A 54,551-nucleotide genomic window follows, 5' to 3' on the forward strand; every position below is an offset into this window, starting at 1 on the left:
GTCCAAGGTTGCGAAAGTGCCCTTCGCAACACCTCTCGGCGCGGCTTCATTGCAGGAGCTCTTGGCTGCGCGGTTCTGGACTGCCAAGGGAGCCCGACCACAAAGGACGTTCCAGTGGTCAAAGGTCTGATCGATACCTCAATGTACGGTTCTCGACCAGGGTCGTGAGTGGCAATGATGGTTCTAACCCAATGTCACGTAGCTTAAGTTGATCTTGGGTGAATCTCGATCGTCACTGGTGACGGTGCTCGGCTGGGGTGGTGAAGGCCTCCTTGCCTACCTTGAAGGTAGTGAAGGAGGCCTTCATGGACGCGCGATCCGACATGTCACGTTCGCCCAGCCGTACCCCGGGTTCGATGCCGGCGACTCATCGAGCCCGATCGATCAGGCCGGTAGCCGCCGAAGGACGCATCCCGAGATCGACTTAAGCTCCGTGGCAAGTGTCGTTCTAACCCTCTTTGTCACTCGCGACCCCTTCTGAGTCAGTGCAAATCGCTCGAAACAGGCATCGGCATCCCGAAAACGCCTTTTGTGGATCACTCGGTAACCCGTCCTTGCCACTCATGACACGTGCGGTCTCGTCGCAGTCCCCACGTCTTTTGTGGGTTGCGACGGTGAGCCCCATCACGTAGCGTCCCGGCCACGAACATGAAGTCGGTTCATGTTCGTGGCCGGGAGGTGCTACTCATGGCGGTGAGCCGGAGGCGGGTTCTTGCGGGTGCGGCGGCCTTGCCGGTCGCGGCGAGCGTGCTCGGCGCGACGAGTGCCGAGGGTGCGCAGGTGGCACAAACGCCCCGGCAGCAGGGTTTCCGGGTCGGTGTCGGCATCTCCGACGTCACCGGCCCGGCCGCCGAGAACGGCATGATGGGCTACTCGATGCCGCAGCAGCAGACCGCCGGCATCCACCTCCGCACCCGGGCGCGGGCCTTCGTGGTCGACGACGGTGCCAAGCGGATCGCGTTCGTCACCGCCGACCTCGGCGCGCTGTTCCAGTCGGTCCATCAGGGCGTGATGCGCAAGCTCACCGCCGCGTACGGCGACCTCTACACCGAGCAGAACGTGCTCCTCAACGCGACGCATACCCACTCCGCGTGCGGCGGCGATTCCCATTACGCCGCTTATGATCTGGCGATCCTCGGCTTCCAGCAGGAGGTCTACGACGCCGTCGTCGGCGGGATCTTCGAGGCGATCGCCCGGGCGCACGAGAACCTCGCGCCCGGGTCGATCCGGCTGGGCCGCGCCGAGCTGACCAAGGCGAGCGTCAACCGCTCGCGCAAGGCATTCGACCTCAACCCGAAGGCCGACAAGGACCACTTCCCGCAGGCGATCGATCCGGCCGTCACGGTGCTGCGGTTCAGCCAGAACGGCGCCGACGTCGGCGCTATCAGCTGGTTCGCCACGCACGGTACGTCGATGAGCAACGGCAACCACCTGATCAGCGGCGACAACAAGGGTTACGCCGCCTACGAGTGGGAGCACGACCACGCCGGTGTCCGGTACCTGGACGGGAATCCGCGGTTCGTCGCCGCGTTCCCGCAGACCAACACCGGCGACATGAGCCCGAACCTGAACCTCTCGCCGGGGACGCCGGAGACGGAGTTCGAGAACACCCGCACGATCGGCGATCTGCAGTTCCGTGCGGCGAAGAGCGCGTTCGACGCGGCGGCCGAAGCCGTGACCGGCGGCGTCGACCACCGGATGTGCTACGTCGACATGTCCGATGTCGCCGTCGATGCGAAGTACACGCCGAACGGACGGCCGCAGCACACCTGCACGGCCGCGATCGGGGTGTCGATGCTCGCCGGCAGTCGCGAAGACGGCCCTGGCCTGCCGCTGCCGGAAGGCGTGAAGAACCCGTTCATCGACTGGCTCGGCGGCATCGACGCGCCGATCCCGCAGGCGCTCGCCGACGCGCAGGCGCCGAAGGTGGTCGCCGTCCCGTTCGGCGCGATGAAGCCGTATCCGTGGACGCCGGAGGTCCTGCCGCTGCAGATCGTCCGGATCGGACAGGTGCACCTCGTGGCCGTGCCCGCCGAGCTGACCATCGTCTCGGGCCTGCGGCTTCGCCGGACCGTCGCCGCGGAACTCGGTGTCCCGCTGGAGAACGTACTCGTCCAGGGCTACGCCAACGCCTACAGCCAGTACGTCACCACGCCCGAGGAGTACGACTCGCAGCAGTACGAGGGCGCGTCGACGCTGTATGGCCGCTACACGCTTCCGGCGTACCAGCAGGAATTCGCGAAGCTCGCGGCGGCGATGAAGGCCGGGAAGACCGTGCCGCACGGGCCGACACCGCGAGACCTGCGCGGCAAACTGATCAATTTCCAGCCCGGCGTCGTCTTCGACAGCGCGCCCGCGTTCAAATCCTTCGGCGACGTCCTGGTCGACGCGAAGAGCACCTACGGCCGCGGCGAGCAGGTCGCCGTCGAGTTCGTCACCGGACATCCGAAGAACGACCTCCGGCGTGGCGACACGTTCCTGGAGATCCAGCGGCTGGTCGACGGCAAATGGGTCCGCCACGCCGACGACGGCGACTGGGATACGAAGTACCACTGGGCGCGGACCTTCGTCGCCGAATCGAAAGCCGTCGTCCACTGGAAGATCCCCCCGAACGCCCCGATCGGCAAATACCGCGTGGTCCACTTCGGCAACTGGAAGAACGGCTGGAACGGGGCGATCTCCGCCTTCAGCGGGACTTCGCGGACCTTCGTCGTTTCTTGACCGGAAAGGCTCTTCTGTGCGGAAGCTCGCCGTACTCGTCTTCGCCACCGTCGCTCTGCTTTCGGGTATGAGCGTGCCCGCGAACGCCGCCACCTCCGTGAAGGTGATGGCCTTCAACATCTGGCAGCTGCCGTGGATCGCGAGCCCGAACACCTCGGACAAGGAGGCGAGGGCACGGGCAGCGGAGTCGGTCATCCGCGCGAACGACGCGGACGTCGTCGTCCTCGACGAGGCGTTCAGCGCCCAGGCCGAGGGAATGCGGAACCGGCTGAAGGACGTCTGGCCGCACCAGACCCCGCTCGTCGGCCAGTACTGCAAGACCTCCGCGGGCTGGACGTCGGTGAACGGGAACTGCTCGGGTTCGCCGTTCGTGGTCAACGGCGGGGTGACCGTGCTCAGCAAGGCGCCGGTGACCGAGCAGCACCAGCTGGTCTTCCGCAATTCCTACTCGGGCACGGCGGACTACCTGTCCAACAAGGGCGCGGCGCTTGCCCGGCTGGTCGTGAACGGCAGGCCGCTGTGGATCGCGGGCACCCATATGCAGGCCGACGAGGGACCGGAGACGCTGCCGAAGGCACACGACATCCGGATGGCGCAGCTCGGCGAGATCCGGGACCTGGTCACGAAATACGCACCCGCGGCCGAGCCGGTCGTCGTCGCCGGGGACCTGAACATCGAGTACTGGGCGGGACAGGCGCGCAAGGACGGCCTCGGCCGGACCCAGGTCCAGCAGGGCGAAGCCGTCCTCGACGGCGTACTGCGCACGACCGGCGAAGGTGACTACACCTTCGACGCGGCGACGAACCCGAACGCCGCGAAGTCCGTTCCGACGACCTACCGCGACTCGCTCGACTACGTCGGCGCGCTGCGCACGGGCGGCCGCCCACTCGCCGCTGTCGGCCCGGTACGGCTCGTGCATTACGACGGTGGCACGATTCCCTCCGACCACTACCCGGTGGTGGCCAAGATCCAATACTGAGGCCTTCATCGGGAGAACCGCCTCGAGGAGGATCATGGCAGCCCTGCCAGCACGGACGAGGTATCGCTACTCGCTCGGCTCGTTCGTCACCGGCCCGTTCGGCACGGTTCCCGGACTGCTCCTCCTGAAGTACCTCACCGACACGATGGGCGTCGCGGCCGGCGTGGCCGGTTTGATCGTGTTCGTTCCCAAGGCATGGGACGTGCTCTTCAACCCGATCGCGGGCAGGCTGTCGGACGCGGACATGGTCCGCACCGGCAGCCGCCGCAGGTTCCTGCTCTATGGCGGCATTGGCGTCTCGATCCTCTTCGCGGCCCTCTTCGCGCATCCGGGCTTCGGCGGTCCGGTGCCCGACGCGATCTACGTCGTCGTCGTGTTCCTGTTGTGCGCCACCGCGTACGCGTTCTTCCAGGTGCCGTTCAACGCGCTGCCCGCCGAGCTGACGGACTCCGCCGACGAGCGGACGAAGCTGACCAGCATCCGGATCGGATTCCTCGCGGTCGCCATCCTGATCTGCGGCGGCGGGGCCCCGGCGATCACCGAACTCGTCGGCGGGATCGCGGGCTACCGGGTGATGGGCGTGTTCATCGCCGTGATCATCCTGCTGGCGACGCTCGGCGTGTACTTCGGGCTGAAAGACGCGCCGGTCGGCGCGCTGCGGCCGAATACGGTGAGCCCGCGTGAATTGTTCCGGACGCTCGCGCAGTGGCGGCCGTTCCGCTGGCTGCTGAGCGTCTATTTCATCCAGGCGCTCGGCATCGGCACCGTGCTGGCCGCGATCCCGTTCTTCGCGGAGCGGATCCTCGGCAGCTCCGGCTACTCGACGGTCCTGTTCGTCGGCTTCGTCGGCCCGGCGCTGCTGACCATGCCGCTGTGGCCGCGGCTCGGCGCGAGTGTGGGGAAGCTGGCCGGATTCCGGATCGCCACCGCCGCGTTCGGCATCGGCCTGCTGGGGCTGCTCGGCGCTCAGGTCTTCCCGTTCGCCGTCACGATGGTGTTCGTCGCGTTCTGCGGTGTCGGGTACGCGGGCATCTCGGTGTTCCCGCTGGCGATCCTGCCGGATCTGATCAGCGACGAGGAAGAGAGGACCGGCGAGACCAGGGCCGGTGTCGCGGCCGGTGTCTGGACGGCGTCGGAGACGCTGGGGCTCGCGCTCGGACCTGGGATCTGGGGTCTGGTTCTGCAGTTCGGCGGCTATCAGTCCAGCCTCGGTGTCGGCGCCGAACAGCCGTCGAGCGCGCTCACCGCCATCCTGCTCGGCGCGTCGATCCTGCCGGCCGTGTTGATCGCGCTCGGCATCCCGCTGCTGCGGAAGTCCGTGCTGGAGCGCCGGTCGTGACCGCCGAGGACGTCCTGCGGGAGTTGCGGGAGCTGCGCGCGGGAGACCTGCCGACGCACGGCGGCCGGACCTTGGCCTACGTCTACGACAGTGGTCTGTCCGAAGTGGACGAACTGGGTGCGGCGGCACACGCGCTGGCGTCGTCGGCCAACGGTCTCGACCCCACCGCGTTCCCCAGCCTGTTGCGGATGGAGAACGACCTCGTCGGTGCCGCCGCGCGGTTGCTGGGCGGCACGGGGGAGACGGTCGGTTCGGTGACCTCGGGCGGCACGGAGTCGTGCATGCTCGCCGTGCTGGCCGCCCGCGACGCCCGCCCGGACGTGCCTTCGCCGAGCATCGTGCTGCCGACGACGGCACACGCCGCGTTCCACAAGGCCGCGCATTTCTTCGGTGTGCGCGCGATCCCGGTCCCGGTCGACCCGGTGACCTACCGCGCCGTGCCGGAGGCGATGGCCGCCGCCGTGGACGACACGACGGTGCTCGTCGTCGCGAGCGCGCCGTCGTACGCGCACGGCGTCCTCGACCCGATCCCCGAGATCGCGGCGCTGCTCGACGGCGTCCGCTTCCACGTGGACGCGTGTATCGGCGGCTGGGTGCTGCCCTACCTGGACCTCGGCCCGTTCGGGTTCGACGTCCCCGGAGTCACCAGTGTTTCGGTGGACCTGCACAAGTACGCGTACTGCCCCAAGGGCGTGTCGGTTCTATTGCACGCCAACGCCGAACTGCGCAGGCCGCAGTATTTCGCCAGCGCGGACTGGCCCGGGTACACGATGCTGAACACCACGCTGCAGAGCACTCGATCCGGTGGTCCGCTCGCCGCGGCGTGGGCCGTCGTGCGTCATGTCGGCGAGGAGGGCTACGCGAAGCTCGCTTCGGCCGCGCGCGAGGCCGCCGTCGAGATCCGCGCCGGAATCGAGGCACTCGACGGCCTACGTGTCCTCGGTGATCCGGTATCGACCCTGCTCGCGTTCACCGTGGACGCCGACGCGGGTTTCGACCTGTTCACCGTCGCGGACGAGATGCGGGAGCGCGGCTGGTACGTCCAGGCGCAGTTCGCCCACGAGACGTCGCCCGCGAACCTGCACCTGACCGTGACGGCCGCGAACCGGGGGAGTGAAAAGGAGTTCCTCGACGGTCTCGCCGCTTCGGTAGATGCTGCCCGCGAGTCCGGCCCCGTCGTCGTCGATCCGCAGGTCGCCGAGTTCGTGGCCGCGCTGGATCCCGCGACACTGACGTCGGAGCAGTTCGCCGGTCTGCTCGCGGCCGCGGGACTCGGCGGCGAAGCGGGACTGCCCGGCCGGATGGCGGAGATCAACGCCTTGCTGGCCACGGCACCGGGCCCGTTGCGGGAGCGGCTGCTGCTGGAGTTCCTCGGGGCGCTGTACACACCCTCCTGAGTCAAGCCTTGACGCAATCCGTCGGTTGCTATACAAAGTTATAGCAACCGATTGATTGCTACTTGAGGAGGCTGTCGTGGGATTCCCCGACCGGATCGAACGCACCGTCGAGATCGCCCATCCGCCCGCGAAGGTCTGGGCCGCGCTGACCACGGCCGAAGGCCTCGGCACCTGGTTCGGCAACCAGGCGAGCATCGACCTGCGGCCCGGCGGCGACGCCGAGATGAAGTGGGACGAGGGACACCGGGCGAACATGCGCGTCGAGCGCGTCGAGGAGCCGGAGATCTTCGGCTTCACCTGGAACATCTACGGACTGCCCGACGACGACCCTCGCCGCACCTACGTCGAGTTCACCCTTGAACCGGTGGACGCGGGTACCCGGCTCACCGTCGTCGAAACCGGCTTCTCCCAGCTCCCGGACGAGCTCCACAGCGTCGCGTTCGACGGGAACACGAAGGGGTGGGCGGCCGAACTGGGTGAACTGATCGAATACCTCGATGCCGCCTGACACCGAAGCGATCGCCGAACAGGTCTTCGTCGCACTGGCCGACCCGAGCAGGCGGAGCATCCTCGCCACGCTCGCCTCGGGCGGCCCGGCCACGGCGACCGACCTCGCCGACCGCCTGCCCATCACACGGCAGGCCATCGCCAAACATCTGGCGTTGCTCACCGACGCCGGCCTGGTGACCCCGGAGCAGGGGGAGCGGCGCCGGGTCCGCTATCGGCTCCGCTCGGCCCCGATGCAGGTCGCCCAGCAATTCCTGGCGGCGTTGGCCCGCGACTGGGACGGTCCGCTCGCAGCCCTGAAAGACCATCTGGAGGGAACAGCATGAGCTTCACGACCAGTTTTACCGTCGACCAGACGCCACTGCAGGTCTTCGACGCCTTCAACGACGTCCGCGGCTGGTGGTCCGAGGAGATCGACGGCGGCACCGTCGACGTCGGCGACGAGTTCGCCTACCACTACGAGAAGGTCCACCGCTGCCGGATGCGCGTCACGGAATCCGTACCCGGCCGCAAGGTCTCGTGGCTGGTGCTCGAGAACCACTTCGAGTTCACACGGGACGAGACCGAATGGGTCGGCACCACGATCACGTGCGAGATCGCCGGGAAGGACGGCGAGACCGAGGTCCGGTTCACGCACCACGGGCTGGTTCGGGAATACGAGTGCTACGACGTCTGCCACAAGGCGTGGACGTTCTACGTCGGCACCAGCCTGCGCGCGCTGATCACCACCGGCGAAGGGCGGCCGAACCGCCAGAGCGTGCTGCCCGCGGAGTTGGCGCGATGAAGACCGTCACCCCCGAGGAGTGGGAAGAAGCGCGGCTTCGCTTGCTGGTGAAGGAAAAGGAACTGACCCGCGCCCGGGACGCGCTCGCCGCGGAACGACGGCGGATGCCGTGGGTCGCGGTCGAGAAGCCGTACGAGTTCGAAGGCCCGTCGGGGAAGGCGAGTCTGCTCGACCTGTTCGAGGGACGCCGTCAGCTGATCGTCTACCGCGCTTTCTTCGACCCGGACGTGGAAGGCTTTCCCGACCACGCCTGCAAAGGCTGCTCGCTGGTGGCCGACCAGGTCGCGCATGTCGCGCATCTGAACGCGCGCGACACCACACTGGCGTTCGCTTCGCGAGGATCGCAGCCGGACCTCACGCGGATGAAGGCGCGGATGGGCTGGACGATGCCGTGGTACACGATCACCGGCGACTTCGACGTCGATTTCGGGGTCGGCGAATGGCACGGCACCAACGTGTTCATCCGCGAGGGTGACCAGGTCTTCCGCACCTACTTCATCAACAACCGCGGGGACGAGGCGCTCGGGGGCACGTGGAGCTACCTCGACCTGACTGCTCTCGGGCGGCAGGAGGAGTGGGAGGACTCGCCGGAGGGCTACCCGCAGACCCCGCCGTACGAGTGGTGGAACTGGCACGACGCCTACGAGGGCGCCGAACCCGCCGGTGGCTGCTGCGCCGGCTCGTGAGTGGCGGGGACGGTTATTGAGCAGAAAGGCAACGGTGGCGTGTTCTGTCGGTCGCCCGCGCGCCGACCTCGGGTGTTGCGAAAGCCACTTTCGCAACGTTGAAGGTTGCGAAAGTGGCTTTCGCAACACCCGGGACTCCGCCGCCCACGAGGACCGCAGACCCGCGTCGAAGGGGACTTTCCCCTCACTGTACAAGCGGAAGTCCCCTTCACCCCGCTGATCACCGGTCCGTGAAGGCCTCCTTGAGGGACCCAGAGTCCCTCAAGGAGTCCTTCACGGACTCGGCACCCGACACGACACCTTTGCCCTGCCCCTCAATAGAACCGTCCCCGCCACTCACGAGCACCTCGGCCCATCGCAACACGGCCTGCCCGGGAGGCCGCGCGGACCAGCCGGAGGAACCCGGCCTTCCCCAGTACGGGTGCGGGTACTCGGTCGGGTGAGAGCGCTGCTGACCGCGTAGTCCGGTGCTACGGTCCGCCTGATCAGGCAAGATCGATCAGGAAGGACCCGGTGATGACCGCCGCGCACACCGAACACGCCGGCCACACGCACACCCACGGCGAGGGTTGCGGCCATGTCGCCGTACCGCATGGCGACCACGTCGACTACGTGCACGACGGTCACCTGCACCGCGCTCACGACGGGCATTTCGACGAGTGCGAGGCCGGTGGCCACATTCCTCACCAGGGTCACGACCACACCCACGGCGAGGGTTGCGGCCACGTCGCCGTACCGCATGGCGACCACGTCGACTACCTGCACGACGGTCACCGCCACGCCGCGCACGGGGACCACTACGACGACCACTGACACCTTCAGTGAACGTGTACCGCCTCCCACTCCGGGAACGGATCCGAGCCGCCGAACAGGTCCACAGTGGACAAGCATCCGTCGAGCGAGTCCGTCAGTGCGTCCTTCTGCAGACCCACCCCGATGAACACGAGTTCCTGCCGTGGCGCCTCCTCGACGCCCTGAGGCTCGAACCGCGCGACCGTCCCGGCCTGCGACCACAATCCGGTCACCCCGGGCCGGGACGCCAGCGAGAAGAATCCCTTCGAGCGCAGAACCGTGCCGAACTCGCCGGAATCGAGCCGTCCGACGAAGTCCCACAACCGTTCCGGGTCGAAGGCCCGCCGCGAGCGGAAGACCACGCTGGAGATCCCGTACTCCTCGGTCTCCGGCACGTGATCGCCGTTGAGTTCGGCCACCCAGCCGGGTGCCTCCTGCGCTCGTTCGACGTCGTAGCGCCCGGTGCCGAGCAGCCGGTCTAGCGGGACCCGGCCATGGGTCGAGACGAGTACTTCGGCGGCGGGATTGAGTCGCCGTAGTACCGCCGTCAGCCGTTCGAGCGATGCGGGCAGGACGAGATCCGCCTTGTTGAGCAGGAGGACGTCGGCGAACTCGATCTGGTCCATCAGCAGGTCGCTGACGGTCCGTTCATCGCCGTCGTACTGGTCGAGCCCGCGTTCGGTCAGCGCGTCGCCGGACGCCAGTTCCCGTTCGAAGTTCACCGCGTCGACCACGGTGACCATCGTGTCGAGGCGCGCGGCGTCCAGCAGGGTGACGCCGTCCTCGCGGGCGAAGGAGAACGTCGCGGCGACGGGCATCGGCTCCGAGATCCCGCTCGATTCGATGAGCAGGTAGTCGAACCGCCCGTCCGCGCAGAGTCGCGAGACCTCGTCCAGTAGGTCGTCGCGCAGGGTGCAGCAGATGCATCCGTTGGTCATCTCGACGAGCCGTTCCTCGGTGCGGGACAGGCTGTTCCCGTCCCGCACCAGGGCGGCGTCGATGTTGACCTCGCTCATGTCGTTCACGATCACCGCCACCCGCAGCCCTTCGCGGTTGGCGAGGACGTGGTTGAGCACGGTCGTCTTGCCCGCACCGAGGAATCCGGACAGCACCGTGACCGGCGTCGTCACTCTCCACCTTCATGGAAATGTTTCATGAGCTTGCGCGGCACGAGTTTCGTCTCGCCGTTCACCTTGATCGGCACCAGATCCGGTACGGCCGCCTTCCACTGCGAGCGCCGGGAGCGGGTGTTGCTGCGCGACATCTTGCGCTTCGGGACGGCCATTACTTCGCACCCCCGCGGCGCCCGTAGCGGCGGTGGAACTTCTCGACCTGGCCCGCGGTGTCCATGATCCGCTGGTTGCCGGTCCAGAACGGATGCGACCACGAGCTGATCTCGACGTTCACCAGCGGATAGGTGTTGCCGTCGGTCCACTCGATGCTCTGTTCGGACGTCGCGGTGGACCGCGTCAGGAACGCGTCGCCGGTGGAGAGGTCTTTGAACACCACGGGGTGGTAGTCGGGGTGGATACCCGGTTTCACTGCGTTTCGTCCTTTCGGTTCGACACGTTCGCGTCGTGCTTCTCGGGGTCGATTTCCGTGTCCTCACACGGTTCTTCGTGCCACTCGCCGAACGGATCCGGGTACCGGAGCCATTCCTGTTCGTCGGCGGCGAGCTCCTCGTCGGTCAGCAGTGCCCCGCGCAGGGCGGCCTCGACCTCGTCCGGCGTGGCCTGATCCGTGACCACGACCAGTTCCTGTGCCCGGTCGCCGAACAGCGGATCCCAGCGCAGCGAGGCGAGCGTGCGGCGTTCGGGGGAGACATCGGCCCAGTCCGGCCCGTCGGGCGCGGCCAGCCACGCGCCGGCGTGCCCGACGCCGAGACCGCCGCCCGCGGACTCGATCCAGAGCGCCATGTCCGGCTGGCTCGCCACCCAGAGCCGTCCTCGGCTGCGGACGACGCCGTCGAGCAGGACGTCTATCGCGTCGTGAAGGCGTTCCGGGTGGAACGGGCGCTGCGAGGTGAAGGTGAGCAGCCCGATCCCGCAGTCGGTGTGCAGCGGTGGTTCGCCCTGCAGCAGCGGTCCGTGCATGTCGGTGACCTCGCCGCGGCGGGCCCCGGCGGGGACCGCGTCCAGCACGGTCTTCCCGTCGACGGCCGACAGTTCGATGCGCGGGATCGACGGCGCGACCCGGTCGAGTACGGCCGACGCCTTCGCCGCGGACCAGGCGTCGGTCGCCGCGCCCGCGAGCACGAGCAGGTCGGCGAACTCCACCTGCGACAGCGCGACCTGGGCGACCGTCCGCTCGTCTTCCGGGCTGGCCTGCAGGTTTCGCTCGGCCAGGGTTTCGTCGCCGGTGGCGTCCGTCAGCCACTCTGCGCACTCGACGACGGCCAGAACCGCCTTGAGGTCGACGTCTTCGATCACCGGCCGGTCGCCGACCAGGACGTTGCGCAGCGCCCAGCTGACCGGCTCGGGCTCCATGGCCTCGTCGAGCCGGACGACGATGCGGCGCACCTGAGGCATCCGCGAAAGCTTGCGCAGCAACGGTAAGAGGTCTTCGCGAAGAGTGCACGAGACGCAGCCGTGCGCCAGTTCGAGGACCGTCAGCCGGGCGCGGTCGCCGAGCCGGATCCGCCGCCTGACCACTCCGGAGTGAATCTGCCTCAGGTCGTGGTGCACGACGGCGGTACCGGGCCCGGCCAGGCGCAGCCGCTCGGCGAGGTCGGCGTTGGGTCCCGGTGCGAGGCCACTGATCAGGACGAGGGGCACGCGCGGGTTTTCGGTCACTGAAGCTCCGGGGCGTCGATTGCGGGTTGGTTCGACTGTGTACAGTAAATGAAAACGACAACCGATATCAACTTGGGAGGGTGCATGTCAGCCGTGTGCCAGGTCACCGGCCGCAAACCGGGCTACGGGAAGCAGGTGTCGCACTCGCATCGGCGCACGTCCCGGCGCTGGGAGCCGAACCTGCAGGCCAAGCGGTACTTCGTGCCGAGCGAAGGGCGCTGGGTCCGGCTGCGGGTCTCGGTGAAGGGCATGAAGACCATCGACAAGCGGGGGATCGAGGCCGTGGTGGCCGGACTCCGCGCGAAAGGGGTGCAGCTCTGATGGCCAAGAGCACCGACATCCGGCCGATCATCAAGCTCCGCTCGACCGCCGGGACCGGCTACACCTACGTCACGAAGAAGAACCGGCGGAACAACCCGGACCGCATGGTGCTGCGCAAGTACGACCCGGTCGCGCGCAAGCACGTCGAGTTCAAGGAGGAGCGCTGATGGCCAAGAAGTCCAAGATCGCCAAGAACGAGCAGCGCAAGGTGATCTCCGCGCGGTACGTCGAGCGCCGCCGTGAGCTGAAGGCCACCATCGCCTCGCCGTCCGCGTCGTCCGAGGCGAAGGCGGCCGCTGTGTCGGCCCTGCAGGCGATGCCGCGCGACGCCAGCGCGACCCGGATCCGCAACCGCGACACCGCCGACGGCCGCCCCCGCGGCTACCTGCGGAAATTCGGGCTCTCCCGGGTCCGGATGCGGCAGATGGCGCACAACGGCGAACTGCCCGGCGTCACGAAGTCGAGCTGGTGAGCGCGATGCCGAAGCCGAATCGGGACCGCCCGCTCAAGCGCAAGACGAATCTGTTGCACGCCAACAAGATCACCGAGGTCGACTGGAAGGACGCCGACCTGCTGCGGAAGTTCATCTCCGACCGGGGCAAGATCCGCGCCCGCCGGGTCACCGGGCTGACCCCTCGGCAGCAGAAACAGGTCGCGACCGCGATCAAGAACGCGCGGGAGATGGCGTTGCTGCCCTACCCCCACGCGGGCCGCTGACGCCGCCGGTCCGGGCGGTGCGATACGCCGCCCGGACCGCGGCTCGGCGTGGAAGAATCGGCCGTATGACGGAGAACCCCGGACAGACCGAGGAATTCGATCCCGAACTGCTGGAGCTGTGGGCGAAGGTGTTCGGGTTCGCCCGGGCCGGCGCGACGACCGATCTCGCCGCGTACCTCGACGCGGGCGTTTCGGCCAACCTGACCAACGACCGGGGCGACACCCTGGTCATGCTCGCCGCCTACCACGGTCACGCGGAGACCGTGGCCGCGCTGCTCGAACGCGGCGCCGACCCGAACCGCGAGAACGACAAGGGGCAGAGCCCGCTGGCCGGCGCGGTGTTCAAGAACGTGCCCGAGGTCGTGAAGGCGCTCCTCAAGGGCGGTGCGGACCCGAGGGCGGGGGAGCCATCGGCGATCGACGCGGCCAGGATGTTCGGCAACACCGAACTGCTGACCCTGCTGGAGAGCTGAGGTAGTTCTCACTCGGATCGCGGTTCGGGGCGCTGTCTCCTTACACTGCCCCGCATGGATGACCCGCATTACCTCTCCGGCCTCGACCTGGCCGGCCGTCGTGTCGTGATGATCGGTGGCGGGACGGTCGCCCAGCGCCGCCTGCCCCGGTTGATCGGCGCCGGCGCGCGGGTCGAACTCGTCTCGCCGCACACCACGCCGTCGGTCAGCGCCATGGCGGACGCCGGCGAGTTCGTCTGGCACGAGCGCCCCTACACCGAGGGCGATCTCGTCGATGCCTGGTACGCGCTGGCGTGCACGAACGACCCCGAGGTCAACGCGGCGGTCTGCGCCGAGGCCGAACGCGAGCGGGTGTTCTGCGTCCGAGCCGACGACGGCGACCTCGGCAGCGCGGTCACCCCGGCCTCCGGACGGCACGGCGGACTGCTGGTCGGCGTCCTCTCCGGCGGCGAGCCGCTGCGGTCGGCCACCGTGCGCGACAGCATCCTCGACGGCCTTCGCGCCGGTGTCGTCGCCGACGGCCGAGTGCCGGACGTCCACGACGAGCTTCCCGGTGTCGCGCTGGTGGGCGGCGGCCCCGGTGACCCGGAACTGATCACCGTCCGCGGCCGCAGGCTGCTCGCCCGGGCCGACGTCGTCGTCGCCGACCGGCTGGCCCCACGCGAACTGCTCGACGAACTCTCGCCCCATGTCGAGATCGTCGACGCCGCGAAGATCCCGTACGGCCGCGCGGCCAGCCAGGAAGTGATCAACTCCACGCTGATCGAGCGGGCCAAGGCGGGCAAATTCGTCGTCCGGCTCAAGGGCGGCGACCCGTACCTGTTCGGCCGCGGTTTCGAAGAGGTCCTCGCCTGTGCCGAAGCGGGTATCCCGGTGACGATGGTCCCCGGCATCACGAGCGCGTTCTCCGTGCCCGCCGTCGCGGACATCCCGGTGACGCACCGGGGCGTCGCGCACGAGGTCGTCGTGGTGTCCGGTCACGTCGCGCCGGGCGACGAGAAGTCGCTGGTGGACTGGGATCTGCTGGCGAAGATGCGCGGCACGATCGTGCTGATGATGGGCGTCGAACGCCTCCCGCTGTTCACCAAGGCGCTCCTGGAAGGGCGGCCGGGGGACACGCCGGTCGCGATCGTCGAGGACGGCACGATGCGCACGCAGCGGGTGCTGCGCTCCACTTTGGACAGTGTGGTCGACGACGCCGCGGCAGCCGGGGTGCGGCCGCCCGCGGTGATCGTCTTCGGGCCGGTGGCGGGGCTGGCTCAGCCCTCGTAGCTCCGATCCGAGACGTAGATCCAGTCGATCCCGTCGTCGCCCGGCGTGTCGAGGTGCTCCGTGCGGGCCAGACCGGCCCGGACGGCCACCCGCTGCGACGCGAGGTTCCCCGGCCGGACGCGGGCGATCACGAGATCGTCCGGCCGGTGGACGCGTGCCCAGTCCACCGCTGTGGCGGCGGCTTCGCTGGCGTACCCGGAACCCCAGGAAGACGGGAAGAACCGGTAGAAGAGGTTCAGGACCGGGTGCCGTCCGAAGCCGACGAGCTTGACGCCGCAGACCCCCAGCGGATCCGGCACGTCGTGCCGCCGGACCACCCAGTACCCGAACCCGTACCGGTTCCACTGATGTGACCAGAGCTCGAGCAGTAGTTCGGCGTCCTCGCGCGTCTCCAGCATGTCGGAGGGGTTGTGCTCGCAGGCCTCCGGATCGTTGTGGAGGGCGAAGATCGCGTCGAGGTCGTCCTGGTCGGGACGGCGCAGGACGAGCCGGTCGGTCCGGACCTCTTCGGCACCGGAGTTCCGGGTCGCCGCCGGCTCAACGGTCATGACATCGCGCGGAGAAGTCGGTGATGGCTTCGGTCAGGCGGCTCGGGTCGAAGCGCAGTTCGACCGGGCTGCGTGCCTGGACGAACTCGGCGGCTGGCATGTCCTCGGCCAGGGAATCGGCGTCGCCGAAGGGGTGGATCGGATCGCCTTCGTGGCCGATGACCAGCGCGGGAGTGGTGATCTTCCGCCGGACCGACTTGGGCGGCGCGATCCGGCCGAACAGCACGCCGTGCAGGAGCGCGGCCATCGGCGCGGGCTGCTGCGAGAGCGTGTCGGTGACGACGTCGACCCACTGGTTGCCGTGCGGGACGAGTTTCGCCACCAGCGCCACCCCCTGCACGGTCACCGGCAGGAACCGGGCGGCCATGAGCAGCGGCGCGAAGGTGATCAGCCCGGAGACGATCGCGTTGTCCAGTACCGGCATCTCCACGACCAGCCCGAGCGCGCGTTCCGGCGCGGCGACGCCGACTTCGAGTGCGACGTTGGCGCCCAGCGACGTCCCGCCGATCACGGCGGCGTCGATGTCCAGGTGGTCCAGGAGGGCGACGGTCTGCTCCGCGAACGCGGGCATCGAGTACAGCCATGAGTCGGTCGGGCGGTCCGAATCGCCGTGGCCGAGCAGGTCGAGGGTGATGGTCCGGAAACCCGCACGCGCCAGTTTGCGCGCGAGCGGGGCGTGCATCCGCCTGGTGAGCATGATCCCGTGGGTCAGCACGACCACTCGATCGCCGGAGCCGAACTCGGTGTAGGCGAGCCGGTGACCCTCATGGGTGAACGACCCCGACAGTTCGATCGGGCGGGAGGAACGTTCCGGTGCGGGGATCGGTGCGGGCAGGTCGGCGACCGCGGTGGCGCTGCTGGCCGGGCTCATATCCCACCGTCCTTACGTCGATCGTCGGTACTCGCCGGTAGTACTCGCTGGTACCAGGAAAGCATCTCGCGGCCACCCAGGCACAGTGGCCATCGGGCGGGCCATCGAGTGGCCATTGGCAGCCTGTCAATCACATGAGTCAAGATGACCCTATGACCGCTACAGCTGACAGTCTTCCCGATCTCGTGTCGCTCAAGGTGGAGATCGACGGGCACGTCGCCGAAGTGACACTGCTCGGCCCGTCCAAGGGCAACGCGATGGGCCCCGATTTCTGGCGCGAACTGCCGATCGTCTTCCGCGCGCTGGACGCGGACCCGCAGGTCAGGGCGGTCGTGCTGACCGGAAGCGGCAAGCACTTCTCCTATGGGCTCGACCTGCCCGCGATGATGCCGAGCTGGGGCGAAATGCTCGGCGGCGACGCGCTCGCGGGCCCGCGGACGAAGTTCCTCGACGAGGTCAAGACCCTCCAGGCGAGCGTCTCCTCGATCGCCGAATGCCGCAAACCGGTCATCGCGGCCATTTCCGGCTGGTGCATCGGCGGCGGTGTCGACGTGATCGCGGCGGCCGACGTCCGCCTGGCGAGCGCGGACGCCAAGTTCAGCGTGCGCGAGGTCAAGGTCGCGATCGTGGCCGACCTCGGCAGCCTGCAGCGGCTCGCGCCGATCGTCGGCGAAGGGCACCTGCGCGAACTGGCGTTGACCGGCAAGGACATCGACGCGGCCCGCGCGGAGAAGATCGGCCTGGTCAACGACGTGTACCCGGACCAGGAGGCGCTGCTGGCCGAGGCGCGCAAGATGGCGCTGGAGATCGCGGTCAACCCGCCGCTGGTCGTGCAGGGCACCAAGAACGTCCTCTCGGCCAACACCGAACGCCAGGTCGCCGACGGCCTGCGGTACGTCTCGGCCTGGAACGCGGCGTTCCTGCCCAGCAAGGATCTCGGCGAGGCCGTGCAGGCGTTCCTCGAGCGGCGCGCGCCCGAGTTCAAGGGGGAGTAGAAAGAACCGGCGGCCACCCAGCGGACCAGGAGGACGATCGTGAGCGCTTCGGAGGCACACCGCACGTTCCGCGAGGCGCGGGACTACCTGCAGACCCATCGCGAGGACTACGAAACCGCGTATCGCGACTTCACCTGGCCCCGGCCCGCCGAGTTCAACTGGGCGCTGGACTGGTTCGACGTCGTCGCCGCCGATCCGGCCAATCAGGACCGGTACGCGCTGTGGATCGTCGAAGAGGACGGCGCCGAGAACCGCTGGACCTACCCGGAGATGGCGCGCCGGTCGAACCAGGTCGCGAACTGGTTGCGCTCGCTCGGCGTCCGCCGAGGCGATCGGCTGATCCTCATGCTGGGCAACCAGGGTGAGCTGTGGCAGACGATCCTCGCCGCGATCAAGCTGGGCGCGGTCATCATCCCGGCCTCGACCCTGCTCGGCCCGGCGGACCTCACCGACCGGGTCGAGCGGGGCGCGGCGAAACACGTCGTGATCCGGTCCGCCGACGCGCACAAGTTCGAGAACGTCGCCGGGGAGTACACCCGGATCGTCACCGGCGAGCCCGTCGAGGGCTGGCAGTCCTTCGTGGACGCCTACGAGCAGCCGGACGCTTTCACCCCGGACGCGCCGACGGCCGCGGACGACCCGCTGTTGCTGTACTTCACCTCCGGCACGACCGCGAAGCCGAAACTGGTGCAGCACACCCAGGTCTCGTACCCGGTCGGCCATCTGTCCACAATGTACTGGATCGGCCTCGAACCGGGTGACGTCCACCTGAACATCTCCTCGCCGGGCTGGGCGAAACACGCGTGGAGCAACGTCTTCGCGCCGTGGAACGCCGAAGCGACGGTGTTCCTGTACAACTACGCGCGCTTCGACGCGGTTTCGCTGATGGCGCAGATGGAACGCTGCGGCATCACCAGTTTCTGCGCGCCGCCGACGGTGTGGCGGATGCTCATCCAGGCCGACCTGACCGTGCTGAAGACCCCGCCGGCCAAGGTCGTCGGCGCGGGCGAGCCACTGAATCCCGAAGTGATCGACCAGGTCGAAAAGGCTTGGGGCGTCACGATCCGCGACGGTTTCGGGCAGACCGAGAGCAGTGTCCAGATCGCCAACACCCCCGGCCAGGACGTCGTCCCGGGCTCGATGGGACGCCCGCTGCCCGGCTTCACCGTGGCGCTCGTCGACCCCGTCACCGGCGAACGGGCGCAGGAGGGCGAGATCTGCCTCGACCTCGATCACCGCCCTGTCGGCCTGATGACCGGCTACGCGGACGACGACGAGCGTTCCGCGGCCGCGTTCGCGAACGGGTTCTACCACACCGGGGACGTCGGCTCGATCGACGAACGCGGCTACATCACCTACGTGGGCCGTACCGACGACGTCTTCAAGGCGTCGGACTACCGGATCTCGCCGTTCGAACTGGAAAGCGTCCTGCTGGAACACGAAGCCGTCGCCGAGGCGGCCGTGGTCCCGGCACCCGACCCGATCCGGCTCGCGGTGCCGAAGGCGTACGTCGTGCTCACCAACGGACACGAGCCGACCGCGGCGACCGCGGAGTCCATCTTGGCCTTCTGCCGTGAGCATCTGGCGCCGTACAAGCGGATCCGGCGTCTCGAATTCGCCGACCTGCCGAAGACGATCTCCGGCAAGATCCGGCGGGTCGAACTCCGGGGCCGGGAGAGCGACGCCGCCGCGCGGCCGGCCGGGGAGTTCCGCGAAGAGGACTTCCCGCAGCTGAAGTCCTGACGCCCGGCGTCTCCCTCAAGTGCCATGAACGACCCGTTACTGGCAAAATTTGCCAGTAACGGGTCGTTCATGGCATCCGGGAGTCGTCGGACCCCGGTGTTTGTGGTGCGAACGACCGACACCATGGTGCCCGAAACCACGTTAGCGTGCTCAGCGGTTAATCGTTGACATGCCGTGGGGTGCATCGTCACACCGCGGACTCACCTTCCCTGCTCGAAAGGTGTTTCTGTCATGAGAATTCGTTTCGTGCTGCCCATGCTGGCCCTCGTGGCCGGACTCGGCACCGTGGTGGCCACGCCGGCGGCCGCGGATCCGGGGCCGGTGACGGCGGGCGACGTGGCGGCCGCCGACGCCTGCTACTCGTGGGGGCGTTCGTTGTCGCAGGGGGCGTCCGGTGAGGACGTCCGCCAGCTCCAGATCCGGGTCGCCGGATATCCCGGGTACGGCGGTGTGCTGGCCATCGACGGCCAGTTCGGCGCGGGCACCAAGGCCGCGGTCACCCGGTTCCAGCAGGCGTACGGGCTCGGCGCGGACGGCGTCGCCGGGCCTGCCACGTTCTCCAAGCTCTACGCGTTGCAGGACGACGACTGTTCACCGGTCAACTTCACCTACGGCGAGCTGAACCGGTGCAACTCGGACTGGTCCGGCGGCAACGTCTCCGCGGCGACGGCGAAGGCCAACGCCCTGGTGTCGATGTGGAAGCTGCAGGCGATGCGGCACGCCATGGGTGACCGGCCGATCGTGGTCAACGGCGGCTTCCGCAGTGTCGCCTGCAACAACGCGGTCGGCGGCGCGACGGGCAGCCGTCACCTCTACGGGGACGCCGTCGACCTCGGGGCGGGCGCGCAGGGTTTCTGCGGACTCGCACGGCAGGCCCGCAACCACGGTTTCAGTGAGATCCTCGGCCCGGGTTACCCCGGCCACGACGATCACACCCACGTGGCGCACCGCTCCGGCCGGTTGTGGTCGGCTTCGTCCTGCGGGATCTGAGACCGGCCGGTGTACCGGCCCGTCCTGGGGGCGGGCCGGTACACCGGCGTCATTCCCATCGCCACAGTGAAGGCGGCCTTCCGCCTTTGGGCAGCGCGGCGGCGTGCTCGGTGGTGCGCCGCAACCCCGGCACCCGTTCCATGGTCCGGCCCAGGTTGGCCGGATAGGGGCGTTCGCCGGTGAGCGCTTCGGTCGCGTCCAGCGCCTGCGCCGTCGTGAACGTCGGTCCCAGCAGGCCGGCGGTGAACGCGACGTCGCGCCAGAGCCGGTCGGCCAGCAGCGGACGGCAGTCCGCCACGATCCGGTCGTGGTCGAAAGCCAGCGAAGGCACCGCGCCCAGCCGGGTCCACACCACGGTTCCCGCCTCGGCCACCACGGACTTCGTGGTCGCCCAGAGGGCGATGGACAGCGTCGGGCCGCGAGGATCACGGTTCGGCTCGTCGAACGTGGTGAGCTGCCCGGTCGCCGAAAGTGCGTCCGACGGCAGGCCGAGTTTCGTGATCACCGCCCGCTCGCCCGCGTCCCGCAGCCGCTCCCCGAGCCCGAGCAGCACACCGGGCAGCGCCAGTTCCCCCTCGAACGGCTCGGCGGCCCGCGGCGCGATTCCCAGCAGTACGGTCCGGGCGTCCGGGTCGAACCTCACGACCAGCACGTCAACGGACACCGGTGTCGACTCGATCACGCGCTGATTCTCGACCTTGCCCCCGAAGCCACGGCGACCGGCTCCGAAATCCGGTAGGCCGCGCGGTCCGGGCCGTACCCCGTGACCGCCACCGGCAACCGGGCGCCGAACCACGCCACCGGGTCGGGCAGCGCGACGGCGGGCGAGTCGTCACCGGGCACGACCCGAAGTCCGGTCGCGTCGAGATGGGTCACCGCGAGCGCGTCCACCCCGTCGCAGGCCGCGATCGCGTAGTCCAGGAGCGCCGCGTCGAGATGCCCCGCCCGCCACGCGCCCTGGTACTCCCCGGTGCCGTTGTGGGCCTCCGGGAAACGGGCGAGCACGGCGGCGGATTCGGTCGGGAGCGGACCCGCCCCGTGCCGGGTCAGATAGGTGCGCGTGACACCCAGGACCGTATGCGGACGTCCGCCCAGCAGCTCTCGCGCGTTGTGCGGGGTGGTGGTCGACCACGTCGTATGCGGGTGGAAACCGTGGTGCTGGTCGAGGAGAACCCCCTGCGCTCCCTCGAAGACCAGCCTCCCGGTGTCGGCGAGCCGCCCCGTTTCGTCCCCGTCGGTGATCCGCACCGCGTCCGCGAAGTCGTGGTACAGCGCCACCAGCTCGTCCACGCCGTGCGGCGGGACGGCGAGCGGGGCGTAGAACCGCGCGAGCGCGTCCAGCTTGCGCCGCAGTACCGGCGGCCGGGCGCAGTCGGCGACCGTGGGCGCTTCCCCCGGCGTCCCGATCACCTCCTGGCTCTCCACCACGTCGCCCGGCGCCGCCCCGGACAGCAGCGAGTACCAGACGGTCTCGCCGATGCCCTTCCCGCACGAACCGTGCCGCCCGTCGCCGCGGGCGTCCTCCCGTGCCCGGTTGGCGTGGACGTGGAACGGCGTCGTGAGCAAAGCCCGGCCGTCCACACTCAGCAGCGAGAGCGGATCCCGGACGCCGACGGCTTCCAGCTGCCGGCTCTCGGCGGCCAGGGCGAACGGCTCGACCAGTACGAACCGCGACAGATGGGTGGGTACGCCGGCGAACGTGCCCGCGCCGAACTGGCTGAACGTGTGGTGCCGTCCGTCCGCGACGACGTTGTGCGCGGCCTGCGCACCGCCGTTGAAGCGGACGACGGCGGTGGTGGGCCGGGCGGCGCAGAGCGCGTCGACGACCGCGCCCTTGCCTTCGTCGCCGAAGCCGAGCCCGACCACCACCACGTTCCCGTCCAAGGAACTCATCGCAGCACCACGTCGTCCGGGCCGCCCGCGTCGGGGACCGCCGAGGTCACGACGGCACCGGCACCGAGTTTCGCCAGCGCCTTGCCGACCGCCGCGCTCTCGGCGGCCGAGCCGACGTCCGCGAGATCGGCGAGCGCGCGGTCGACGTCGACGACCCGCTCCTCCAGCCCGATCGTGGCCGCGATGAGTTCGCAGACCGCGCCGGGATCGTCCAGCTTGAGGAAGTTCTGCCCGAGCAGCCCGCTCCAGTGCTCGCCGATCTCCGGATCGTTGTAGTACGAAGACTGGTTCGGCAGCACGAAGTAGACGTTCCACTTGCGGGCCAGCTCCCGGTACACCGAGGCGGGATCGATGTCCTCTCGCACGTCGTCGCCGATCACCCGGCGGATGTGGCGGGCCTCCAGAGCCGGCTTGTTCAGTTCGTCGCCGATGACGAACAGGTAGCCCTTGCGGCCGCGCTTCTGCCAGGCGTCGGTGACCACGTGCCGGGCCATGAAGTAGGCGGCCAGCTCGTAGGACTCGCTCTTCTGCCCGCCGCCACCGCCTTCGAGGAAGATCGTGCGCAGCTGCTCGTCCATCCGGTTGTCCGACTCGAACTGCCCGACCTGCAACGGGACCCGGTCGCTGTCGGCGTCACCGATCGCGCCGAACAGGACCTGCGGGTCGGCGAGGTAGCCCCGGCGCTTCAGCAGTCCGTGCAGCTTGCCGAGTTTGCCCTGCATGATCCGCGGCACGCGGCGCATCGAGCCGGTGACGTCGAACAGCACCGCGATCGGCGTCGAATCGGCGTGGTCGGCCGAATCCCGGCATTCGCGGACGGCGCCCGCCGGGTCGAGTGCCGGCGCGACCTTCCATTCCTTCGCGGGCCTGGAGCGCAGGCCGGCGGTGTAGCCGAAGTCGTCCTCGCCCTTCGCGGCGCGAAAGGTCTTCGCGGCCGCGTAAGCGTTGTCGTCCCAGTGTCCGTGTCCCATGGTCAGGCTCCTGTCTCGGGGATGGTGAAGGGTCGGAAGGTGCGGGGGCCGTACAGCTCGCCGAGCAGGTCGTCGTACTCGTCGAGCAGATCGGCCGCGTCGGGTCGTCGTGCCGGATCTTCTTGGGTGCACCACTTCGCGAACTCGCGCTGCCGGGTCTCCCCGGGCGCCAGCAGATCCAGCATCAGGCGGTGCAGCATGTGGACGTCGGTGGCCGCGGTGACCGGCTGTCCTTTGTGGACCTCGGGTGGGTACCGGACCGACTTGTCCGCCGCGAGTGGGAGGGCGCCGTCCTCGATGGCGAAGGACCAGCCGATCAGGACGATGCCGTGCTGTTCCGGATGGACCAGCACGTTGTCCGCGGTGAGGTGGCCGTGGACGACGCCCGCACGATGTGCCCCGGCCACGGCGCGAAGCAGGCGCCGGTGCATCCAGGCGTAGTCACGGCCGTCGAGGCCCTCGGGAAAGGCCTTCCCGACGTCGGCGAGGGTGATGAACCCGTCGACGAGGGGTTCGAGGACGCTGAAGGCGCGGTCGCCCCGCGCCACCGGACCCGAGGTGTCGAGCAGGCGCGGATAGTACGGACGCAGCCAACGGTGCCGCTCGGTGAAGTAGTCGAGCGTGCGCAACGCCGTCCACTCGGCGTGGATCAGCGGGTTCAGCGCGGGGGAGCGGACGATCTTGACCAGATGGGGTCCGGTGGTGCGATACGTCGTGGCGATGCTGCCCACCGCGTGTGGTCGCACAAGGGTGTACGCCGACGTCGCGGTCGTGACCGTTCGGTGCCGGGAATTCTTCCAGTCGGTATAGAGGCGATTAAGGGTGGCGGCGGCTTTATGGGCCCGCGGGTCACCCGGATTCCGGTCCGGGTGGAGTGCGGCGGCCAATTCGCGGTAGCGGCGGTGGGCGAGGCCCGGTCCGGTGTCGAACAGCGTCGCCGCGTCGGCCGCGTTCTCGACCGCCCTCACGGCGTCATCCCTGGTGAACATAGTTTGAGTCTAGACGACTCTTACCCGGGTTGGCAAGCCGCCCCGGACGGCCGCCGGTGCTCGCGGCCGGCCGTGCGCAGGGAACGAAATGAGTACGGAATAGTCGTGTAGGTATAAATCCCGTGCCGTTTCAGGGGCTCGAACAATAGACTTGAGGTAAGCCGGACGGGGGTGTTGGTGACCTTTCAGGAACTGTCTCGAAAAGGTTCAAGACGAACAAATTCGGTGGCCTCGCTGTTCGTGATCGGCGTCGTTCTGGGATTCATCGCGGCTTTCGTGTGCCGGTGGACCGCCGAGGGATCGGCGGACGCATACGACGTACGCGCGGTGATCACGACCACGGATTCCGAGACCACCGAAGGGCAGAGCGGTCCGCATACGACCTACGAGATCCTGGCGGTCACCGAAAACGGCCGTGCGATCGATCTGCCGACGGGTGAGACGTTCGGCCTCGCCGAGCCGGTCGTCGTTCGGCTTTCTTCGCTGACGGACCGGGTGTTGTCCGTGCGTGGCGCGGACACCGTGCTGGAAGTCCACCACCCGTGGGAGAAGATCGCGGCGATGTCGGCCGGCGGGCTGCTCCTGCTGATCGGGTCCGTCGTGGTGTTCCTGGTGGCCAGGGCGCGCTCCTTGCCCGCGTTCCTGGCCGGGGCCGCGATGGCCGCGTATGTCGTGCTGGCACCGCTCGGTTTCGGCGGGACGGCGTACCGGGAGGCGGCCGATCCCATTCCGGACCTGTGGGAGCACCGGCGTCAGGCATGGGGGCCGCCACCGGTGATCGGCCGGGGGCAGACCGTCGTGGCCGGTGACTCGACCCTGCGCGTGATCGACAGGGCGCCGAAGCCGCCCGAAGGCGCCGCCGCGTGGTTGAGCGGGTTCCACGTCCTCACCTTGCGGATCGAGGCGACCCGGCTGGGCGACACGGCACTGGAGTTGTCGGCCGGCGAACACGGCGCTCCGCGGCGGGTCGAGGACTGCGCGGGCGCTCCGGGAGCGTTCGACGGCACCGAGGGTCTCGTCTGTTTCGTGGTCCCGCCGGGATATCGGCCGGAATACCTGGTCGTCGGGAAACTCGACCGGGAAATCCTGCTGACGCTCCACTGATTCGTGGAAAGGAGTTTCGTGCCGGGCAAACCGCAGAAGTCCAGGTTTCTCTTCCGGGCCCTGTTGGCCGGAATCCCGTACGTCTTCCTCTTGTGCCTCGCCTGGGGATACTTCGGTGCCCACGTGCGCGAACTGAACACCGGTGAGGAGGTAACGGTCATCGGGGTCTCGGGATGCGCCGAGGGGGGAGCACCGATGAGCGGCCAGATTCCCTACTGTTCGGGGGAGTGGCGGTTCGACGACGGGCGCACCGGTCGCGGGAGCATCGAGGGTGACAAGGTCACCGAGGGCGACAAGATCTTCGCCGGCGACGGATTCGTCTACCGGTCGAGGTCCTCGCTGATCTGGACCCTGTCGGTGACCGGCCTGTTCGGCGTGGTGCTGCTGGGTATGGCGATCGGCCTCGGCGTCCTGTACCGGCTGGACCTGATCCGGCGGCGTCGGAAGAAGTGACGCCGCCGTGCGGTCAGAGCCTCGTCGCTTCGATCTGCCGCGCGTCCTCGGTCGAGCAACTGGTCACCGGATCGTTCGGCCCGCTGCCGCACGTCCAAGCGCCGATCACGACAGGCCCGGGTCCCTGCGGCGAAGCGGCTTCGGCGGGTGTCAGCTTGGCGAAGTAGTCCGTGAGCACCTGCGTCGCTTCGGCGCAGTCGGTCTTCCCGTGGGCGACGACCTTGTTCTTCGCGCCCTGGAGCCCGGGCACCTCGCCGCACGGGGTTCCGGCGGGCGCCTGCTCGGTGGCGGGGGAGGACGACGGCGCCGGTGCGGCCGCCGGGGCGGGATCCGCGCCGCAGCCGCTCAGCACGGCGACGGCCAGCAGGACGGGGAGTGTGGAAAGGCTCTTCATCGGTCTTTCTTCTCGGGAAGGTTCATTCGACGGGGACGACTGCGGCGAACACGTTCTGCTCGCCCTTGCTGCAACTGGTCCCGCCCTGCGCGGCGGGGGCACCGGAGACGCACAGCCAGCCGTCGACGGTTTCGCTGACCGGCTCGTCCGAGCCGGCGGACTGGCGTCCGGCGATCCTCTTGTGGAACGAGTCGACGATCCCGCTCGCGTCCGCGCAGGAGACGCCCGGCCCGTTGAGCACCTGCAGCGTCAGCCCGCTCGCCGCGGTGACCGTGCCGCACGAACCCTGAACCGGTTCAGCGGGTTTCGGTTTCGGCTGGGGATTCGGGGCAGTGGACGGACTCGGCGCGGTCTGCGAGGGAATCGGTGGCACCGATGGGCTGGTCGTGCTCGAAGGGGCCGCCGACGGCAGGGGCGGCACGGAGGTGACAGGCGGTGGCGGATCTTCGCCCGAACAGGCGGCGAGCGTTCCGGCGGCGGCACAGGCCGCGAACAGGCGCCGCCACGTTCCCGTGGTCGTGGAGACGGGCAAGGCGATCCTTTCGTCGGCCGGTCGTGGCCGGCCCATTCTGACCCGGCCGGGCCCGAAGCCGTGGCATTGAGCCACGTTCGATTCGCGGGAGGTTATCGCGACGGCCGCCCGGCGGTACGCCAGGACCGCCCAAGCACTGTCCATTGTGGACAATTAACATGCCGTTCACGCCGTGACAACACCCTGCTGTCGTCGCGAACCGATCGGACGAATCCGGCGCCGGATCGTTAACACCCGGCCCTGTTCTGCCGAAAACAAAGGTAGCGCTCCGGCGTGTCCCCGTCCCCGTCACCGAAACCGTGAGAGCGATGAAGACCGACGAACAGAACGACCCCGCGTCATTCGAGGCCACCGCACCGGCGAGCGCGGAAGTGCCGCCCACGGCACCGTGCACCGTCGTCTGGTGTGGCGGCCGCCCGTACGTCCTGGAGAGTTCAGCGGGGCACACCCGCTGGATGGGTACCGACCATCGAGGCAGGCCCGTGGCGCTGACCAGCGCGGACCTGCAACGCCGGGGCTGGAGCCACACCCGGGCCAGCTGACGCGGGAGGACCTGCCGCCGCTGGATAGGCTGAGCGGGTGAGTACGCCCCCCGAACCGAGCGTGACCAGCGAAGAGCCTTCTCTGCTGCGGCAGGCCTTGAACGTTCCCAACATGCTTTCGATCCTCCGGCTCGCCGGAGTGCCGGTCTTCCTGTGGCTGCTTCTCGGGCCGAAGGAGGACGGCTGGGCGCTCGCACTGCTCGTGTTCAGCGCGCTCACCGACTGGCTCGACGGCAAACTCGCGCGCTGGCTCAACCAGATGTCACGCCTCGGCCAGCTGCTCGACCCGGCCGCCGACCGGCTCTACATCCTCGCGACGCTCATCGCGTTCCTGATCCGCGACATCGTCCCCTGGTGGGTGGTCGTCCCGTTGGTCGTGCGCGAAGCCGTCCTGGGGGTCTGCGTGCTGCTGCTGCGCCACCGCGGGTTCGCCCCACCGGAGGTCACCTACATCGGCAAGGGTGCGACCTTCGTGCTGATGTACGCCTTCCCGTTCCTGCTGCTCACCCAGGGCGGATCCGACATCGCCGCGATCGCGCGCCCGATCGGGTACGCCTTCACGGCGTGGGGCGCGGTCCTGTACGTCTATTCGGGCGTTCTCTACGTCGTCCAGACGGCGCAGGCGCTGCGCTCGGCCGATCCGGCCTGACAACCGGGAGGCGGCGGGCGCGCGGCCCGGCGGGATGCGAAACTGCGCGCGAAGGTTTCGAGCGAGGGCATGAGAAGGGGGAGCGGCGTTGTCCACTCCAGAAGAACTGCGCTACACCGAGGAGCACGAGTGGGTCTCCGTGCGCGACGGCGGTCTCGTGCGCGTGGGCATCACGGAGTACGCGCAAGACCAGCTCGGTGACGTCGTGTTCGTCGACCTGCCCGAGGTCGGCAAGCAGGTCGGCGCCGGCGACGCGTTCGGCGAGGTCGAGTCCACCAAGAGCGTTTCGGAGCTGTTCGCCCCGCTCGACGGCGAGGTGGTCGCGACCAACGACGCGGTGACCGAGTCGCCCGAGCTGATCAACAGCGACCCCTACGGCGAAGGCTGGCTCATCGAGCTCCGGCTCGACGACGCGAGCTCGGTGGATTCCCTGCTCGAAGCCGAGGCGTACCAGGCCCTGATCAAGGAATAGCCGCAGGCCGCGGCCCTCCGATCCGAGTAGGGGGAGCCGCGGACCGGAGATTCGATCAGGCACGGTACGTTTGACGTCTACACGTTCTTGAGTAGTGGCAACACACATGCGTTAGGAGAGCTCAGGTGAGCACGAACGACGGGCCCGGCGTTCCCCCGGAGCAGTCTCCGGAGCGGACCTCTGTCTTCCGGGCCGACTTCCTGGCCGACGTCGAAGGCACCGAGGCTCCTCCGGCTGCCGAGGCCCCGGTCCAAGGCGTGGACGCGCTTCCCGCCGGTTCCGCGCTGCTGGTCGTCAAGCGCGGCCCGAACGCGGGTTCGCGCTTCCTGCTCGACCGCGACACCACCAGCGCGGGACGGCACCCGGACAGCGACATCTTCCTCGACGACGTCACGGTTTCCCGGCGGCACGCCGAGTTCCGCCGTGAGGGCGGGGAATTCGTCGTCATCGACGTCGGCAGCCTCAACGGCACCTACGTCAACCGCGAGCCGGTCGACCAGGCCGTCCTCGCCGGTGGCGACGAGGTCCAGATCGGCAAGTTCCGCCTGGTCTTCCTGACCGGTCCGGGTTCCGGGGGCCAGGGGGCACAGTGACGGCGGCCGGGCGGCCTGATCGGGATGCGTCGCAGCGCGATGGGTTGAGCATCGGGGCCGTGCTGGCACAACTGCGCGGCGACTTCCCCGATGTCACCATCTCCAAGATCCGGTTCCTCGAAGCGGAAGGTCTGGTCCAGCCGGGCCGGACGCCTTCGGGGTACCGGCAGTTCGCTCCGGCGGACGTGGAGCGATTGCGATTCGTCCTGTCCGCCCAGCGGGATCACTATCTTCCGCTGAAGGTCATCAAGGAACAGCTGGACGCGGCGGATCAGGGCGCCGCGCCGTCGGCGGGGGTACCCAGACCACCGCGGAAACTCGTATCGCTCGAAGCCCCCGGGGAGAACGGCGGACTGCCGTCCCCCGGGGACTTCGAATGCGATCGCGAGATCAGGCTGACCGAGGAAGATCTGCTCCGTCAGGCCGGCATCGACGCCGCCACCCTGGCTGAGCTGCGACAATACGGCCTCGTTCGCCCAGGCGCGGCAGGGTTTTTCGATCCCGACGCGGTCCTCGTGGCCAAGACCGTGAAGGCGATGACCGAATTCGGTATCGAGCCGAGACACTTGCGTGCCTTCCGCGCCGCGGCCGACCGCGAGGTCGGCCTGCTGGAGCAGATCGTGACCCCGGTGTATCGGCACCGTGACGAGGACGCCCAGGCGAGGGGTGACGAGGTCGTCCGGGAGCTCGCGGCACTGTCCGTAGCGTTACATACGCTCCTTGTGAAGGCCGGAATACGGGCCGTCACCGGAGGATGAGCGCGTCCGGACGGCCGGGAGCCGTTGTCGCACCACTTGTCAATGACTGAATGTTCGGCACCCTATGCCGTACCGTGAGAGTCGGGTTTGCCGCTGGCGAACCGAGAATGTCGGAGACAGCGAGCACAGCGCTCGGAAGACGGGTAGCGTCGGGATTGCCGTCGCTTGATCGTCGAGACAAGCGCTGCAGCCCGTTCGCACGAGAGGGAGGCGAAGCCCGATGAGCGAGATGCGCGTCGTCGGCGTGCGGGTGGAGCTGCCCGCGAATCAGCCGATCTTGTTGCTGCGGGAAACCGAAGGCGAGCGATACCTGCCGATCTGGATCGGCTCGGTGGAGGCCACCGCCATCGCCTTGGAGCAGCAGGGAGTCCGCCCGGCCCGTCCGCTCACCCATGACCTGCTCAAGGAGGTCATCGGAGCATTGGGCCGCGAGCTGGAGCAGGTCGTCATCACCGACTTGAAGGAAGGCACGTTCTTCGCGGAACTGGTCTTCGACGGGGACATCCGGGTTTCCGCGCGGCCGAGCGATTCGGTGGCGCTGGCGCTGCGGGTGGGGGTCCCGATCCACGCCGTCGACGCGGTGCTGGAAGAGGCGGGCCTCATCATCCCCGACGAGCAGGAGGACGAGGTCGAGAAGTTCCGCGAGTTCCTCGACTCCGTGTCGCCGGAGGACTTCCGCGGCGCGGACACCTGACCACATCGCGAGATCTTGGACAGAAGGGGCGGCGCCGGTGGCGTCGCCCCTTCTTCTTGCGTGCGGTGTGCGGTGTGCGGTGTGCGGTGTGCGGAGAAGGCTGCGGCGAGGTGTGGTTCCAGGTGGTCGTGAGCGGCGACCTTTCCCTGTCCGTGAAGGCCTCCTTCCCTACCCTGACGGTAGGGAAGGAGGCCTTCACGGACAGGGCCTGTACCGGCCAGGTCAGGCCGCGGTCGCCCGGGTGAACAGGTCCGCCAGTTCCCGCCCGTAGCGCTGCAGGTCGAGCTTCGGGTCCGCCGCGAACTTCGTGGCTACCCCGTCGATGGCCTGCGCGATCGACAGCGCCATGACGTCCGGCGCGAAGTCGCCGAAAGCGCCTTCTTGCTGGCCCTGGCGCAGCTGACGTTCGAGCCGTCCGGTACGGAATTCCTCGACGAGCGGTGCCGACATGAACCAGCCCTCGGCGTCCCCGCCGCTGGAGGCCATCTCGACCATGACCCGCACCAGTTCCGGGTACGCGCCGAGGAACTCGATCTCCGACTCGATGTAGCCGCGCAACAGCCCGGCCCGGTCGGTCGTGCCCTGGATCCGCTCCTCGAGGAACTTGTCCTTCATCCCGGTGGCGGTGGTGACCACGGCCTGCATCAGGCCTGCCTTGTTGGTGAAGTGGTAGGAGATGATCCGGGTGCTGGACAGCCCGGCCCGCTCCTTGATCTTCGCGAACGACGTCTTGTGGTAGCCGAGATCGGAGATCGTCGCGATGGTCGCGCCGACGATCTGGGCCCTCCGCGCGGCTTCGGTGACCGACAGTCCGAGCTCCGCCTGGACCTCGCCGGCGGCGCTTTCGGTGGAAGGAGTTACTTGCATGAGTAAAAATTAACACGACTGAGTAAAAGTGGCAAGCGTGCAGCCGTTCGGGGGACGGTCGCCAACAAGCCTCAAGAAGAGCTTGAGGTCCACCGCGCGTCGCGTTGACCGCTTTGCCGGACGCGCTTACCGTCAATGGAGGTAAATCGCCAAGGTGTGATTCGGATGTCTGGGGCATTCGTCTTGACGATGAACTCCGGTGCGGACTCACGTGAGTCCGCGCGGCTTTGTTCGCCGGCCGCCAGGTCGGGCGAGGGGAGGCATGCGTGGTCGAGGCTGGTAGCCCTCAAGAGCCGCTCGTTCCGGTCGCCGACGGCGAGCAGGGTGAGCTGTTCCCCGACTCTTCCCTCCCGGACGAACTGGTCGGCTACCGCGGTCCCGCCGCCTGTCAGATCGCCGGGATCACCTACCGGCAGCTCGACTACTGGGCCCGCACGAAACTGGTCGCGCCGAGCATCCGTACCGCGCACGGTTCCGGTTCGCAGCGGCTGTACTCGTTCAAGGACATCCTCGTCCTGAAGGTCGTCAAGCGGCTGCTGGACACCGGTGTCTCGTTGCAGAACATCCGGGTCGCGGTCGATCACCTGCGCCTGCGTGGCGTCCGCGATCTCGCCAAGGTCACCCTGTTCTCCGACGGCACCACCGTCTACGAGTGCACCTCGCCCGAAGAGATCGTCGATTTACTGCAGGGCGGGCAGGGCGTTTTCGGTATCGCCGTCAGCGGTGCGATGCAGGAGATCAGCGGAACCATCCACGAGTTCCCGGCCGAGCGGGCCGACGGCGGCGTGATCGAAACCGTCACGCCGGACGAGCTCACGCAGCGCCGTAACGCACGTCGCACCGGCTGATCATGAAGCCGCGCGAGCGGCAGGGTAGGCTCACTTCCGCGGTCGACGAATCCGCGCGGGAGAGACCGAGCCGATAACAGCTCGGCGCCGAAGGAGCAAGTCCTCCCCGGAACCTCTCAGGCACCCTGGACCGCGCGGACGAGACGCCTCTGGAAAGTGAGCCGCCGGGTCACCACCTGGCGGCCCCGCCGACGGTGCAAGCCCGACTCAACCCGCGGGCGAAACTCTCAGGCGCCCCCACGGGGGTACGGACAGAGTGGGGAGGGCCAGGACAATCGTCCCGGCCCCACCCCCGCGTCTTGGGAGGTCCCCGATGGAACCTGGTTCACTGGCGGCCCTCGAAGCCGGAACTCCCTTCGCGGACCGGCACATCGGTCCCGGCGCGGAGGAACTCGCGCGCATCCTCGACGTCATCGGCGTCAACTCCCTGGACGAACTCGCCGAGCGGGCCGTCCCCGCGTCACTGCGCGAATCCGCGACACCGCCGGATCTGCCGCCGCCCGCCACCGAGACCGGGGCACTCGCCGAACTCCGGGCGCTGGCCGCGCGCAACCGGCCGATGGTGCAGATGATCGGCCTCGGCTACCACGACACCGTGACCCCGCCGGTGATCCGCCGGAACGTGCTGGAGAGCCCGGCCTGGTACACCGCGTACACGCCGTATCAGCCGGAGATCTCGCAGGGCCGGCTCGAAGCGCTCCTCAATTTCCAGACCATGGTCGCCGATCTGACCGGCCTGCCGATCGCGAACGCGTCCATGCTGGACGAAGCGACCGCGGCCGCGGAGGCGATGACCCTGGTCCGCCGGGCCGGTAAGCCCAAGTCGAACCGGTTCGTGGTCGACGAGGACACCCTCCCGCAGACGATCGAGGTCCTGCGCACCCGCGCCGAACCGCTCGGCATCGAACTGGTGACCGCCGACCTGTCGCAGGGCATCACCGGACTCGGCCTCGGCGGCGACTTCTTCGGCGTACTGCTGTCGTATCCCGGCGCTTCCGGCGCCGTCCGGGAGTGGGAGCACACGATCACCGAGGCCAAGGCGCTGGGCGCGGCCGTGGTGATGGCCGCCGATCCGCTCGCGCTGACCCTGCTGCGGTCGCCGGGTGAACTCGGGGCCGACGTCGCGGTCGGATCGACGCAGCGGTTCGGCGTGCCGATGGGCTTCGGCGGTCCGCACGCGGCGTACCTGGCCGTCCGGCAGGGACTCGAACGCCAGCTGCCGGGCCGGCTCGTCGGCGTCTCGAAGGATGCCGACGGCGCACCCGCGTACCGGCTGGCGCTGCAGACACGGGAACAGCACATCCGCCGCGAGAAGGCGACGAGCAACATCTGCACCGCGCAGGTGCTGCTGGCGGTCATCGCGTCGATGTACGCGGTGTACCACGGGCCGGAGGGCCTGCGCGCCATCGCGAACCGCGCGCACCGGATGGCCACCGTGCTCGCGGCCGGGCTCGCCGAGAGCGGCGTGGACGTCGTGCATTGCGAGTTCTTCGACACCGTGATGGTGGCCGTCCCCGGTCGTGCGGCGAGCGTCGTCGGCACGGCCAGGGAACTGGGCGTCAACCTCCGGCTGGCCGACGCGGACCATGTCGCCATCGCCTGCGACGAGACGACGACCCGTGAGCACCTTTCCTTGGTATGGAAGGCGTTCGGCGTCGCGGTGTCCGATGTGGACTCCCTCGACGCGGACACCGCGGACGGTTTCCCGCCGGATCTGCGCCGCACCGGCGACTACCTGACGCATCCGGTGTTCCACGCGCACCGTTCGGAAACCGCGCTCCTGCGGTATCTGCGAGCGTTGTCCGACAAGGACGTCGCACTCGACCGGAGCATGATCCCGCTCGGTTCCTGCACGATGAAACTCAACGCCACGGCCGAAATGGAGCCGGTCACCTGGCCCGAGTTCGCCGGGCTGCATCCGTTCGCGCCCGCCGAGGACGCCGCCGGCCTGCTCGCCGTCGTGAACGATCTGGAGCGGTGGCTGGCCGGGATAACCGGCTACGACGCGGTTTCCCTGCAGCCGAACGCGGGCAGCCAGGGCGAGTTCGCCGGCTTGCTGGCGATTCGCGCCTACCATCGCGGGCGCGGGAACGAGGCGCGCGACGTCTGCCTGATCCCGTCGAGCGCGCACGGGACGAACGCGGCCAGCGCCGTGATGGCCGGGATGCGCGTCGTCGTGGTGAAATGCGACGACGAGGGCAATATCGACCTCGCCCACCTCAAGTCCACTGTGGACGAGCACGCGGACGATCTCGCCGCGATCATGATCACCTACCCGTCGACGCACGGCGTGTACGAGGACACCGTCCGAGAGGTCTGCGCGCTCGTGCACGACGCGGGCGGCCAGGTGTACGTCGACGGGGCGAACCTGAACGCGCTGATCGGGGTCGCGCAGTACGGCAGGTTCGGTGCGGACGTCTCGCATCTCAACCTGCACAAGACCTTCTGCATCCCGCACGGCGGCGGTGGCCCGGGCATCGGCCCGATCGGCGTCCGCGCGCATCTGGCGCCGTTCCTGCCGAACCACCCGCTGCAGCCCGAAGCGGGTCCGGCCACCGGCGTCGGTCCGATCAGCGCGGCGCCGTGGGGCAGCGCGTCGATCCTGCCGATCTCCTGGGCCTACGTCCGGATGATGGGCGCCGAAGGGCTGAGGCGCGCGACCCTGACCGCGGTCGCGAACGCCAACTACGTCGCGAAGCGCCTCGCGGAGCACTACCCGGTGCTGTACTCCGGCCACGAAGGCCTGGTCGCGCACGAATGCATCCTCGATCTCCGCGCGCTGACCAAGCGGACCGGTGTCACCGTCGACGACGTCGCCAAGCGGCTGGCCGACTACGGCCTCCACGCCCCGACGATGTCCTTCCCGGTCGCGGGCACCCTCATGGTCGAGCCCACCGAGAGCGAGGACCTCGGCGAGCTCGACCGGTTCTGCGACGCGATGATCGCGATCCGCGGCGAGATCGAGAAGGTCGCCGCGGGGGAGTGGCCGGTGGCGGAAAGCCCGCTGCGCCACGCGCCGCATACCGCGCGCTGCCTCGCGGGCGAGTGGGATCGCCCGTACAGCAGGGAGATCGCGGTGTTCCCGGCCGGTTTCACCGCGACGAAGATCTGGCCCCCGGTGCGGCGGATCGACGGGGCGGCGGGCGACCGCAACCTCGTCTGTTCCTGCCCGCCGCCGGAGGCCTTCGCGTAGCCGTCAGCCGGGCATCTTGTCGAGAAAGCCCAGCACCTGCTTGATCCGCCCGTCCTCGACGGTGATGACGTCGAAGCCGATCGCCAGCGGTTCGTCGGCGCCCTCCGGACCGAGGTACCACTGGAATCGCGCGATGTCGTGGTGCGCGTCGGGTGCCGTGGGAAGGCTGAACCTCAGACCGGCGAACTGGGCCTGGGCGCCGGCGATGAACCCGTCGACGCCGTCGTGTCCCGTGACGGCAGCCAACGGGTCGGTGTAGGCGGCGTCCTCGGTGAACACTTCGGCGATCAAGGCGCGGCGCTTGTCCGTGTCCGTCTCGTTCCACACGGCGATGTACTGCTCGGCGACGCGCTGGATGTCCGACATGGTGTCTCCTTGTTTCGTTGTGGGGTAACCGATGCCGCAACTCTGTCGGGCGAAGGTGGGCCGCGTCGATTACGCGCGGGGTAATGGCGGCCCGGCACACACCGCCGTAAGTTCGTGATCGTGACGACCACCTTGACGGCGAGCCGCGCGGGCCGCCCTGTCGGCGAACTCCTGCGGGAATGGCGCGATCGCCGCCGGATCAGCCAGCTCGATCTCGCCATCTCCGCCGACATTTCGACGCGGCACCTGAGTTTCGTGGAGACCGGGCGGTCCAAGCCGAGCCGCGACATGGTGCTGCGGCTGGGGGAGCACCTGGAGGTCCCCTTGCGGGAACGCAACCAGTTGCTGCTGGCGGCGGGCTACGCGCCCGCGTACCCGGAGAGCGGGCTCGGCGATCCGGAGCTGGCCGCGGTCCGCAAGGCCGTCCGGCAGTTGCTGACCAGCCACGAGCCCTTCCCGGCGGCCGTCGTCGATCGGGCCTGGAACATGGTCGACGCCAACGCGAGTGTTTCGATCATGACCGACCTCGTGTCGCCCACGCTGATGACACCGCCGATCAACGTCCTGCGGCTGACCCTGCATCCCGAAGGCATGGCGCCGCATGTGCTCAACCTGGGGGAGTGGCGCGCGCATCTGCTCGGCAGGCTGCGGCGGCAGGTGACCCAGACGGCCGACCCGGCCCTCACGGCTCTGCTGGAGGAGCTGGTCACCTATCCGTGTGACGATCCCGTCCCCGAGGTGGAGGTCCCCGGACCGGGCGACATCTTCGTCCCGCTCCGGCTGCGGCACGAGGGCGTGGACCTCACGTTCTTCAGCACGGTTTCCACCTTCGGGACGCCACTGGACATAACCGTCGCCGAGCTGGTGATCGAGTCCTTCTTCCCGGCCGACGCCGCCACGACGGAACATCTGCGCGCGCACGCGCGTCGCGGGGTGGAATGATGCGGGGCAAGAAGCCCTGCCACAGACTCCAGTGAGGATTCCGCTTCCATGGCCGTGCCTTCCGTCGTCCTGAACAACGAGGTAGCCATCCCCCAGCTCGGTTTCGGCGTCTGGCAGGTGCCGGCCGGCGACACGGCCAAGGTCGTCCGGACCGCTATCGAGGCCGGGTACCGCAGCATCGACACCGCCGCGTCGTACCGGAACGAAGCCGGTGTCGGCGAGGCGATCCGCGCGGCGGGCGTACCTCGCGACGACCTGTTCATCACCACGAAACTGCCGAACCCGGGCCACGGCTACGACGCGGCGCTCCGCGCGTTCGACGCGAGTCTCGCGGAGCTGGGCCTGGACCGGGTCGACCTCTACCTGATCCACTGGCCCATGCCGACGCGCGGCAAGTACGTGGAAACCTGGCGAGCGCTGGAAAAGATCTACGCGGACGGCCGGGCGCGGGCGATCGGCGTCTCGAACTTCCACGTCCCGCATCTGAAGCGGCTGTTCGACGAGACCGGGATCGTGCCCGCGGTCAACCAGGTCGAGCTGCACCCCCGGCTGCAGCAGAAGGCGCTACGGGAGTTCCACGCCGAGCACGGCATCGTCACCGAAGCGTGGAGCCCGCTCGCCCAGGGCTCGCTGCTGTCGGACGCGACACTGACCGCGCTCGCGGCGAAGTACGGCAAGAGTCCGGCTCAGCTGGTGCTGCGGTGGCATCTGCAGCTCGGCACGGTGGCCATCCCGAAATCCGTGACACCGTCCCGGATCCGCGAGAACCTCGACGTCTTCGACTTCGAACTCGCCGACGACGACCTGGCGGCCCTCGCCGAGTTCGACGACGGCACCCGCACCGGCCCGGACCCGGACACCTTCGACCTCGTCTGACCGCTCGTGAGTGATTCGGGTCGTTCTAACCGTCCTTACCGCTCACGACCACCTGGACCGAACGGCCGCTTCGCGTGATCCGGCGGACGGCACGCGTGATCCGGCGGACGGCACGCGTGTCTGGACGGACGGCACACGGCGGAAACCTGCCGCGCGCCGTGTCGTCCGTCCAATCACGCCTGCCGTCCGTCTAAACACGCGTGGCGTCCCTCTGGACACGCGAACCTGCCATTCGAGGCGTGGTCAGGTGGCCTTGATGCCCGCGGCGGCGAAGTCGGCCTGCTGGGCGGGCTGCTGCAGGAACTGCCGGAACGTCTGCGAGGCGCGCATCTGGACCTCGTCGATGTTCTTGCCGGCGAGTCCGACGAGCGGGTAGTCGGCCGACCGCGCGGTGGCGACGGACTGGGCGGGCGAGCCGACCAGTTCGGGCTTGGCGGTGTTCAGCTCGGTCACCCAGTAGGACGACTCGGGCAGCCAGGCGGCGGGGAGGCCGCCGATGGCGTCGAGGTTGGTCCGGCCGACGAGCGCGTCGAGCACCGAGGCGGAGGACAGTGCGTCGATCTGGATGATCACGCAGTGGTCGCGGACCACGGTCGCGGCGTTGTTCCACCGCTCCGCCGCCGCCCGGAGCGGCTTCTCGACGCTGGGGGTGACTATGACCCGCATCGGGGTGTCACCGGCGCTACAGGCCTTCGCCTGGGCTTCGGCACGGGTGTTGAGCTCCCCGTCCGCCCAGTTCCAGCCGAACACGCCGATCGCGACGAGCACCACCAGGACCAGGCAGGCGATCGGCCACGTGGCGAATTTGCGCCGCGGTGCCTTCTTCCCGACGATCCGGTGCGAACCGGTCGCCTCACTGCGGCCCTGGGGTCGCTTCGGCGGGTCGAGGGGGTGCGGTACCGGCTCTTCGGCAACGCTGTGTCGCCCCATCGTTGTCCTTTCGAAACATGCGCGCACGCGCTGCGTATGCAATCAAACCGTTATCACTCTAACAGGGGAGGGAGTGACGGGGAATGCGATGACTCACAGTTGTTTTCCGCGTGCCGCGGGCACCTTCTTTAACTCGGCGAGGAGCCGTTGGCAATGCGCTATCAGGTGCTCACGCAGCGGCGCGGCCCGGCGGGCGAAACCGGCCTGGGCACGGGCGTACTCGGCCCGGCCGTCGGGGGTCTCGATCCGCACGGGAGAGTAGCCGAACGAGGAGAGGTCGTACGGGCTGGCCCGCATGTCCAGTTCCCGGATGTCCGCGGCCAGCTCGAAGCAGTCCCCGACCAGCTCGGCGGGGATGAACGGGTCCAGCTTGTAGGCCCATTTGAACAGGTCCATGTTGGCGTGCAGACAGCCTGGCTGCTCGAAGTCGATCTGGTCGTCCCGGGCCGGCCGGAGCGTGTTGCGCGGCCGGGCGGGCTCGGTGAAGAACCGGAACGCGTCGAAATGTCCGCAGCGGATCTCCAAGGACTCGACGACGTCGTCCGTTTCGGCCGAACCGAGTCGCAGCGGAAGTTGTGAGTGACGAACCTCATCCGCCGATTCCCGGTAAACCATTGCCCATTCATGGAGGCCGAAACAACTGAGCCTCGGCGCGCGGGACGCGGTCGCGGAGAGAAGGGCGAGAACGAATTCGGCGGTCTTGGCCCGGCCTTCGGTGAAGCCGGCGGGATCCAGCATGACGCCGTCCGACGTCTCGACGTAGCCCTTCCGCTCCAGGAACCGGTGCGCGGACCGCCCTTCGAGCGCCACGCCCAGCCCCGGTTGCCAGCGTTCGACGTGGCCGGGACGGTGCGAGTAGTACGTGAAAAGGAAGTCGAGTACTGGATGCTTTTCGCCCCGCGAGCGGCGGCGCTGGTGCGGGGTGGTCCAGCGCCGCATCCGCGTGACGTGCTCGTCCTCCCGGGCCAGCCAGCCGGGCTCGGGAAGGACGGTGACACCGGTCATGACATGACGTGGGTACCGTCGCGGACAGTTCCCACGTATTCCTCGACGAGGTCCTCCAGCGCGACGACGCCGACGGCGTCCCCGCCGGAGCTCAGCGCCCGGGCCAGGTGACTGCCTTCCTTGCGCATCGCCGACAGTGCCTCGTCCAGCCGGGCATCGGCGCGCAGTTCGGTCAGCGTGCGCGTCTTGTCCGAAGGCACCACCGTCGTCGGGTCCTCGCCCACGAGGTCGAGGATGTCCTTGACGTGGATGTAGCCGTTCAGTGTCCCGTCGTCGGTGCACACCGGGAAGCGCGAGAACCCGGTCGACGACACCGCGCGCTCGACGTCGCCCAGCGTGGGCGAGCAGGGGAGCGTGGTCAGCTGCGCCGTCGGGACCAGCACGTCGGCCACCGTCTTCTCGACCGACGACAGCGTCTTGCTCAGCCGCTGGTGCTCGGACTGCTCCAGCAGCCCCTCACGACGCGATTCGCTGAGCAGTTCGGCGAGTTCGTCGGAGGTGTAGGCGGTTTCGAGTTCGTCCTTCGGCTCGACCTTGAACAACCGCAGCAGCGAGTTCGCCACGAAGTTCAGCAGCCAGATGAACGGGTTGGCGATCTTCACCCAGGCCACGTGCACCGGGACCAGCCACAGCGCCAGCCGTTCCGGCTCGGCGATCGCGAGGTTCTTCGGCACCATCTCGCCGATCAGGACGTGCAGGATGGTGATGAACGCCAGCGCGATCGCGAACGAGATCGGGTGCAGCAGGACGTCGGGAATCCCGATCAGCTCGAAGAACCCGGCCAGCTGATGTGCGATGGCCGGTTCTCCCAGACGTCCGAGGAGCAGCGAGCAGATGGTGATGCCGAGCTGTGCGCCCGCGAGCATCAGCGAGACGTTCTTGCTCGCGTTGATGACGATCTTGGCGCGGGTCTTTCCCTGCTCCAGCAAGGCTTCCAGCCGGTCACGCCGCGAGGAGATCAAGGTGAACTCGGCGCCGACGAAGAACGCGTTGGTCAGCAGCAGGACCATGACGAGGAAGATGTTGAACCAGTCGCTCATCGGGCGGGCTCCTGCTCTGCGGGCGCGGAGGCTTCCACGGTGCTTTCACTGACCTTGCGGACTTCGACCTCGGAGATCCGGAGACGGTCCATCTTGGTCACCGTGAGCCGCCAGCCGTCGAGATCGGTGGCGTCACCGGGCGACGGGATCCGGCCGAGCTGTTCGAGAATGAGCCCGGCGATGGTTTCGTAGTCGCCGTCGGGCATCCGGAAACCGGTCTCGTCGGTGACCTCGTCGGCGCGAAGCTGTCCGGACACGAGCCAGTTGTCGGCACCGACCTGTTGCGAGGACGGTGCTTCCCGCTCGTCGTGCTCGTCACGGACGTCGCCGATGATCTCCTCGACGACGTCCTCCAGCGTCACCAGCCCGGCGGTGCCGCCGTACTCGTCGACGACGATCGCGAGCTGGAACCGGGAGTCGCGCAGGCGGTTCAGCAGCGAGTCGCCGGGCAGCGATTCGGGCACCGTCGGGATCGGGCGCATGACCGAGCCGATCCTCACCGTGGCGCGCTGCGACGCCGGGACCGTGAACGCCTGCTTGATGTGCACCGCGCCCTGGACGTCGTCGAGATCCTCGGTATAGACCGGGAAACGGGAGAAACCGGTGCGACGGGAGATCTCGATGAGGTCGTAGATCGTGTCGTCCACGGTCAGGGATTCGAGCTGGACGCGCGGCGTCATCAGCTCGTCGGCGGTCCGCTCGCCGAAGCGGAGCGATTTGTCCAGCAGTTCGGCCGTCGACGTGTCGAGCGTGCCGCTTTCGGCGCTGGAACGCACGATCGAGCCGAGTTCCTGCGGCGAACGGGCCGAGCGCAGTTCCTCCTGCGGCTCGACGCCGAACTTGCGGACCAGGAAGTTGGCGCTGTTGTTCATCAGCGTGATGAGCCAGCGGAACAGCGACGAGAACCGCGAGTGGTACCCCGCGACGGCGCGCGCGGTCTGCAGCGGCCGGGCGATCGCGAGGTTCTTCGGCATCATCTCGCCGAGGATCATCGACAGCGACGTCGCCAGGATCAGCGCGATGGCCAGCGAGAGACCATTCGCGAAGCCTTCGGAGAGACCCATCCCGGCGAACAGCGGGTGCAGCAGATCACCGATGACCGGTTCCGCGAGGTAACCGGTGATCAGCGTGGTGATGGTGATCGCCACCTGAGCACCGGAGAGCTGGAACGAGAGGGTGCGGTGCGCCTTCTGGACGGTGTGCGCGCGGCGGTCGCCGACCTGGCGGACGTTCGCGTCGACCGTGCTGCGCTCGAGCGCGGTGAGGGAGAACTCGGCGGCGACGGCGAGGCCGGTGCCGATGGTCAGCAGGAGGAACAGGAGGATGCCGAGAACGGCGAACAGGATTTCCATCATTCCCTGCCGGCCACGATGGTGTCGGCGGGAATGTCCACGGAACAGCCGGGTGTGCCACCCGGCTCGATACTGTCACCAGGTGACTGCGCGTCGCGCACGAAAAGAGTCACTCCTCAATCGGGATGTACCAACAAGAGACCGCCGCTGTCCTGCGGCGATGGAACAATCTTAACGCGTTCCCCCACCTGCGCGGGCACGGTGCCGCCGGACGCTCTCCTCGACCAGGTCGAGGACGGGGCCGAGATCGTCGCCGGGCAGCCCCATCGCGAGGTGCGAGACGAGTCCTTCGAGGACGAGTTCGAGATACGCGGTCAGGACGTCGACATCGACGTCGTCGCGGAGAATCCCCGCGTCGCGCTGGCGGAGCAGACGGCGGCGGGTGGCGGCGGTCAGCTGATGGGACCGCTCGGCCCAGCGGGCGCGGAACTCGGGATCCGTGCGCAGCCGCCGGGAGACCTCCAGGCGGGTGCCGAGCCAGTCGGCGGGGTGCTCGCTGCGGTTCGACAGCAGATCGCGCATCACCTGGACGAGACCCTGCTCGGCGACCACGTCGGCCATCCGGACGGCGTCGTCCTCGGCGAGGGCGAGGAAGAGGGACTCCTTGTCCCGGAAGTGGTGGAAGATCGCGCCGCGGGACAGGCCGGTGGCCTCCTCGAGACGCCGGACCGTGGCACCCTCGTAGCCGTAGCGTGCGAAGCACACGCGCGAGCCGTCGAGGATCTGGCGCCGGCGTGCGTCGAGGTGATCCTGGCTGACCCGTGGCATCCTGGAATCCTGTCACCGCGAACCCGGTTAATGCAATCCGTACGTACGTACTGTGACCAGTTCGCGGGATCTTCGCCCGGTAGGGGAACCGGGCCGGCCCGACACGCGTCCGACAACTCGGCCGGATCGGCTGACACGCCGTCCGCCGCTTGGCTACGCTTTGTCCATCACGGTGAGTGAATGCTGAGGGGAAGGTGCGGGCGTGGACATCATCGGCGACGCCGCGAGCGCGATCAAGGCCGTCTGGGGTGACCTGACCACGCCGCCGGAGCCGACCGTTTACGGCGGTGGAGGCGGTGGGGGCGGCGGCTTCGAGATGAGCCCCGAGGAACTCCAGACCGTCATCGGGCTTTGGCAGGACGAGCTCCAGAAGGTTTCCGACGACGGGGACAAGATCGAGGACATCCTCTTCGAGCTGATGCCCCCGGGCGACGACGACGTCAGCTCCAGCTACGTGGATTCCGGTACGGAGTCCCTCCATGCGCTGAAGAAACAGAACGAGTCGATGAAGGAATACATCGTCGGGTACATCGCGAAACTCGAGCTCGCGAAGACGAAGACGATGGCCACCGACTCGGCGAACGCCATGCGGTCGACCTGAGGATGCATAACGTGCTGAAGAGCTGTGTCGCCGCGGCGACGCTGGTGTTCGTCTCCGCGGCTCTGGCCGCCTGCTCGGGCGAGAACCCCGGCACGCCGAGCCCGACGCCGGGCGCGGACTCGTCTTCGGGAGCCTCGTCGGCCCCCGCGAACCCGAACGTGCCGAAGGTGTCCACGCCGCTGACAGTTCGCGATGCGTTCCTGACCGAGCCGTGCACCGTGGTTTCGCAAGCGGACCTCTCCGCGCTGGGCTACACCGACGCGGGCCGCCCTGGTGGCGGCGCGAGCGGATCCGAGGGCACCAATCCGTCGTGTGGCTGGTCGATGTCCAAACAGGGCAAGGGCAATGGACTCCAAGTCCTCATCGGAACGGGTAACCGTGAGAAGGGGACCGGCGGTCTTGCCGGCTTCTATCAGGCCAAGGAGACGGGACGGATGAAGTTCGTCGCGCCCGGGCCCGAGGTCGACGGCTATCCGACCGTCTTCTACGGACTTTCCGACGAGCGCGCCGAGGGCAACTGCACCATGGCCGTCGGCGTCGCCGACGATCTGGCCATCGGCACGCTGGCCAAGAGCTATCAGGGTGAACAGGATTCTTGCGAGACCGCGCAGAAACTCGCGTCGGCCGTGATCAAGACACTCAAGGGGGCATGAGGGTGGACGGCAAACAGATCTACGAGAACTTCACCCAGGGCGACACTCGCAACCTCCGCAGCGCGGCCGATCGCGTCGCGGATCTTTCGGACGCTTATGTCGATCGCGGGATGGCCATCAAGTCCCTGCAGACGCGGATGGCGTCGTCCTGGACGGGTTCCGCCGCCGACGCGGCGAACGCCGGCGCGGGCCCGCTCGAGCAGGCGTTCCGCGAGACCGCGGACCCGCTGTTCGCCACCAAGGCCTCGGTCACCAGGCAGGCGGACAGCTTCGACGACTCCGGGCAGACCGTCGTCCCGGTACCGCCGAAGCCGGACAAGCCGAACCCGTGGACCACCGGCCTCAAGGGCGCGATCCCCATCGCGGGGCCGTTCATGGTCAACAACGACATCAAGAACTACCAAGAGGGCGTCGCGAAGCACGAGGCGGCGAACCAGAACAACGTCCGCGTGATGGACCAGTACGACTCGTCCACCAGTAGCACCAGGTCCAGCCTGCCGACCGACTACGGCGTGCTCAAGAGCGACGGTGCGAACGTCAGCATCAAGGTCGGTGGCGGACCTCCGCCGATCAAGCCGCCGCCGTACATCCCGATCAAACCCGGCAGGAACGGCGGCGGGGACGACGAGAACGACGGCACCGACACGAGCAGCACCAACAACAACGACAGCAACCAGAACCAGAACCAGAATCAAAACCAGAACCAGAACCAGAACAAGCCGGGTGTCGGCGAAGACCGGCCGGTCAACCCGAGGGACAAGCCCGGTGGCGACCCCAACATCACGACGCCGACGAGGAAGCCTGGCACCGGGGACACCACGATCCCGACCGGCATCGGCGGCGGCCGGGGTAAGCCCGGTCAGACCGGGGAGCTCCCGGGTGGCAAGGACGTCGGGCGCGGCATCGGCGACCCGAACGACCTGATCGGCCTGCCCACCAACTCCGGGCAGAACTACGGCCCCGGCGGTGGCGGGTCCAATCCGCCCTTGGGTACCGGTCGCAACGTTCCCGGTCCCAACAGTGCCGCGGGCAGGCTTCTCGGCGAAGGTGGCACGGGTGGCCGTCCGGGAGGTACGGGCGGTACCGGCGGTCCTGGTTCCGGAGGTATGGGTGCCGGCAAGGGCACCGGCATGGGCGGTATGGGCAGTGGCAGCGGCATGTCGGGTCCCGGCATGGCGGGCGGTCGTGGCGCGGGTGGCCGCGGCGGCGGTCAGATGGGCCCGATGGGTGCCGGCGGCAGGCGTGGCGAAGGCGACGAGGACGAGGAGCACCAGCGTCCCGACTACCTGATCGAGGCCGACCCCGACGCGATCTTCGGCACCGACCAGCGGACCAGCCCGCCGGTCATCGGCGAGTAGCGGATGACGGTCAGAACAGGCCGGGTGGACGTCCCGGTCGAAGCCTTGGCGGTACTCGCCGAACGCGAACGCGTCGGCGACCTGCACATCACGCTGCGCCCCGAACCGCGCTGGCTTTCCCGTACCGCCCGCGCGGAGGCGGACAAACGCGTGGAAGCCGCCTTGGCGCAGGCCGGGCTCCTGGATTCGAGCGGCCGTGCGTCGGTCGACTTCCTGGACTGGTTGCCGGTGCTCACGAAACCGGCGGTCGAGTACTACGGCTGGGTGAACGCCGGCGGTGAGACCTACGGCCTCCTCGCCGCTTCACTCGGTTTGCAGGCGGTCCTGGCGGTCTCGTCGGGCGACTGGGTCGGGCTGCAGGAGATCGACCGGCGTCGTCTGCCGGAGACGCTGATCGAGCAACTGCCGCCCGTTCCCGCGGGTGGCGGCAGGCTTCGGACGGTTCGCGCGTACGAACTCGAAGAGGCGGCGCGACGCGGTCCGGACACGCATTCACTGCCGCCGGTCATCGCGGACATCGTAAGCCTGGTACAGCGGCCGGTCGAGGGGAGCGGTGAGCTCTACGCAGGCAAGCGGGACGACATCGGAAGGCATGTCGCGGTCGAGGATCCGCTGCACTTCGCCGACACCGACTGGGGCCGCTACCTGAGCTACACCACCGGGCACGGCAACGACGCGGTCGTCCACATCGGACCCGCGGGACCGACGGAACTGGCGGACGCGCTCCGGCACGTCTCGGGGACGTTGGGCAGCTAGCGAGCAGAAGCAGAAGTCCGTGAAGGCCTCCTTGAGGGACCCAGAGTCCCTCAAGGAGGCCTTCACGGACTTGCGCCCCGGACCGGCCCACGCGCCGCGAAAACCTCGCGCGCCGACCTAGCCTCCCGAGCTATTGTGACAGCGCTGTTGTATTTCTGCGGTCTGGGAGGACGAGGACGTGACACGGCTGTATCCGGAAATCGAACCGTACGACCACGGGATGCTCGACGTCGGCGACGGGCACCTCGTGTACTGGGAGGTCTGCGGGAATCCCGACGGCAAACCCGCCGTCACGCTGCACGGCGGCCCCGGCACCGGCTGCAGCACCGGCCTGCGCCGCTACTTCGACCCGGCCAAGTACCGCGTGGTGCTCTTCGACCAGCGTGGTTGCGGCCGGAGCACGCCGCACGCGAGCGAGCCCGACGCCGATCTCTCCGCCAACACCACCGACCATCTGGTCGCCGACATGGAGAAGCTGCGCGAGCATCTGGGCATCGAGAAGTGGCTGCTCTTCGGTGGCTCGTGGGGTTCGGTGCTCGCGCTGGTCTACGCCGAACGGTATCCGGATCGCGTCTCGGAGATGGTCCTGATGGGACTCGCCACCGGACGACGCAGTGAGACCGACCTGCTCACCCGCGGCCTCGGCGGGGTCTTCCCCGAGGCGTGGGCCGAGTTCCGCGACGGCGTTCCGGAAGAGGATCGCGATGGCGACCTGGCTGCGGCGTACGCCAAGCTGCTCATGGACCCGGACCCCGCGGTGCACGAGAAGGCCGCGGCGCGCTGGTGTGCCTGGGAAGACGCGGTCATCCCGACTTCGCCGCCGTACAAGAGCTTCGAGACGCCCGAGTTCCGGCTCGCCTTCGCCAGGCTGGTCACGCACTACTGGAGCCAGGGGTCCTTTTTGGACGAAGGTGTGGTCCTGCGGGAGGCCAAGACGCTGGCCCACATCCCCGCCGTGCTCGCCGAAGGCAGCCTCGACCTGGGCAACCTCGTCGGCACGCCGTGGGAACTGGCCCAAGCGTGGCCGGGCAGCGAACTGGTGATGGTCGACGAGGTCGGCCACAGCACCCAGGACGAGCCGATGCGCGAGGTCCTCGTCGGCGCGACCGATCGCTTCGCTTCGTAGCGAAACGTGCGAAGGCCCCCTCCCGGAGGAAGGGGGCCTTCGCGGGAATCCGGTCAGGGAATGACCAGAACGGGTGCCGACTCCGGGGTGGTGGCGGCGTCCGAACGGGTGGTTTCGACGAGCCGCAGCCCGGTGGTACGCGGCGAGATCCGGTCGAGGTTCCACGAACTGAGCAGCAGCGCCACCTTCGCCCGCATCTCGGTCCGCAGCCGCAGGAACGAGTCGGCCGGGTCGGCGCCGACCTCGCCGAGCAGGAGCCACCACGCCCACGCGGCGGCACCGGCGTTGGCCACGAAGTCCGGGATCACCGGGATACCGCGAGCCGTCAGGCCCGCCTCGGCGTCGGGCGTGGTCGCCGCGTTGGCCGCCTCGATGACGACCTTCGCCTTGACGGCACCCTGGTTCCCGGCACGCAGCGCGTAGGAGATCGCGGCCGGCACGAAGATGTCGGCGTCCGTCCCGACGATCTCGTCGCGGGGGAGCAGCTGCACGTCGGCAGGCAGGCGACCACGGTCGATCTCGCCGTACTCGTCGCGCAGGTCCAGCAACGCCGGGATGTCGAGGCCTCCTGGCCGGTACAGCGTGCCGGCCGCGTCGGCGACCGCGACCACGCGCATGCCGGCTTCGTGCAGGTACCAGGCGGCGCCGCCGCCCATGGTGCCGATGCCCTGCACGGCGACCGTGGTCTTCTCGACGGACCATTCCCACGCGTCGGCGACACCGAGGCAGGCCTGCGCGACGCCGTAGCCGCCGATGACGTCACCGAGCAGGAGACCGCCGGGGACCGGGGTGCTCAGACCGGCCTGCACGCGGCGAAGGGTGTGCGCCGGGTCGGCCGAACGGCGGATCGCGGCGTGGTACGACTGATCCAGCCCGAGCTTCGCGAACACGTCGTCGATCAGGTGCTGTGGCACGCCGAGGTCCTCGGCGGTCACCCAGTGGTTGTCGATCCACGGCCGCAGGAACGAACAGAACCGTTCCAGGACACCGAAAGCACGTTCGTCCTTGGGGTCGAAGTCGATGCCGCCCTTGGCCCCGCCGACCGGCAGGCCGAAGGTCGCGGTCTTGTTGGCCATCCCCCTCGCCAGGTCCTCGACCTCGGACATCGTGCAGCCCGCGCGCATCCGGGTCCCGCCGGTCGCGATACCGGAGACCAGGCTGTGCACTACGAGGTAGCCGGTGGCACCGGTGACGGGGTCGGTCCAGATCAGCCTCATCAGCGGTTCGGCGTTCCTCGCGGCCATGCGGCCACCTCCTTCGGGGTTCGGATTCGTGTTCCTGCGCCACCTCCGAGGGTGCGCCCAGGTGGGCACGGGCGTCCATTTACCGATGCTGAACGATGGTGTGCAGAAAAACTGGTGTAACGCCCGCCGACCCGTCACCCGGCATCCGCCGCCGGACCCGATTACGTTGGGGGCATGGAGCTTTCGTTGCACCGCCTGCGGATGCTCCGCGAGCTGAGCCGTCGCGGCACCGTCACAGCGGCCGCCGCTTCACTGCACTACACCGCTTCGGCGGTGTCGCAGCAGCTGGCGCAGCTGGAGCGGGACGTGGGCGCGAAGCTGTTCGAACGGTTCGGCAGACGGGTGCAGCTGACCGAGCTGGGGTTGCTGCTCACCGAACACGCCGAAGAGATCCTGGGATCGGTCGAGCGGGCGACGCTCGCGCTGGAGGAAGCGCAGGAGACCGTCTCGGTCCGGCTCATGGCCGGGGTGTGGGCCTCGGTCGCCTCGGGACTTCTCCCGCACGCGCTGGCCGCGCTCGCGGGGGACCACCCGGGCATCCAGGTCCGCACCCGCGAATTGGCGCCCGAGGACACCGCCGACGCCGTCCGTGACGGCGAACTGGACCTGTCGTTCGTGATCGACTACTCGGACGCGCCGATGCCATGGGACGCCGGACTGGAGCGCGCGGTGATCGCGGTCGAACGACTGCACGCCGCGGTGCCCGCCGGAGCCGTACCCGCCGGTAGCGCGTCATTGCCCGAGTTGGCGGAGCATCCGTGGATCCTCGCGAGCCCGAAGAGTCACTTCGGCCGCGCCGTGCGCACGGCGTGTCACCGTCACGGATTCGAGCCCAAGATCAACCACGAGGTCGAGGAGCAGTCGACGGCGATGGCGATGGTCCGCGCGGGGCTCGGGGTAACCCTCGTCTCAGACCTCGGACTCGGTCTCCGGCCGCCCGGGATCGACGTCGTCGCGTTGACCACACCGTTGCTCCGAACGGTTTCGATCGCCTACCGGACGACGTCGTCCAGGCGGCCCGCGCTGCAGCTGGTCATCGAGGCCGTTCGCAACGCCGCCGCGGCACTGGGCCTGGGCACAGAGCCCGCTTTGCCCTGATTCGTCCCGTCCTAAAAGGTGGTCGGCCGATCCTGCCCGGCAAGAACGCACCTGAATTTGTCGGACCCCGCGTGTAGCGTCCGATGTCAAGGTTTCTCAGTTATCGGACAACCGACTGGACGGCGGAAAGATGACTACTGTTCATGATTTCCCCGAGAAGTCCGGGAGCGCGTCGAACGCGACGGCGAAGGTCCTTTCGGACCGCGCCGAAGGTGAGGCGTATGTGGCTTCCGTGTGCTTCAAACACGGGCCACCGAGACTTCTCGGCGTAGAGCTGGAATTCACCGTGCACTACGCCGACGACCCCGCCCGGCCCCTCGATCCCGACGATCTGGCCACCGCACTGGGCCAGCACACCCCGCGGACGTTGCGTCCCGACAGCCCCGCCCTCCCTCTTCCGGCAGGTTCACCGCTGAGCCTCGAGCCCGGATGTCAGGTGGAGATCTCCGCTCAACCACAGACCACGCTGCGTCACCTCGACGCCGTCGTCTCGGCCGATCTGGCCCACCTCGAAACCCTTCTCGCCGCACGAGGCCTGTACCTGGGTGATTCCGGGATAGACAGGCATCGCGCTCCCGCGCGCAAACTGCACACCCCCCGTTACGCCGCGATGGAACGCCGCTTCGCCCCGATGGGCCCCGGGGGAGCGACGATGATGTGCAGCACCGCGGGCCTGCAGGTCTGTGTGGACACCGGCGAGGCGGGGGATCTGGCCTCTCGCTGGGCCGCCGTCCACGCGCTCGGCCCGCCGCTGCTCGCCACCTTCGCCAACTCCCGGGTCCACGCCGGACGCGACACGGGTCACGCTTCCGCACGCTGGCTGGCCGTCATGGAGACCGAAAAGGTCCGTACCCGGTCGGCGGAGCCGTCGCGGGATCCGGCCGGGGAGTGGGCGCGCAGGATCCTGGACACCCCGCTCATGGTGCTGCCGGACGGCGAAGGGGGCTGGGACGCACCCGCCTCCCTCACCTTCGCCGACTGGATCGACGGCCGGGGCGCGGGTTCCGGGCTCGGCAAGCCCACCGAGGACGACCTGGCCTACCACCTGACGACCTTCTTCACGCCGGTTCGTCCACAGGGGTACCTGGAGATCCGCTACCTGGACGCCCAGCCGGCCGCCAGGTGGCTGCATCCGGTGGCCCTGCTGACCGCGCTGCTCGCGCGTCCATCCACAGTGGACAAGGTGCTCGAACTGTGCGAACCGGTACAGGGCAGGTGGGAGTGCGCGGCCCGGTTCGGCCTGGCCGACCGGGCGGTCGCCGACGTCGCGAGCGAGGTGGTGGACCTCGGCTGCGCCGAACTCGGCATGACCGGTCTGCCGCCGGAGAAGATCACGGAGATCAGCGAGGGTGTGCAGTCCCTCGTGCACGGTTCGAGGAGCCACCAGTCATGAGCGTGGAAAGCACCGAGACCAACCCGCTTCGCGCGCTGAGCCCGCAAGACCTGCGGGCCCACGCGGCCGAAGCGCTCACCAGGGCCCGCGAGCGCAGTGTCGCGCTGACAGACGCGGTCGACGACGAAGACCTGATCCGCCAGCATTCGAAACTGATGTCGCCGCTGGTCTGGGATCTGGCGCATATCGGCAGCCAGGAGGAACTCTGGCTGGTCCGCGACGTCGGCGGCCGCGAGGCGCTGCGTCCGGACATCGACGACATCTACGACGCGTTCCAGCACGCCCGTGCGGATCGTCCGGAGCTGCCGCTGCTGGGCCCCGACGAGACCCGCAAGTACGTCCGTCAGGTCCGGGAGAAGTCCTTCGACATCTTGGAAAACGTTCCGCTGCAAGGCAGGCGCCTCACCGAGGACGCCTTCGCCTTCGGCATGATCACCCAGCACGAGCAGCAGCACGACGAGACGATGCTGGCCACGCACCAGCTCCGCAAGGGTGATCCGGTGCTGCACGCGCCCGCACCGCCGTCGTCGCGGTCCGGGCGGCTGCCCGCCGAGGTCTTCGTGCCCGGCGGCGTCTTCACCATGGGAACCTCGGCGGAACCGTGGGCGCTGGACAACGAGCGCCCGGCGCACGAGGTCGCCGTCGAGGCGTTCTTCATCGACACCGCGCCCGTCACCTGCGGGGCGTACGCCGAGTTCCTCGACTCCGGGGGTTACCAGGACCCGAAGTGGTGGAGCGAGCGAGGCTGGGCGTACCGCAGCGAGCACGGCATCGACGCGCCGCGATTCTGGAAGCGTGAGCAGGACGGCTGGTGGCGCACGCGGTTCGGCGTCTACGAGAAGATTTCCATGGCCGAGCCGGTCGTCCACGTTTCGTTCTACGAGGCCGAGGCGTACGCGGCCTGGGCGGGCAGGCGCCTGCCGACGGAACGGGAATGGGAGAAGGCCGCCCGGTTCGATCCGGCGACCGGTCGTTCGCGCCGGTTTCCTTGGGGTGACCAGGAACCCACGCCGGAGCACGCCAATCTCGGCCAGCGGCACCTGCGGCCGGCGGAGGTCGGGGCGTACCCGGCCGGGGCGTCCCCGCTGGGCGTGCACCAGCTGATCGGCGACGTCTGGGAGTGGACCAGTAGCGGATTCGAGGCATACCCGGGGTTCTCCGCGTTCCCGTACAAGGAGTACTCCGACGTGTTCTTCGGTGGCGACTACCGGATCCTGCGTGGCGGCTCGTTCGGCACGGACACGGCGGCCATTCGCGGCACGTTCCGCAACTGGGATCACCCGATCCGGCGGCAGATCTTCTCCGGGTTCCGCTGTGCCCGGGACGCGCGACCGGGCGAGGTGGGCTGAGCGGCATGTGCCGTCACCTCGCGTATCTCGGCGCGCCGCGTTCGCCCGCCGAGCTGCTCTTCCATGCCCCGCATTCCCTGCTCGTGCAGTCCTACGCCCCGGCCGACATGCGGGGTGGAGGATCGGTCAACGCGGACGGATACGGCCTCGGCTGGTACGCCGACGATCCCGACCCCGTGCGGCTTCGCCGGTCCGCTCCCTTGTGGACGGACGGGGATCTGCCCGCGCTGGCCGGGTCGGTGCGGACGCACGCCTTCATGGCGGCGGTCCGCAACGGCACGACCGGGATGCCGGTGGTCGAAGCGGCGAACGCGCCGTTCACCGGCGGCCGGTTCCTCTTCAGCCACAACGGGTTGGTGAAGGGCTGGCCCGATTCGATGGCCGAGCTGGCCGCGAAACTGCCGATCACCCGTCTCCTCACCTTGGAGGCGACCACGGACTCGGTGCTGCTGTGGGCGTTGCTGCGCGATCGGCTCGAAGCGGGTGAAGACCCGCTCGCGGCCGTCACGTGGCTGACCGGCGTCGTCGAGGAGGCGGGGCCGGGTTCGCGGCTCAACCTCCTGCTGACCGACGGCCGGACGCTGATCGGCACCGCGTGGACGCACGCCCTGTCGTATCGGGACATCGGTGACGGCGTCGTCGTCGCCTCCGAACCGTGCGACGACGGTCCGGGGTGGACCCCCGTTCCCGAACGCCACGCCGTCCGGATCACCGCGGACGGTGTGGAGATCCTCGCCCTCGAAGAGAACATCACCCTCGAAGCCGATCGGAGCCCTGAGCCACGATGACCGAAGTGGACCTCGACGTACACCGCAGTGAATCGGATATCACCGAGCAGCTGCGCGCGGATGTCCGTGCCGGCCTGGAAACGGACCAGAAGTGGTTGCCGCCCAAGTGGTTCTACGACGCGCGCGGCAGTGAACTGTTCGAGCGGATCACCGCGTTGCCCGAGTACTACCCGACCCGGAGCGAACGGGAGGTGCTCGCCGCGCGCGGCGGCGAGATCGCGGAAAGCTCCGGTGCGCACACGCTCGTCGAGCTCGGTTCCGGGTCGAGTGAGAAGACCCGGCTGCTGCTCGACGCGCTCTCGGGTCACGGCACGCTGAAGGAGTTCGTGCCGCTCGACGTCTCCGAAACCGCGCTCGCCGAAGCCGCGGAAGCGATCACCGCGGACTACCCGGCCCTGGAGGTCCGCGGTGTGGTCGGCGACTTCACCCAGCACCTGGACCTGCTGCCGGGTGACCGGCCGCGGCTCGTGGTGTTCCTCGGCGGGACGATCGGCAACTTCCTGCCCGCCGAGCGGGCCACCTTCCTGCGTTCGGTGCGCGAGGTGCTCGACGAGGGGGAGTGGCTGCTCATCGGGACGGACCTGGTGAAGGACCGGGAAACGCTGGAGGCGGCGTATGACGACGCGGCCGGGGTCACCGCCGACTTCAACCGCAACGTCCTGCACGTGATCAACAACGGTCTCGGCGCGAACTTCGACCCGGCCGCCTTCGACCACGTCTCGCATTGGGACGAGGAGAACGAATGGATCGAAATGCGACTTCGTGCCCGTGAGGCGATGACCGTCGAGATCCCGGGCGCGGATCTGCGGGTGAAGTTCGCGGAGGGGGAATACGTGCGCACCGAGATCTCCGCGAAATTCCGGCGGGAAGGGATCGCCGCCGAACTGGCCGACGCCGGATTCGCGGTGGAGAAATGGTGGACGGACTCGCGGTCGCGGTTCGGGGTGAGCCTGGCAAGATCCGTACGTGGCTAACCCTCTTACGCTCCTCGCCCGCGCGCTCGGCACGAAACCGTGGCTCATGGAGCTCGCGGGCGGGATCATCTGGGTGGACAAGAAACTCCACCGGCTGTTCAAGGGAAAGGTGAGCCTGGTCGCGCTGGCCGGGCTCCCTTCCCTGCGGCTGACCACGATCGGGCGTAAGAGCGGCTTGCCCCGGAGCACCAATCTCCTGTATTTCCCCCACGACGGGGACTTCGTGCTCGTCGGCTCCAATTGGGGGAGGCCGAACGATCCCGCGTGGACGTACAACCTGCGTGCCGAGCCCGAGGCGGTCGTCGCGCTGGCGGGCAAGGAGATTCCGGTGCTGGCCAGGGAACTGCTCGGGGACGAGTACGACGCGATGTGGAAGCTGCTCCTGGAGTTCTGGCCGGGCTACTCCATGGAAGAGAAGGCCGCTCGCCGTGTGTTACCGATTTTCGAGTTAAAGCCCACCACACGATAGGTTCGTACCATCCTTTCGGACGGTGACTGGGTTACCGGCTTGTGCGAGGCTCGCTGGGTGTTACGCGCCGTGACGTCGGCGGCGCGCCGAGCGACGTGTCCAGGCACGTCGCCAGCCGAGGGAGGAGTTGCTTTGCCGAGTTCCACAAGGAAGCCGGTGCGCGGACTCGCACTGGTAGGGGCACTCGTGGCGGGCGCCGCGTTGACCGGGATGCCGGGAACGGCGGTGGCCGCGCAGGAGGCGGGTCCGCCGGCCGCCCAGGTCGGTGCGACGCCACCGGTGCAGTGGGGTGCCTGCACGGCGAGCCAGATCGTCGGTGTTCCCGCCGACCAGGCGAAGTTCTACAGCTGCGCTCGGTATCGCGTGCCGATCGACCACGACAACGCGGCCCTCGGCACCGTCGACATCGCGATGCTGAAGAGGGCGGCGAAGACCCCCGACAAGAAGATCGGCTCGCTGTTCCTCAACCCTGGTGGCCCCGGCGGCTCCGGGTTCCGGATGCCGATCGTCGCGACGAGCTACTTCCAGCCGCAGGTGCTGGACCGGTTCGACCTGATCGGATTCGATCCGCGCGGCGTAGGCGC

General features: G+C 68.6%; 62 protein-coding genes and 1 riboswitch (1 of these 63 running past the window's edge). Of the genes, 42 read left to right on the forward strand and 20 right to left on the reverse strand.

What is annotated here, in order from left to right; genetic code table 11:
* Positions 1–687 precede the first annotated feature (687 nt).
* From H5J31_RS19295 to H5J31_RS19335, 9 genes are all read left to right on the forward strand, one after another.
* Positions 688–2,721, forward strand: a complete 2,034-nt coding sequence (locus H5J31_RS19295) for a neutral/alkaline ceramidase (RefSeq protein ID WP_181773997.1) — start codon at positions 688–690, stop codon at positions 2,719–2,721.
* Between the two features lie 16 nt (positions 2,722–2,737).
* The gene (locus H5J31_RS19300; RefSeq protein ID WP_181773998.1) at positions 2,738–3,700 is read left to right on the forward strand and encodes a sphingomyelin phosphodiesterase; all 963 of its coding nucleotides are present in this window, start codon (positions 2,738–2,740) and stop codon (positions 3,698–3,700) included.
* Between the two features lie 34 nt (positions 3,701–3,734).
* On the forward strand, positions 3,735–5,039 hold the full coding sequence (locus H5J31_RS19305; protein ID WP_181773999.1) for an MFS transporter: 1,305 nt from the start codon (positions 3,735–3,737) through the stop codon (positions 5,037–5,039).
* Positions 5,036–6,436 (forward strand): pyridoxal phosphate-dependent decarboxylase family protein, encoded by a 1,401-nt coding sequence (locus H5J31_RS19310; RefSeq protein WP_181774000.1) that lies wholly within the window; start codon positions 5,036–5,038, stop codon positions 6,434–6,436. The genes H5J31_RS19305 and H5J31_RS19310 overlap by 4 nt, the downstream gene beginning before the upstream one ends.
* 76 nt (positions 6,437–6,512) lie before the next feature.
* Positions 6,513–6,944, forward strand: a complete 432-nt coding sequence (locus H5J31_RS19315; RefSeq protein ID WP_181774001.1) for an SRPBCC domain-containing protein — start codon at positions 6,513–6,515, stop codon at positions 6,942–6,944.
* Entirely contained in the window at positions 6,934–7,269 is a 336-nt protein-coding gene (locus H5J31_RS19320; protein WP_181774002.1) for an ArsR/SmtB family transcription factor, read from the forward strand. The genes H5J31_RS19315 and H5J31_RS19320 overlap by 11 nt, the downstream gene beginning before the upstream one ends.
* Positions 7,266–7,727 carry an SRPBCC family protein gene (locus H5J31_RS19325; RefSeq protein ID WP_181774003.1) on the forward strand — a complete coding sequence of 154 codons (462 nt, stop codon included), beginning with the start codon at positions 7,266–7,268 and terminating at the stop codon, positions 7,725–7,727. The genes H5J31_RS19320 and H5J31_RS19325 overlap by 4 nt, the downstream gene beginning before the upstream one ends.
* On the forward strand, positions 7,724–8,413 hold the full coding sequence (locus H5J31_RS19330; protein WP_181774004.1) for a DUF899 domain-containing protein: 690 nt from the start codon (positions 7,724–7,726) through the stop codon (positions 8,411–8,413). The genes H5J31_RS19325 and H5J31_RS19330 overlap by 4 nt, the downstream gene beginning before the upstream one ends.
* Positions 8,414–8,929: 516 nt before the next feature.
* Positions 8,930–9,226: a hypothetical protein gene (locus H5J31_RS19335; protein ID WP_181774005.1), complete on the forward strand. Its 297-nt coding sequence runs from the start codon at positions 8,930–8,932 to the stop codon at positions 9,224–9,226.
* 5 nt (positions 9,227–9,231) lie between these two features.
* Here H5J31_RS19335 and H5J31_RS19340 read toward each other — a convergent pair whose 3' ends face one another.
* Genes H5J31_RS19340 through mrf form a run of 4 tightly spaced genes read right to left on the reverse strand, consistent with a single transcriptional unit; the run spans position 9,232 to position 11,997 of the window.
* A complete protein-coding gene (locus tag H5J31_RS19340; RefSeq protein WP_181774006.1) occupies positions 9,232–10,335 on the reverse strand; it encodes a GTP-binding protein in 1,104 nt (367 codons plus the stop codon).
* Positions 10,332–10,490 carry a 50S ribosomal protein L32 gene (rpmF, locus tag H5J31_RS19345; protein WP_181774007.1) on the reverse strand — a complete coding sequence of 53 codons (159 nt, stop codon included), beginning with the start codon at positions 10,488–10,490 and terminating at the stop codon, positions 10,332–10,334. The genes H5J31_RS19340 and rpmF overlap by 4 nt, the downstream gene beginning before the upstream one ends.
* Complete coding sequence (locus tag H5J31_RS19350; protein WP_181774008.1) at positions 10,490–10,747, reverse strand: type B 50S ribosomal protein L31; 258 nt, start codon at positions 10,745–10,747, stop codon at positions 10,490–10,492. Before H5J31_RS19350 ends, rpmF begins: the two co-directional genes overlap by 1 nt.
* Positions 10,744–11,997 (reverse strand): ribosome hibernation factor-recruiting GTPase MRF, encoded by a 1,254-nt coding sequence (mrf, locus tag H5J31_RS19355; protein WP_181774009.1) that lies wholly within the window; start codon positions 11,995–11,997, stop codon positions 10,744–10,746. Before mrf ends, H5J31_RS19350 begins: the two co-directional genes overlap by 4 nt.
* Positions 11,998–12,081: 84 nt before the next feature.
* On the opposite strand from mrf, the gene rpmB reads away from it, so the two are divergent.
* The 6 genes from rpmB (at position 12,082) to cobA (ending at position 14,780) form a co-directional block, all read left to right on the forward strand.
* Positions 12,082–12,318, forward strand: coding sequence for a 50S ribosomal protein L28 (rpmB, locus tag H5J31_RS19360; RefSeq protein ID WP_181774010.1), 237 nt, complete (start codon positions 12,082–12,084; stop codon positions 12,316–12,318).
* Positions 12,318–12,485 carry a 50S ribosomal protein L33 gene (rpmG, locus tag H5J31_RS19365; protein WP_116205050.1) on the forward strand — a complete coding sequence of 56 codons (168 nt, stop codon included), beginning with the start codon at positions 12,318–12,320 and terminating at the stop codon, positions 12,483–12,485. The genes rpmB and rpmG overlap by 1 nt, the downstream gene beginning before the upstream one ends.
* Complete coding sequence (gene rpsN / locus H5J31_RS19370) at positions 12,485–12,790, forward strand: 30S ribosomal protein S14 (RefSeq protein WP_181774011.1); 306 nt, start codon at positions 12,485–12,487, stop codon at positions 12,788–12,790. Before rpmG ends, rpsN begins: the two co-directional genes overlap by 1 nt.
* Positions 12,787–13,035 (forward strand): 30S ribosomal protein S18, encoded by a 249-nt coding sequence (gene rpsR, locus H5J31_RS19375; protein ID WP_181774012.1) that lies wholly within the window; start codon positions 12,787–12,789, stop codon positions 13,033–13,035. The genes rpsN and rpsR overlap by 4 nt, the downstream gene beginning before the upstream one ends.
* Before the next feature lie 65 nt (positions 13,036–13,100).
* The gene (locus tag H5J31_RS19380; RefSeq protein ID WP_181774013.1) at positions 13,101–13,508 is read left to right on the forward strand and encodes an ankyrin repeat domain-containing protein; all 408 of its coding nucleotides are present in this window, start codon (positions 13,101–13,103) and stop codon (positions 13,506–13,508) included.
* Positions 13,509–13,562: 54 nt separating this feature from the next.
* Positions 13,563–14,780 carry a uroporphyrinogen-III C-methyltransferase gene (cobA, locus tag H5J31_RS19385; RefSeq protein ID WP_181774014.1) on the forward strand — a complete coding sequence of 406 codons (1,218 nt, stop codon included), beginning with the start codon at positions 13,563–13,565 and terminating at the stop codon, positions 14,778–14,780.
* On the opposite strand, the gene H5J31_RS19390 is transcribed toward cobA, so the two are convergent.
* Both H5J31_RS19390 and H5J31_RS19395 read right to left on the reverse strand, forming a co-directional pair.
* On the reverse strand, positions 14,768–15,328 hold the full coding sequence (locus tag H5J31_RS19390; RefSeq protein WP_181774015.1) for a GNAT family N-acetyltransferase: 561 nt from the start codon (positions 15,326–15,328) through the stop codon (positions 14,768–14,770). The genes cobA and H5J31_RS19390 overlap by 13 nt on opposite strands.
* Complete coding sequence (locus tag H5J31_RS19395) at positions 15,318–16,199, reverse strand: alpha/beta fold hydrolase (RefSeq protein ID WP_181774016.1); 882 nt, start codon at positions 16,197–16,199, stop codon at positions 15,318–15,320. Before H5J31_RS19395 ends, H5J31_RS19390 begins: the two co-directional genes overlap by 11 nt.
* A gap of 152 nt (positions 16,200–16,351) precedes the next feature.
* Between H5J31_RS19395 and H5J31_RS19400 the strand changes: the two genes are divergently transcribed.
* The 3 genes from H5J31_RS19400 to H5J31_RS19410 all read left to right on the forward strand — a co-directional run bounded on the left by H5J31_RS19400 (position 16,352) and on the right by H5J31_RS19410 (position 19,927).
* The gene (locus tag H5J31_RS19400) at positions 16,352–17,194 is read left to right on the forward strand and encodes a crotonase/enoyl-CoA hydratase family protein (RefSeq protein WP_181774017.1); all 843 of its coding nucleotides are present in this window, start codon (positions 16,352–16,354) and stop codon (positions 17,192–17,194) included.
* Between the two features lie 39 nt (positions 17,195–17,233).
* Positions 17,234–18,937, forward strand: coding sequence for an AMP-binding protein (locus H5J31_RS19405; protein ID WP_181774018.1), 1,704 nt, complete (start codon positions 17,234–17,236; stop codon positions 18,935–18,937).
* 231 nt (positions 18,938–19,168) lie between these two features.
* A complete protein-coding gene (locus H5J31_RS19410) occupies positions 19,169–19,927 on the forward strand; it encodes a D-Ala-D-Ala carboxypeptidase family metallohydrolase (RefSeq protein WP_181774019.1) in 759 nt (252 codons plus the stop codon).
* A 49-nt stretch (positions 19,928–19,976) separates the two neighbouring features.
* Here the strand turns inward: H5J31_RS19410 and H5J31_RS19415 are convergent, their stop codons facing one another.
* Genes H5J31_RS19415 through H5J31_RS19430 form a run of 4 tightly spaced genes read right to left on the reverse strand, consistent with a single transcriptional unit; the run spans position 19,977 to position 23,780 of the window.
* Complete coding sequence (locus tag H5J31_RS19415; protein WP_181774020.1) at positions 19,977–20,609, reverse strand: NUDIX hydrolase; 633 nt, start codon at positions 20,607–20,609, stop codon at positions 19,977–19,979.
* Entirely contained in the window at positions 20,606–21,820 is a 1,215-nt protein-coding gene (locus H5J31_RS19420; RefSeq protein ID WP_181774021.1) for an adenylosuccinate synthetase, read from the reverse strand. The genes H5J31_RS19415 and H5J31_RS19420 overlap by 4 nt, the downstream gene beginning before the upstream one ends.
* Entirely contained in the window at positions 21,817–22,791 is a 975-nt protein-coding gene (locus H5J31_RS19425; RefSeq protein WP_181774022.1) for a hypothetical protein, read from the reverse strand. Before H5J31_RS19425 ends, H5J31_RS19420 begins: the two co-directional genes overlap by 4 nt.
* Positions 22,792–22,793: 2 nt before the next feature.
* Positions 22,794–23,780 carry an adenylate cyclase gene (locus tag H5J31_RS19430; RefSeq protein WP_181774023.1) on the reverse strand — a complete coding sequence of 329 codons (987 nt, stop codon included), beginning with the start codon at positions 23,778–23,780 and terminating at the stop codon, positions 22,794–22,796.
* Between the two features lie 225 nt (positions 23,781–24,005).
* Here H5J31_RS19430 and H5J31_RS19435 point away from each other — a divergent pair, with 225 nt between their 5' ends.
* The gene (locus tag H5J31_RS19435) at positions 24,006–24,884 is read left to right on the forward strand and encodes a hypothetical protein (protein WP_181774024.1); all 879 of its coding nucleotides are present in this window, start codon (positions 24,006–24,008) and stop codon (positions 24,882–24,884) included.
* 18 nt (positions 24,885–24,902) lie between these two features.
* Positions 24,903–25,337: a hypothetical protein gene (locus H5J31_RS19440; protein ID WP_181774025.1), complete on the forward strand. Its 435-nt coding sequence runs from the start codon at positions 24,903–24,905 to the stop codon at positions 25,335–25,337.
* Positions 25,338–25,350: 13 nt separating this feature from the next.
* On the opposite strand, the gene H5J31_RS19445 is transcribed toward H5J31_RS19440, so the two are convergent.
* Entirely contained in the window at positions 25,351–25,731 is a 381-nt protein-coding gene (locus H5J31_RS19445) for a hypothetical protein (RefSeq protein ID WP_181774026.1), read from the reverse strand.
* Between the two features lie 22 nt (positions 25,732–25,753).
* A complete protein-coding gene (locus H5J31_RS39895) occupies positions 25,754–26,263 on the reverse strand; it encodes a hypothetical protein (RefSeq protein ID WP_236005271.1) in 510 nt (169 codons plus the stop codon).
* Positions 26,264–26,571: 308 nt separating this feature from the next.
* On the opposite strand from H5J31_RS39895, the gene H5J31_RS19455 reads away from it, so the two are divergent.
* From H5J31_RS19455 to H5J31_RS19480, 6 genes are all read left to right on the forward strand, one after another.
* Positions 26,572–26,805, forward strand: a complete 234-nt coding sequence (locus tag H5J31_RS19455) for a hypothetical protein (RefSeq protein ID WP_181774027.1) — start codon at positions 26,572–26,574, stop codon at positions 26,803–26,805.
* Positions 26,806–26,842: 37 nt separating this feature from the next.
* Complete coding sequence (locus H5J31_RS19460; RefSeq protein ID WP_328701553.1) at positions 26,843–27,454, forward strand: CDP-alcohol phosphatidyltransferase family protein; 612 nt, start codon at positions 26,843–26,845, stop codon at positions 27,452–27,454.
* An 88-nt stretch (positions 27,455–27,542) separates the two neighbouring features.
* Entirely contained in the window at positions 27,543–27,926 is a 384-nt protein-coding gene (gene gcvH, locus H5J31_RS19465) for a glycine cleavage system protein GcvH (RefSeq protein ID WP_181774028.1), read from the forward strand.
* Positions 27,927–28,051: 125 nt separating this feature from the next.
* Positions 28,052–28,519: a glycogen accumulation regulator GarA gene (garA, locus tag H5J31_RS19470; protein WP_076162071.1), complete on the forward strand. Its 468-nt coding sequence runs from the start codon at positions 28,052–28,054 to the stop codon at positions 28,517–28,519.
* The gene (gene ftsR / locus H5J31_RS19475; protein ID WP_181774029.1) at positions 28,516–29,277 is read left to right on the forward strand and encodes a transcriptional regulator FtsR; all 762 of its coding nucleotides are present in this window, start codon (positions 28,516–28,518) and stop codon (positions 29,275–29,277) included. Before garA ends, ftsR begins: the two co-directional genes overlap by 4 nt.
* Positions 29,278–29,497: 220 nt before the next feature.
* Positions 29,498–29,971 (forward strand): bifunctional nuclease family protein, encoded by a 474-nt coding sequence (locus H5J31_RS19480; RefSeq protein ID WP_005150031.1) that lies wholly within the window; start codon positions 29,498–29,500, stop codon positions 29,969–29,971.
* 222 nt (positions 29,972–30,193) lie between these two features.
* Here H5J31_RS19480 and H5J31_RS19485 read toward each other — a convergent pair whose 3' ends face one another.
* Positions 30,194–30,838: a TetR/AcrR family transcriptional regulator gene (locus H5J31_RS19485; RefSeq protein WP_181774030.1), complete on the reverse strand. Its 645-nt coding sequence runs from the start codon at positions 30,836–30,838 to the stop codon at positions 30,194–30,196.
* A 266-nt stretch (positions 30,839–31,104) separates the two neighbouring features.
* Between H5J31_RS19485 and H5J31_RS19490 the strand changes: the two genes are divergently transcribed.
* Both H5J31_RS19490 and gcvP read left to right on the forward strand, forming a co-directional pair.
* Positions 31,105–31,686, forward strand: a complete 582-nt coding sequence (locus H5J31_RS19490) for a MerR family transcriptional regulator (RefSeq protein ID WP_005150040.1) — start codon at positions 31,105–31,107, stop codon at positions 31,684–31,686.
* A 46-nt stretch (positions 31,687–31,732) separates the two neighbouring features.
* Positions 31,733–31,829: riboswitch (glycine riboswitch) on the forward strand.
* 170 nt (positions 31,830–31,999) lie between these two features.
* Positions 32,000–34,879: an aminomethyl-transferring glycine dehydrogenase gene (gcvP, locus tag H5J31_RS19495; RefSeq protein WP_181774031.1), complete on the forward strand. Its 2,880-nt coding sequence runs from the start codon at positions 32,000–32,002 to the stop codon at positions 34,877–34,879.
* Positions 34,880–34,882: 3 nt separating this feature from the next.
* On the opposite strand, the gene H5J31_RS19500 is transcribed toward gcvP, so the two are convergent.
* On the reverse strand, positions 34,883–35,245 hold the full coding sequence (locus H5J31_RS19500) for a nuclear transport factor 2 family protein (RefSeq protein ID WP_181774032.1): 363 nt from the start codon (positions 35,243–35,245) through the stop codon (positions 34,883–34,885).
* Positions 35,246–35,359: 114 nt separating this feature from the next.
* On the opposite strand from H5J31_RS19500, the gene H5J31_RS19505 reads away from it, so the two are divergent.
* Together H5J31_RS19505 and H5J31_RS19510 are read left to right on the forward strand one after the other, a co-directional pair.
* Complete coding sequence (locus tag H5J31_RS19505; protein ID WP_181774033.1) at positions 35,360–36,187, forward strand: helix-turn-helix domain-containing protein; 828 nt, start codon at positions 35,360–35,362, stop codon at positions 36,185–36,187.
* Between the two features lie 48 nt (positions 36,188–36,235).
* Positions 36,236–37,063, forward strand: a complete 828-nt coding sequence (locus H5J31_RS19510) for an aldo/keto reductase (protein ID WP_181774034.1) — start codon at positions 36,236–36,238, stop codon at positions 37,061–37,063.
* Positions 37,064–37,306: 243 nt separating this feature from the next.
* On the opposite strand, the gene H5J31_RS19515 is transcribed toward H5J31_RS19510, so the two are convergent.
* From H5J31_RS19515 to H5J31_RS19535, 5 genes are all read right to left on the reverse strand, one after another.
* Complete coding sequence (locus H5J31_RS19515) at positions 37,307–37,993, reverse strand: hypothetical protein (RefSeq protein WP_181774035.1); 687 nt, start codon at positions 37,991–37,993, stop codon at positions 37,307–37,309.
* A 93-nt stretch (positions 37,994–38,086) separates the two neighbouring features.
* Positions 38,087–38,998: a 3-methyladenine DNA glycosylase gene (locus H5J31_RS19520; protein WP_181774036.1), complete on the reverse strand. Its 912-nt coding sequence runs from the start codon at positions 38,996–38,998 to the stop codon at positions 38,087–38,089.
* The gene (locus tag H5J31_RS19525) at positions 38,995–40,038 is read right to left on the reverse strand and encodes a hemolysin family protein (protein ID WP_181774037.1); all 1,044 of its coding nucleotides are present in this window, start codon (positions 40,036–40,038) and stop codon (positions 38,995–38,997) included. Before H5J31_RS19525 ends, H5J31_RS19520 begins: the two co-directional genes overlap by 4 nt.
* Positions 40,035–41,393 (reverse strand): hemolysin family protein, encoded by a 1,359-nt coding sequence (locus H5J31_RS19530; protein WP_181774038.1) that lies wholly within the window; start codon positions 41,391–41,393, stop codon positions 40,035–40,037. Before H5J31_RS19530 ends, H5J31_RS19525 begins: the two co-directional genes overlap by 4 nt.
* Before the next feature lie 168 nt (positions 41,394–41,561).
* Entirely contained in the window at positions 41,562–42,158 is a 597-nt protein-coding gene (locus H5J31_RS19535; RefSeq protein WP_181774039.1) for a TetR/AcrR family transcriptional regulator, read from the reverse strand.
* A 202-nt stretch (positions 42,159–42,360) separates the two neighbouring features.
* Between H5J31_RS19535 and H5J31_RS19540 the strand changes: the two genes are divergently transcribed.
* The 5 genes from H5J31_RS19540 (at position 42,361) to pip (ending at position 46,652) form a co-directional block, all read left to right on the forward strand.
* Complete coding sequence (locus tag H5J31_RS19540) at positions 42,361–42,759, forward strand: hypothetical protein (RefSeq protein WP_181774040.1); 399 nt, start codon at positions 42,361–42,363, stop codon at positions 42,757–42,759.
* Positions 42,760–42,761: 2 nt separating this feature from the next.
* Positions 42,762–43,412 carry a DUF3558 domain-containing protein gene (locus H5J31_RS19545; protein WP_181774041.1) on the forward strand — a complete coding sequence of 217 codons (651 nt, stop codon included), beginning with the start codon at positions 42,762–42,764 and terminating at the stop codon, positions 43,410–43,412.
* Positions 43,409–44,770, forward strand: coding sequence for a hypothetical protein (locus tag H5J31_RS19550; RefSeq protein WP_181774042.1), 1,362 nt, complete (start codon positions 43,409–43,411; stop codon positions 44,768–44,770). Before H5J31_RS19545 ends, H5J31_RS19550 begins: the two co-directional genes overlap by 4 nt.
* A 24-nt stretch (positions 44,771–44,794) precedes the next feature.
* Positions 44,795–45,526 (forward strand): ESX secretion-associated protein EspG, encoded by a 732-nt coding sequence (locus H5J31_RS19555; protein WP_181774071.1) that lies wholly within the window; start codon positions 44,795–44,797, stop codon positions 45,524–45,526.
* Positions 45,527–45,704: 178 nt separating this feature from the next.
* A complete protein-coding gene (gene pip, locus H5J31_RS19560; RefSeq protein WP_181774043.1) occupies positions 45,705–46,652 on the forward strand; it encodes a prolyl aminopeptidase in 948 nt (315 codons plus the stop codon).
* A gap of 53 nt (positions 46,653–46,705) precedes the next feature.
* Here the strand turns inward: pip and H5J31_RS19565 are convergent, their stop codons facing one another.
* On the reverse strand, positions 46,706–47,896 hold the full coding sequence (locus H5J31_RS19565; protein ID WP_181774044.1) for a Glu/Leu/Phe/Val family dehydrogenase: 1,191 nt from the start codon (positions 47,894–47,896) through the stop codon (positions 46,706–46,708).
* 174 nt (positions 47,897–48,070) lie between these two features.
* Between H5J31_RS19565 and H5J31_RS19570 the strand changes: the two genes are divergently transcribed.
* The 7 genes from H5J31_RS19570 to H5J31_RS19600 all read left to right on the forward strand — a co-directional run.
* Positions 48,071–48,994, forward strand: a complete 924-nt coding sequence (locus tag H5J31_RS19570) for a LysR family transcriptional regulator (RefSeq protein WP_181774045.1) — start codon at positions 48,071–48,073, stop codon at positions 48,992–48,994.
* A 130-nt stretch (positions 48,995–49,124) separates the two neighbouring features.
* Positions 49,125–50,387, forward strand: coding sequence for a glutamate-cysteine ligase family protein (locus tag H5J31_RS19575; protein ID WP_181774046.1), 1,263 nt, complete (start codon positions 49,125–49,127; stop codon positions 50,385–50,387).
* On the forward strand, positions 50,384–51,736 hold the full coding sequence (egtB, locus tag H5J31_RS19580) for an ergothioneine biosynthesis protein EgtB (RefSeq protein WP_181774047.1): 1,353 nt from the start codon (positions 50,384–50,386) through the stop codon (positions 51,734–51,736). Before H5J31_RS19575 ends, egtB begins: the two co-directional genes overlap by 4 nt.
* Positions 51,737–51,741: 5 nt before the next feature.
* Positions 51,742–52,524, forward strand: coding sequence for an ergothioneine biosynthesis protein EgtC (egtC, locus tag H5J31_RS19585; protein ID WP_181774048.1), 783 nt, complete (start codon positions 51,742–51,744; stop codon positions 52,522–52,524).
* The gene (egtD, locus tag H5J31_RS19590) at positions 52,521–53,498 is read left to right on the forward strand and encodes an L-histidine N(alpha)-methyltransferase (RefSeq protein WP_181774049.1); all 978 of its coding nucleotides are present in this window, start codon (positions 52,521–52,523) and stop codon (positions 53,496–53,498) included. The genes egtC and egtD overlap by 4 nt, the downstream gene beginning before the upstream one ends.
* A 46-nt stretch (positions 53,499–53,544) precedes the next feature.
* A complete protein-coding gene (locus H5J31_RS19595; protein ID WP_181774072.1) occupies positions 53,545–53,967 on the forward strand; it encodes a nitroreductase family deazaflavin-dependent oxidoreductase in 423 nt (140 codons plus the stop codon).
* A 156-nt stretch (positions 53,968–54,123) separates the two neighbouring features.
* Positions 54,124–54,551 carry the 5' end (the start) of an alpha/beta hydrolase gene (locus H5J31_RS19600; protein ID WP_181774050.1) on the forward strand. Its footprint extends 1,183 nt past the window's final position, so the window shows 428 of its 1,611 coding nt (coding positions 1–428); the start codon lies at positions 54,124–54,126; its stop codon lies off the right edge, out of view.

It is taken from the genome of Amycolatopsis pittospori (assembly GCF_013870525.1).
In the GTDB taxonomy this organism is placed as follows: domain Bacteria; phylum Actinomycetota; class Actinomycetes; order Mycobacteriales; family Pseudonocardiaceae; genus Amycolatopsis; species Amycolatopsis pittospori.

What these genes read in the sequence shown, in the direction of transcription:
- H5J31_RS19295 (WP_181773997.1), top strand. Translation starts at nt 688, where the DNA reads ATGGCGGTGAGCCGGAGGCGGGTTCTTGCGGGTGCGGCGGCCTTGCCG.
- H5J31_RS19305 (WP_181773999.1), top strand. Translation starts at nt 3,735, where the DNA reads ATGGCAGCCCTGCCAGCACGGACGAGGTATCGCTACTCGCTCGGCTCG.
- H5J31_RS19320 (WP_181774002.1), top strand. Translation starts at nt 6,934, where the DNA reads ATGCCGCCTGACACCGAAGCGATCGCCGAACAGGTCTTCGTCGCACTG.
- H5J31_RS19325 (WP_181774003.1), top strand. Translation starts at nt 7,266, where the DNA reads ATGAGCTTCACGACCAGTTTTACCGTCGACCAGACGCCACTGCAGGTC.
- H5J31_RS19330 (WP_181774004.1), top strand. Translation starts at nt 7,724, where the DNA reads ATGAAGACCGTCACCCCCGAGGAGTGGGAAGAAGCGCGGCTTCGCTTG.
- H5J31_RS19335 (WP_181774005.1), top strand. Translation starts at nt 8,930, where the DNA reads ATGACCGCCGCGCACACCGAACACGCCGGCCACACGCACACCCACGGC.
- rpmF (WP_181774007.1), bottom strand. Translation starts at nt 10,490, where the DNA reads ATGGCCGTCCCGAAGCGCAAGATGTCGCGCAGCAACACCCGCTCCCGG.
- rpmB (WP_181774010.1), top strand. Translation starts at nt 12,082, where the DNA reads ATGTCAGCCGTGTGCCAGGTCACCGGCCGCAAACCGGGCTACGGGAAG.
- rpmG (WP_116205050.1), top strand. Translation starts at nt 12,318, where the DNA reads ATGGCCAAGAGCACCGACATCCGGCCGATCATCAAGCTCCGCTCGACC.
- rpsN (WP_181774011.1), top strand. Translation starts at nt 12,485, where the DNA reads ATGGCCAAGAAGTCCAAGATCGCCAAGAACGAGCAGCGCAAGGTGATC.
- H5J31_RS19380 (WP_181774013.1), top strand. Translation starts at nt 13,101, where the DNA reads ATGACGGAGAACCCCGGACAGACCGAGGAATTCGATCCCGAACTGCTG.
- cobA (WP_181774014.1), top strand. Translation starts at nt 13,563, where the DNA reads ATGGATGACCCGCATTACCTCTCCGGCCTCGACCTGGCCGGCCGTCGT.
- H5J31_RS19390 (WP_181774015.1), bottom strand. Translation starts at nt 15,328, where the DNA reads ATGACCGTTGAGCCGGCGGCGACCCGGAACTCCGGTGCCGAAGAGGTC.
- H5J31_RS19395 (WP_181774016.1), bottom strand. Translation starts at nt 16,199, where the DNA reads ATGAGCCCGGCCAGCAGCGCCACCGCGGTCGCCGACCTGCCCGCACCG.
- H5J31_RS19400 (WP_181774017.1), top strand. Translation starts at nt 16,352, where the DNA reads ATGACCGCTACAGCTGACAGTCTTCCCGATCTCGTGTCGCTCAAGGTG.
- H5J31_RS19410 (WP_181774019.1), top strand. Translation starts at nt 19,169, where the DNA reads ATGAGAATTCGTTTCGTGCTGCCCATGCTGGCCCTCGTGGCCGGACTC.
- H5J31_RS19420 (WP_181774021.1), bottom strand. Translation starts at nt 21,820, where the DNA reads ATGAGTTCCTTGGACGGGAACGTGGTGGTGGTCGGGCTCGGCTTCGGC.
- H5J31_RS19425 (WP_181774022.1), bottom strand. Translation starts at nt 22,791, where the DNA reads ATGGGACACGGACACTGGGACGACAACGCTTACGCGGCCGCGAAGACC.
- H5J31_RS19430 (WP_181774023.1), bottom strand. Translation starts at nt 23,780, where the DNA reads ATGTTCACCAGGGATGACGCCGTGAGGGCGGTCGAGAACGCGGCCGAC.
- H5J31_RS19445 (WP_181774026.1), bottom strand. Translation starts at nt 25,731, where the DNA reads ATGAAGAGCCTTTCCACACTCCCCGTCCTGCTGGCCGTCGCCGTGCTG.
- H5J31_RS19455 (WP_181774027.1), top strand. Translation starts at nt 26,572, where the DNA reads ATGAAGACCGACGAACAGAACGACCCCGCGTCATTCGAGGCCACCGCA.
- H5J31_RS19480 (WP_005150031.1), top strand. Translation starts at nt 29,498, where the DNA reads ATGAGCGAGATGCGCGTCGTCGGCGTGCGGGTGGAGCTGCCCGCGAAT.
- H5J31_RS19485 (WP_181774030.1), bottom strand. Translation starts at nt 30,838, where the DNA reads ATGCAAGTAACTCCTTCCACCGAAAGCGCCGCCGGCGAGGTCCAGGCG.
- gcvP (WP_181774031.1), top strand. Translation starts at nt 32,000, where the DNA reads ATGGAACCTGGTTCACTGGCGGCCCTCGAAGCCGGAACTCCCTTCGCG.
- H5J31_RS19500 (WP_181774032.1), bottom strand. Translation starts at nt 35,245, where the DNA reads ATGTCGGACATCCAGCGCGTCGCCGAGCAGTACATCGCCGTGTGGAAC.
- H5J31_RS19510 (WP_181774034.1), top strand. Translation starts at nt 36,236, where the DNA reads ATGGCCGTGCCTTCCGTCGTCCTGAACAACGAGGTAGCCATCCCCCAG.
- H5J31_RS19515 (WP_181774035.1), bottom strand. Translation starts at nt 37,993, where the DNA reads ATGGGGCGACACAGCGTTGCCGAAGAGCCGGTACCGCACCCCCTCGAC.
- H5J31_RS19520 (WP_181774036.1), bottom strand. Translation starts at nt 38,998, where the DNA reads ATGACCGGTGTCACCGTCCTTCCCGAGCCCGGCTGGCTGGCCCGGGAG.
- H5J31_RS19525 (WP_181774037.1), bottom strand. Translation starts at nt 40,038, where the DNA reads ATGAGCGACTGGTTCAACATCTTCCTCGTCATGGTCCTGCTGCTGACC.
- H5J31_RS19530 (WP_181774038.1), bottom strand. Translation starts at nt 41,393, where the DNA reads ATGATGGAAATCCTGTTCGCCGTTCTCGGCATCCTCCTGTTCCTCCTG.
- H5J31_RS19535 (WP_181774039.1), bottom strand. Translation starts at nt 42,158, where the DNA reads ATGCCACGGGTCAGCCAGGATCACCTCGACGCACGCCGGCGCCAGATC.
- H5J31_RS19545 (WP_181774041.1), top strand. Translation starts at nt 42,762, where the DNA reads ATGCATAACGTGCTGAAGAGCTGTGTCGCCGCGGCGACGCTGGTGTTC.
- H5J31_RS19550 (WP_181774042.1), top strand. Translation starts at nt 43,409, where the DNA reads ATGAGGGTGGACGGCAAACAGATCTACGAGAACTTCACCCAGGGCGAC.
- H5J31_RS19565 (WP_181774044.1), bottom strand. Translation starts at nt 47,896, where the DNA reads ATGGCCGCGAGGAACGCCGAACCGCTGATGAGGCTGATCTGGACCGAC.
- H5J31_RS19570 (WP_181774045.1), top strand. Translation starts at nt 48,071, where the DNA reads ATGGAGCTTTCGTTGCACCGCCTGCGGATGCTCCGCGAGCTGAGCCGT.
- H5J31_RS19575 (WP_181774046.1), top strand. Translation starts at nt 49,125, where the DNA reads ATGACTACTGTTCATGATTTCCCCGAGAAGTCCGGGAGCGCGTCGAAC.
- egtB (WP_181774047.1), top strand. Translation starts at nt 50,384, where the DNA reads ATGAGCGTGGAAAGCACCGAGACCAACCCGCTTCGCGCGCTGAGCCCG.
- egtC (WP_181774048.1), top strand. Translation starts at nt 51,742, where the DNA reads ATGTGCCGTCACCTCGCGTATCTCGGCGCGCCGCGTTCGCCCGCCGAG.
- egtD (WP_181774049.1), top strand. Translation starts at nt 52,521, where the DNA reads ATGACCGAAGTGGACCTCGACGTACACCGCAGTGAATCGGATATCACC.
- H5J31_RS19595 (WP_181774072.1), top strand. Translation starts at nt 53,545, where the DNA reads ATGGAGCTCGCGGGCGGGATCATCTGGGTGGACAAGAAACTCCACCGG.